Source organism: Streptomyces sp. NPDC087215 (genome assembly GCF_044744885.1).
Classification (GTDB): domain Bacteria; phylum Actinomycetota; class Actinomycetes; order Streptomycetales; family Streptomycetaceae; genus Streptomyces.
Genome location: NZ_JBIUZD010000013.1, coordinates 40,105 through 96,808 on the forward strand (window position 1 = coordinate 40,105; position 56,704 = coordinate 96,808).

The 56,704-nt window shown below is 72.6% G+C and carries 50 protein-coding genes (1 of these 50 cut by a window edge); 18 read left to right on the forward strand and 32 right to left on the reverse strand.

The genetic code is table 11. The features are described 5' to 3' along the window. Positions 1-170 precede the first annotated feature (170 nt). The 7 genes from truB to rimP form a co-directional block, all read right to left on the reverse strand. Entirely contained in the window at positions 171-1,070 is a 900-nt protein-coding gene (gene truB / locus ACIO92_RS26790) for a tRNA pseudouridine(55) synthase TruB (RefSeq protein WP_366443997.1), read from the reverse strand. After that, positions 1,067-1,507 (reverse strand): 30S ribosome-binding factor RbfA, encoded by a 441-nt coding sequence (rbfA, locus tag ACIO92_RS26795; RefSeq protein ID WP_366443996.1) that lies wholly within the window; start codon positions 1,505-1,507, stop codon positions 1,067-1,069. Before rbfA ends, truB begins: the two co-directional genes overlap by 4 nt. A gap of 30 nt (positions 1,508-1,537) precedes the next feature. Next, positions 1,538-1,831, reverse strand: a complete 294-nt coding sequence (locus ACIO92_RS26800; RefSeq protein WP_351787021.1) for a DUF503 domain-containing protein — start codon at positions 1,829-1,831, stop codon at positions 1,538-1,540. A 146-nt stretch (positions 1,832-1,977) separates the two neighbouring features. After that, positions 1,978-5,061 (reverse strand): translation initiation factor IF-2, encoded by a 3,084-nt coding sequence (gene infB, locus ACIO92_RS26805; RefSeq protein ID WP_366443995.1) that lies wholly within the window; start codon positions 5,059-5,061, stop codon positions 1,978-1,980. 155 nt (positions 5,062-5,216) lie between these two features. Further along, the gene (locus ACIO92_RS26810) at positions 5,217-5,498 is read right to left on the reverse strand and encodes a YlxR family protein (protein ID WP_366443994.1); all 282 of its coding nucleotides are present in this window, start codon (positions 5,496-5,498) and stop codon (positions 5,217-5,219) included. 75 nt (positions 5,499-5,573) lie between these two features. Then, on the reverse strand, positions 5,574-6,569 hold the full coding sequence (nusA, locus tag ACIO92_RS26815; protein ID WP_366443993.1) for a transcription termination factor NusA: 996 nt from the start codon (positions 6,567-6,569) through the stop codon (positions 5,574-5,576). 2 nt (positions 6,570-6,571) lie between these two features. Beyond that, positions 6,572-7,069: a ribosome maturation factor RimP gene (rimP, locus tag ACIO92_RS26820; RefSeq protein ID WP_366443992.1), complete on the reverse strand. Its 498-nt coding sequence runs from the start codon at positions 7,067-7,069 to the stop codon at positions 6,572-6,574. Positions 7,070-7,238: 169 nt separating this feature from the next. On the opposite strand from rimP, the gene ACIO92_RS26825 reads away from it, so the two are divergent. Genes ACIO92_RS26825 through ACIO92_RS26840 form a run of 4 tightly spaced genes read left to right on the forward strand, consistent with a single transcriptional unit; the run spans position 7,239 to position 10,164 of the window. Next, positions 7,239-7,817, forward strand: a complete 579-nt coding sequence (locus tag ACIO92_RS26825; RefSeq protein ID WP_366443991.1) for a hypothetical protein — start codon at positions 7,239-7,241, stop codon at positions 7,815-7,817. After that, positions 7,814-8,230 carry a DUF4439 domain-containing protein gene (locus tag ACIO92_RS26830; protein ID WP_366443990.1) on the forward strand — a complete coding sequence of 139 codons (417 nt, stop codon included), beginning with the start codon at positions 7,814-7,816 and terminating at the stop codon, positions 8,228-8,230. The genes ACIO92_RS26825 and ACIO92_RS26830 overlap by 4 nt, the downstream gene beginning before the upstream one ends. Positions 8,231-8,262: 32 nt before the next feature. Further along, the gene (locus tag ACIO92_RS26835) at positions 8,263-9,162 is read left to right on the forward strand and encodes an aminoglycoside phosphotransferase family protein (protein WP_401241424.1); all 900 of its coding nucleotides are present in this window, start codon (positions 8,263-8,265) and stop codon (positions 9,160-9,162) included. A 60-nt stretch (positions 9,163-9,222) separates the two neighbouring features. After that, positions 9,223-10,164 carry a slipin family protein gene (locus tag ACIO92_RS26840; RefSeq protein ID WP_366443988.1) on the forward strand — a complete coding sequence of 314 codons (942 nt, stop codon included), beginning with the start codon at positions 9,223-9,225 and terminating at the stop codon, positions 10,162-10,164. A 248-nt stretch (positions 10,165-10,412) separates the two neighbouring features. Here ACIO92_RS26840 and ACIO92_RS26845 read toward each other — a convergent pair whose 3' ends face one another. The 9 genes from ACIO92_RS26845 to ACIO92_RS26885 all read right to left on the reverse strand — a co-directional run bounded on the left by ACIO92_RS26845 (position 10,413) and on the right by ACIO92_RS26885 (position 21,870). After that, positions 10,413-12,113, reverse strand: a complete 1,701-nt coding sequence (locus ACIO92_RS26845; RefSeq protein ID WP_401241418.1) for a proline--tRNA ligase — start codon at positions 12,111-12,113, stop codon at positions 10,413-10,415. A 105-nt stretch (positions 12,114-12,218) separates the two neighbouring features. Then, positions 12,219-12,764, reverse strand: a complete 546-nt coding sequence (locus ACIO92_RS26850; RefSeq protein ID WP_366443986.1) for a GNAT family N-acetyltransferase — start codon at positions 12,762-12,764, stop codon at positions 12,219-12,221. Positions 12,765-12,792: 28 nt separating this feature from the next. Further along, positions 12,793-13,638, reverse strand: a complete 846-nt coding sequence (locus ACIO92_RS26855) for a GNAT family N-acetyltransferase (protein WP_366443985.1) — start codon at positions 13,636-13,638, stop codon at positions 12,793-12,795. Positions 13,639-13,897: 259 nt separating this feature from the next. Further along, positions 13,898-15,055 (reverse strand): flavodoxin-dependent (E)-4-hydroxy-3-methylbut-2-enyl-diphosphate synthase, encoded by a 1,158-nt coding sequence (gene ispG / locus ACIO92_RS26860; RefSeq protein WP_351787056.1) that lies wholly within the window; start codon positions 15,053-15,055, stop codon positions 13,898-13,900. Positions 15,056-15,158: 103 nt separating this feature from the next. Further along, entirely contained in the window at positions 15,159-16,466 is a 1,308-nt protein-coding gene (locus ACIO92_RS26865) for a M50 family metallopeptidase (protein ID WP_402060224.1), read from the reverse strand. Continuing rightward, positions 16,463-17,713 carry a 1-deoxy-D-xylulose-5-phosphate reductoisomerase gene (gene dxr, locus ACIO92_RS26870; RefSeq protein WP_366443983.1) on the reverse strand — a complete coding sequence of 417 codons (1,251 nt, stop codon included), beginning with the start codon at positions 17,711-17,713 and terminating at the stop codon, positions 16,463-16,465. The genes ACIO92_RS26865 and dxr overlap by 4 nt, the downstream gene beginning before the upstream one ends. A gap of 33 nt (positions 17,714-17,746) precedes the next feature. Continuing rightward, positions 17,747-18,982: a 3-phosphoshikimate 1-carboxyvinyltransferase gene (aroA, locus tag ACIO92_RS26875; protein ID WP_366443982.1), complete on the reverse strand. Its 1,236-nt coding sequence runs from the start codon at positions 18,980-18,982 to the stop codon at positions 17,747-17,749. Positions 18,983-19,236: 254 nt separating this feature from the next. Continuing rightward, positions 19,237-20,682, reverse strand: coding sequence for an aldehyde dehydrogenase family protein (locus ACIO92_RS26880; RefSeq protein WP_366443981.1), 1,446 nt, complete (start codon positions 20,680-20,682; stop codon positions 19,237-19,239). Between the two features lie 213 nt (positions 20,683-20,895). Then, entirely contained in the window at positions 20,896-21,870 is a 975-nt protein-coding gene (locus tag ACIO92_RS26885) for an EamA family transporter (protein WP_401241409.1), read from the reverse strand. Between the two features lie 384 nt (positions 21,871-22,254). Between ACIO92_RS26885 and ACIO92_RS26890 the strand changes: the two genes are divergently transcribed. Next, a complete protein-coding gene (locus ACIO92_RS26890; protein WP_366443979.1) occupies positions 22,255-22,482 on the forward strand; it encodes a hypothetical protein in 228 nt (75 codons plus the stop codon). Positions 22,483-22,641: 159 nt separating this feature from the next. Here ACIO92_RS26890 and ACIO92_RS26895 read toward each other — a convergent pair whose 3' ends face one another. Beyond that, positions 22,642-24,195, reverse strand: coding sequence for a PucR family transcriptional regulator (locus tag ACIO92_RS26895; protein WP_366443978.1), 1,554 nt, complete (start codon positions 24,193-24,195; stop codon positions 22,642-22,644). A 130-nt stretch (positions 24,196-24,325) separates the two neighbouring features. Then, a complete protein-coding gene (locus ACIO92_RS26900) occupies positions 24,326-26,815 on the reverse strand; it encodes an ATP/GTP-binding protein (RefSeq protein ID WP_402060218.1) in 2,490 nt (829 codons plus the stop codon). A gap of 242 nt (positions 26,816-27,057) precedes the next feature. On the opposite strand from ACIO92_RS26900, the gene gabT reads away from it, so the two are divergent. Together gabT and ACIO92_RS26910 are read left to right on the forward strand one after the other, a co-directional pair. Beyond that, positions 27,058-28,392 carry a 4-aminobutyrate--2-oxoglutarate transaminase gene (gene gabT / locus ACIO92_RS26905; RefSeq protein WP_401241401.1) on the forward strand — a complete coding sequence of 445 codons (1,335 nt, stop codon included), beginning with the start codon at positions 27,058-27,060 and terminating at the stop codon, positions 28,390-28,392. A gap of 99 nt (positions 28,393-28,491) precedes the next feature. Beyond that, on the forward strand, positions 28,492-29,241 hold the full coding sequence (locus tag ACIO92_RS26910; RefSeq protein WP_366443975.1) for a phosphatase PAP2 family protein: 750 nt from the start codon (positions 28,492-28,494) through the stop codon (positions 29,239-29,241). On the opposite strand, the gene ACIO92_RS26915 is transcribed toward ACIO92_RS26910, so the two are convergent. The 8 genes from ACIO92_RS26915 to ACIO92_RS26950 form a co-directional block, all read right to left on the reverse strand. Further along, on the reverse strand, positions 29,192-30,991 hold the full coding sequence (locus ACIO92_RS26915; protein ID WP_366443974.1) for a glycoside hydrolase family 18 protein: 1,800 nt from the start codon (positions 30,989-30,991) through the stop codon (positions 29,192-29,194). The two genes, ACIO92_RS26910 and ACIO92_RS26915, sit on opposite strands and share 50 nt — an antisense overlap. Before the next feature lie 325 nt (positions 30,992-31,316). Further along, positions 31,317-31,787: a hypothetical protein gene (locus ACIO92_RS26920; RefSeq protein ID WP_366443973.1), complete on the reverse strand. Its 471-nt coding sequence runs from the start codon at positions 31,785-31,787 to the stop codon at positions 31,317-31,319. Positions 31,788-31,900: 113 nt separating this feature from the next. After that, positions 31,901-33,319 carry an FAD-dependent oxidoreductase gene (locus tag ACIO92_RS26925; protein WP_366443972.1) on the reverse strand — a complete coding sequence of 473 codons (1,419 nt, stop codon included), beginning with the start codon at positions 33,317-33,319 and terminating at the stop codon, positions 31,901-31,903. 38 nt (positions 33,320-33,357) lie between these two features. Beyond that, entirely contained in the window at positions 33,358-34,152 is a 795-nt protein-coding gene (locus ACIO92_RS26930) for an ABC transporter permease (protein ID WP_366443971.1), read from the reverse strand. Then, positions 34,152-35,084: an ABC transporter permease gene (locus ACIO92_RS26935; RefSeq protein ID WP_366443970.1), complete on the reverse strand. Its 933-nt coding sequence runs from the start codon at positions 35,082-35,084 to the stop codon at positions 34,152-34,154. Before ACIO92_RS26935 ends, ACIO92_RS26930 begins: the two co-directional genes overlap by 1 nt. Continuing rightward, positions 35,081-36,229 carry an ABC transporter ATP-binding protein gene (locus ACIO92_RS26940; protein WP_401241392.1) on the reverse strand — a complete coding sequence of 383 codons (1,149 nt, stop codon included), beginning with the start codon at positions 36,227-36,229 and terminating at the stop codon, positions 35,081-35,083. Before ACIO92_RS26940 ends, ACIO92_RS26935 begins: the two co-directional genes overlap by 4 nt. A gap of 43 nt (positions 36,230-36,272) precedes the next feature. Further along, positions 36,273-37,520, reverse strand: a complete 1,248-nt coding sequence (locus tag ACIO92_RS26945; protein ID WP_366443968.1) for a spermidine/putrescine ABC transporter substrate-binding protein — start codon at positions 37,518-37,520, stop codon at positions 36,273-36,275. Positions 37,521-37,571: 51 nt separating this feature from the next. After that, positions 37,572-39,086 carry a gamma-aminobutyraldehyde dehydrogenase gene (locus ACIO92_RS26950; RefSeq protein WP_402060213.1) on the reverse strand — a complete coding sequence of 505 codons (1,515 nt, stop codon included), beginning with the start codon at positions 39,084-39,086 and terminating at the stop codon, positions 37,572-37,574. 175 nt (positions 39,087-39,261) lie between these two features. On the opposite strand from ACIO92_RS26950, the gene ACIO92_RS26955 reads away from it, so the two are divergent. Continuing rightward, on the forward strand, positions 39,262-39,810 hold the full coding sequence (locus ACIO92_RS26955) for an NADAR family protein (RefSeq protein ID WP_366443966.1): 549 nt from the start codon (positions 39,262-39,264) through the stop codon (positions 39,808-39,810). Between the two features lie 74 nt (positions 39,811-39,884). Here the strand turns inward: ACIO92_RS26955 and ACIO92_RS26960 are convergent, their stop codons facing one another. Beyond that, a complete protein-coding gene (locus tag ACIO92_RS26960; protein WP_402283487.1) occupies positions 39,885-40,571 on the reverse strand; it encodes a DUF4190 domain-containing protein in 687 nt (228 codons plus the stop codon). Between the two features lie 75 nt (positions 40,572-40,646). Between ACIO92_RS26960 and ACIO92_RS26965 the strand changes: the two genes are divergently transcribed. The 6 genes from ACIO92_RS26965 to ACIO92_RS26990 all read left to right on the forward strand — a co-directional run bounded on the left by ACIO92_RS26965 (position 40,647) and on the right by ACIO92_RS26990 (position 46,428). Continuing rightward, positions 40,647-41,678, forward strand: a complete 1,032-nt coding sequence (locus ACIO92_RS26965) for an adenosine deaminase (RefSeq protein WP_402283489.1) — start codon at positions 40,647-40,649, stop codon at positions 41,676-41,678. Between the two features lie 19 nt (positions 41,679-41,697). After that, positions 41,698-42,387, forward strand: coding sequence for a glycerophosphodiester phosphodiesterase (locus ACIO92_RS26970; RefSeq protein ID WP_402283491.1), 690 nt, complete (start codon positions 41,698-41,700; stop codon positions 42,385-42,387). Further along, on the forward strand, positions 42,384-43,169 hold the full coding sequence (locus ACIO92_RS26975; RefSeq protein ID WP_366443962.1) for an SAM-dependent methyltransferase: 786 nt from the start codon (positions 42,384-42,386) through the stop codon (positions 43,167-43,169). Before ACIO92_RS26970 ends, ACIO92_RS26975 begins: the two co-directional genes overlap by 4 nt. Then, positions 43,169-44,359 carry a histidine kinase gene (locus tag ACIO92_RS26980; RefSeq protein WP_366443961.1) on the forward strand — a complete coding sequence of 397 codons (1,191 nt, stop codon included), beginning with the start codon at positions 43,169-43,171 and terminating at the stop codon, positions 44,357-44,359. Before ACIO92_RS26975 ends, ACIO92_RS26980 begins: the two co-directional genes overlap by 1 nt. Before the next feature lie 56 nt (positions 44,360-44,415). Next, positions 44,416-45,078 carry a response regulator transcription factor gene (locus ACIO92_RS26985; RefSeq protein WP_366444027.1) on the forward strand — a complete coding sequence of 221 codons (663 nt, stop codon included), beginning with the start codon at positions 44,416-44,418 and terminating at the stop codon, positions 45,076-45,078. A gap of 96 nt (positions 45,079-45,174) precedes the next feature. Next, positions 45,175-46,428 (forward strand): serine hydrolase, encoded by a 1,254-nt coding sequence (locus tag ACIO92_RS26990; RefSeq protein ID WP_402283493.1) that lies wholly within the window; start codon positions 45,175-45,177, stop codon positions 46,426-46,428. Positions 46,429-46,530: 102 nt separating this feature from the next. Here ACIO92_RS26990 and ACIO92_RS26995 read toward each other — a convergent pair whose 3' ends face one another. Next, entirely contained in the window at positions 46,531-47,694 is a 1,164-nt protein-coding gene (locus ACIO92_RS26995; protein ID WP_366444026.1) for a spermidine/putrescine ABC transporter substrate-binding protein, read from the reverse strand. A 142-nt stretch (positions 47,695-47,836) separates the two neighbouring features. Then, positions 47,837-49,273, reverse strand: a complete 1,437-nt coding sequence (locus ACIO92_RS27000) for a gamma-aminobutyraldehyde dehydrogenase (RefSeq protein ID WP_366443959.1) — start codon at positions 49,271-49,273, stop codon at positions 47,837-47,839. A gap of 205 nt (positions 49,274-49,478) precedes the next feature. On the opposite strand from ACIO92_RS27000, the gene ACIO92_RS27005 reads away from it, so the two are divergent. The 4 genes from ACIO92_RS27005 (at position 49,479) to ACIO92_RS27020 (ending at position 53,391) form a co-directional block, all read left to right on the forward strand. Further along, positions 49,479-49,970: an Lrp/AsnC ligand binding domain-containing protein gene (locus ACIO92_RS27005; RefSeq protein WP_017235908.1), complete on the forward strand. Its 492-nt coding sequence runs from the start codon at positions 49,479-49,481 to the stop codon at positions 49,968-49,970. After that, entirely contained in the window at positions 49,967-51,328 is a 1,362-nt protein-coding gene (locus ACIO92_RS27010) for an aspartate aminotransferase family protein (RefSeq protein ID WP_366443958.1), read from the forward strand. The genes ACIO92_RS27005 and ACIO92_RS27010 overlap by 4 nt, the downstream gene beginning before the upstream one ends. 204 nt (positions 51,329-51,532) lie before the next feature. Continuing rightward, the gene (locus ACIO92_RS27015) at positions 51,533-52,261 is read left to right on the forward strand and encodes an ATP-binding cassette domain-containing protein (protein WP_366443957.1); all 729 of its coding nucleotides are present in this window, start codon (positions 51,533-51,535) and stop codon (positions 52,259-52,261) included. Further along, positions 52,243-53,391: a hypothetical protein gene (locus ACIO92_RS27020; protein ID WP_401241373.1), complete on the forward strand. Its 1,149-nt coding sequence runs from the start codon at positions 52,243-52,245 to the stop codon at positions 53,389-53,391. Before ACIO92_RS27015 ends, ACIO92_RS27020 begins: the two co-directional genes overlap by 19 nt. Positions 53,392-53,504: 113 nt before the next feature. Here ACIO92_RS27020 and ACIO92_RS27025 read toward each other — a convergent pair whose 3' ends face one another. From ACIO92_RS27025 to ACIO92_RS27035, 3 genes are all read right to left on the reverse strand, one after another. After that, positions 53,505-54,152: a dihydrofolate reductase family protein gene (locus tag ACIO92_RS27025; RefSeq protein ID WP_401241370.1), complete on the reverse strand. Its 648-nt coding sequence runs from the start codon at positions 54,150-54,152 to the stop codon at positions 53,505-53,507. A gap of 82 nt (positions 54,153-54,234) precedes the next feature. After that, the gene (locus tag ACIO92_RS27030; protein WP_401241367.1) at positions 54,235-55,272 is read right to left on the reverse strand and encodes an ABC transporter ATP-binding protein; all 1,038 of its coding nucleotides are present in this window, start codon (positions 55,270-55,272) and stop codon (positions 54,235-54,237) included. After that, on the reverse strand, positions 55,272-56,704 hold the 3' portion of the coding sequence (locus ACIO92_RS27035; protein WP_401241439.1) for an ABC transporter permease. The gene runs 199 nt beyond the window's last position; 1,433 of the gene's 1,632 nt are visible here — the last part of the coding sequence; its start codon lies beyond the right edge, outside the window; its stop codon occupies positions 55,272-55,274. The genes ACIO92_RS27030 and ACIO92_RS27035 overlap by 1 nt, the downstream gene beginning before the upstream one ends.

The window sequence follows — 56,704 nt, forward strand, 5'->3', positions numbered from 1 at the left end:
CACCCCGCCCCCCGCCCCCGGCCTGCGCGGGGTGCCCGCCGCGGCTGCCCCCCCCCCCCGCGGCGGGGCGACACAAACTGGTGCAAGCGCGGGGGGGGGGCCCCGCGCGCGCCCCCCCCCCACCGTGAACGTTCTGGGCCCCGCGGTCCGGCAAGGACCGGGGCCCGGTCTCAGCCGAAGACGGCGAGGCTCTTCGCCTTGCCCCGCTGGGCCTCGACGAGCGCGAGCAGGTTCCCCGCCGGCCCGTAGACCGCGACGGGACCCGCCGGGTACTCCGGCATGTCGAGCCGGACCCCGTTGAGCAGCAGTCCGGCCCGCTTCTCGTCGACGTCCCAGCGGGGGAACGCCGCCGAGGCCGCGTCGGCGACCGGCATGACCGTCAGCTCCTCCTGGAGCTGGTCCAGCGTTTTGGCGGAGTCCAGCTTGTACGGACCGACCCGGGTGCGCCGCAGCGCGGTCAGATGACCGCCCACGCCGAGGCCCGCGCCGAGGTCCCGGGCGAGCGCCCGGATGTACGTACCGGAGGAGCAGACGACGGAGACGACCAGGTCGAGGACGGGGGTGCCGTCCTCGGCGGTCGCCGCGCGCACGTCGTACACCTGGAAGGACGAGACGGTGACCGGACGGGCCGGGATCTCGAACTCCTCGCCGCCGCGCACCCGCGCGTACGAGCGCTTGCCGTCGATCTTGATCGCGGAGACCTTCGACGGGACCTGCATGATGGCGCCGGTCAGCTCGGCGACGCCCGCGTCGATGCCCTCGCGGGTCACCTCGGAGGCGTCCACGGAGGCGGTGATCTCGCCCTCGGCGTCGTCGGTGACCGTGCTCTGGCCCAGCCGGACGGTGCCCAGGTACTCCTTCTCGGTCAGCGCGAGGTGACCGAGAAGCTTGGTGGCCCGCTCCACACCGAGGACGAGGACTCCGGTCGCCATCGGGTCGAGCGTGCCCGCGTGGCCGACGCGGCGGGTCTTCGCGATCCCCCGCATCTTGGCCACGACGTCGTGCGAGGTGAAGCCCGACGGCTTGTCGACGATGACAAGGCCGTCGGGCGTGGCTGCTGCGTTGCTCATTCGGCGGCTTCGTCCTCGCCCGGCTTCTTGTAGGGGTCGGCCTCGCCCGCGAAGGCGGCGCCCGAGGACGCCTCCCGCACCTGGGCGTCCGAGGCCCGCGCCCTGTCGAGGAGGCTCTCGATCGTCTTGGCGTTCTCCGGAAGGGCGTCCGCCACGAAGGTCAGCGTCGGGGTGAACTTGGTGCCCGCGGCGCGGCCCACGGCCGAACGGAGGACGCCCTTGGCGCTCTCCAGTCCGGCGGCGGCGCTCGCCCGCTCCTCGTCGTCGCCGTAGACCGTGTAGAAGACCGTGGCCTCCCGCAGATCACCGGTGACACGGGTGTCCGTGATGGTCACGTGCGTACCCAGTCGGGGGTCCTTGACGCCGCGCTGCAGCTTCTCGGCGACCACCTCCCGGATGAGGTCCGCCAGCTTCTTCGCCCGCGCGTTGTCGGCCACTGGTCCTTCTCCTTCTTCGCCTTGCTCAGATCAGTCTTCATCAGTGTGGAGCCTGCGGCGCACCGACAGCAGCTCCACCTCGGGGCGGGCGGCGACGAGCCGCTCGCACCGGTCCAGCACGTCGCTGAGGTGTCCCGGGTCCCCGGACACCATCGCCACGCCGATCTCGGCCCGCCGGTGGAGGTCCTGGTCGCCGGTCTCCGCCACGCTCACCGCGAACTTCCGGTGCAGCTCGGCGACGATCGGCCTGACGACGGAGCGTTTCTCCTTCAACGAACGTATGTCGCCGAGGAGCAGATCGAAGGACAGGGTCCCCACGTACATGTGTGCCCGGATGTCCCGCCGGTTCGGGTTCGGTGCCCCGCCGACGAACCGGCGGGGACATCCGAAACCGTACACGCAACGGCCGGGGCCGATCGACGGAATACTTTCCGCCGACCGGCCCCGGCTCAGTGCTGCGAGCGGACGCGTCAGGCGCGCGGCTTCTCGCGCATCTCGTACGTCGCGATGACGTCGTCGATCTTGATGTCGTTGAAGTTTCCGAGGTTGATACCGCCCTCGAAGCCTTCGCGGATCTCGGTGACGTCGTCCTTGAAGCGGCGCAGACCGTGGATCGTGAGGTCCTCGGCGATGACCTTGCCGTCGCGGACGAGGCGCGCCTTGGTGTTGCGCTTGACCTCGCCGGAGCGGATGAGGACACCGGCGATGTTGCCCAGCTTGGACGAGCGGAAGACCTCGCGGATCTCCGCCGTACCGAGCTCGACCTCTTCGTACTCCGGCTTGAGGAGACCCTTCAGGGCCGCCTCGATCTCCTCGATCGCCTGGTAGATGACCGAGTAGTACCGGACGTCGACGCCCTCGCGCTCCGCCATCTGCGCGGCACGGCCGGCCGCACGGACGTTGTAGCCGATGACGATGGCGTCGGAGCCCATGGCCAGGTCGATGTCCGACTCGGTGACCGCACCCACACCGCGGTGCAGGACACGGATGTCGACCTCTTCGCCGACGTCGAGCTGGAGCAGCGAGGCTTCCAGGGCCTCGACCGCACCGGACGCGTCGCCCTTGATGATGAGGTTGAGTTCCTGGACGAGACCGGCCTTGAGCACCTTGTCGAGGTCCTCGAGGGACACCCGGCGGACGCGCTTGGCGAAGGCGGCGTTGCGCTCACGCGCCGCACGCTTCTCGGCGATCTGACGCGCCGTACGGTCCTCGTCGACGACCAGGAGGTTGTCGCCGGCACCCGGCACGTTGGTGAGACCGAGCACCAGGACGGGAGTCGACGGGGTCGCCTCCTCGACGTTGTTGCCCTTGTCGTCGAGCATCGCCCGGACACGGCCGTACGCGTCGCCGACCACCACGGTGTCGCCGATGCGCAGCGTTCCGCGCTGGACCAGGACGGTCGAGACCGCACCACGACCACGGTCGAGGTGGGACTCGATCGCGATGCCCTGGGCGTCCTGGTTCGGGTTGGCCCGCAGGTCGAGCGAGGCGTCGGCGGTGAGGACGACGGCCTCCAGCAGGGAGTCGATGTGCAGACCCTGCTTGGCGGAGATGTCGACGAACATGGTGTCGCCGCCGTACTCCTCGGCCACCAGACCGAACTCGGTCAGCTGACCGCGGACCTTGGTCGGGTCCGCGCCCTCGACGTCGATCTTGTTGACCGCGACGACGATCGGGACGCCGGCGGCCTTGGCGTGGTTGAGCGCCTCGATCGTCTGCGGCATGACGCCGTCGTTGGCCGCGACCACGAGGATCGCGATGTCGGTCGACTTCGCACCACGGGCACGCATGGCGGTGAACGCCTCGTGACCCGGGGTGTCGATGAAGGTGATGCGACGCTCTTCGCCGTTGACCTCGGTACCGACCTGGTAGGCACCGATGTGCTGGGTGATGCCACCGGCCTCGCCCGCGACGACGTTCGTCTTGCGGATCGCGTCGAGCAGTCGGGTCTTTCCGTGGTCGACGTGACCCATGACGGTGACGACCGGCGGACGGGAGACCAGGGCCTCTTCGCCGCCCTCGTCCTCGCCGAACTCGATGTCGAAGGACTCGAGCAGCTCGCGGTCCTCCTCCTCGGGCGAGACGATCTGAACGGTGTAGTTCATCTCCTCGCCGAGCATCGTCAGCGTGTCGTCGGAGACCGACTGCGTCGCCGTGACCATCTCGCCGAGGTTCATCATCACCGCGACGAGCGACGCCGGGTTGGCGCCGATCTTCTCGGCGAAGTCGGTGAGGGAGGCACCGCGCGACAGGCGGATGACCTCGCCGCCACCGCGGGGAAGCATCACGCCGCCCACGGACGGGGCCTGCATGGCCTCGTACTCCTGGCGCCTCTGACGCTTCGACTTGCGACCACGACGCGCGGGACCGCCGGGGCGGCCGAAGGCGCCCTGCGTGCCACCACGGGCACCGGGACCACCGGGACGGCCACCGAAGCCGCCGGGACGACCGCCGAAGCCGCCGCCACCGCCGCCGGGACCACCCGGACGACCGCCGCCGCCACCACCGGGACCGCCGGGACGACCGGCGAAGCCGCCGCCGCCACCGCCGGGACCGGCCGGACGACCGGCGAAGCCGGGACGACCGCCACCGGCACCGCCGCCGGGACCGGCCGGACGACCGCCGGGGCCACCGGGGCCACGACCGCCGGGACCGGGACGCGGACCGGCAGCGGGACGCTGCGGCATCATGCCCGGGTTCGGACGGTTACCGCCGGGCGCGCCGCCCGGACGGGGAGCCTGCGGACGGGGCATCCCACCGGGGGTGGGACGCTGACCGCCCTGACCCTGCGGACGCGGGGCGCCGCCGGGGCCGCCCTGCGGGCGCGGGGCGCCCGGCGCGGCACCGGGGCCGCCGGGACGCGGGGCGCCGCCACCGGGACGGGGCGTCTGCGGACGCGCCATGCCGGTGGAGCCGCCCGAGGTGAACGGGTTGTTGCCCGGACGGGGACCGGCCGGACGGTTGCCGCCCGGACGGGGGGCCTGCTGGCCGCCGGGGCGCGGCGCGCCCTGGCCCTGCGGGCGGGACGCCTGGCCCGGACGGGCGGCGGCCGGGCGGGGGCCCGGGGTCGCACCGGCGGGGCGCTGGGCGGCCGGGGCCGCCGGAGGCGCGGTGAACTCCGGAGTCGTCGGAGCCGGGGAGGCGGGCGCCGGCTTCGGCGCGGCCGGGGGCTTCGGACCCGGGGTCGGACGCGTGGCCGGAGCCTGCGCCGCGGGCTTCTCCGCCACCGCGGGCTTGGGCGCCGGGGTGGGCGCGCCAGGCTTCGGGGCGGCGGGACGTGCCGCCTGCGCCGGGGACGGCGCGGGGGTGGCCGACGCCGGCTTCGGCGCGGCGGGGGTGGGCGTCGCCTTGCGGGGCGCGCCGGGCTTGGCAGCGGTCTTGCCGGCGTTGCCACCGGGACCCTGCAAAGCGTCAGTCAACTTGCGCACGACCGGCGCCTCGATCGTCGAGGACGCCGAACGGACGAACTCACCGAGTTCCTGGAGCTTGGCCATGACGACCTTGCTCTCCACACCGAACTCCTTGGCGAGTTCGTATACCCGGACCTTAGCCACTTCGCTCCTTTGAGGTCCGGGTTGAACGCCGGACCGTCGCTACTTCATGGGCGTACTCATCGCGTACTCATCGAGTGGTGCTCATCGCAATCTCGACCTACTTCCAACTCGCGAGGTACCTGACCGCACGGGGTGTCCCCCAGTGCCGTGCTTCTTCACTGCTGTGCCGAATGCTCGACGTGGTGGCGGAGTGCCGCGGTGTCGAGCGGGCCCTGGAGCCTGAAGGCCCTCGGGAACGCTCGGCGGCGGACCGCCAGATCGAGACAAGTCACGGCGGGATGCAGATACGCACCCCGGCCGGGCAGCGTACCGCGATGATCCGGAACGCACTCGTCCTTTGCCATCACGATGCGCAGCAGTCCGCTCTTGGCCGCTCGCTCCCGGCATCCCACGCAGGTTCGCTCAGGGCACGCGCGGGTCTGCGTCCAGCCAGACACGATTAAGTCTACCTCCCCGTACCGACCTCACCTGTTTGGGGCAAGATTCGAACACTCGTTGGCCTGAAAACGGTCTCAGTCCTGCGGACCGTCCGGCTCCGTGTCCGGCCGGATGTCGATCCGCCAGCCGGTCAGGCGCGCGGCCAGGCGGGCGTTCTGCCCCTCCTTGCCGATGGCCAGCGACAGCTGGTAGTCCGGCACGGTGACCCGGGCGGAGCGGGCCGCCATGTCGACGATCTCGACCTTGGAGACCCGCGCCGGGGAGAGCGCGTTCGCCACCATCTCGGCCGGGTCGTCCGACCAGTCGACGATGTCGATCTTCTCTCCGAGCAGCTCCGCCATCACGTTGCGGACCCGGCTGCCCATCGGGCCGATGCAGGCGCCCTTGGGGTTCAGACCCGAACGGGTGGAACGGACCGCCATCTTGGTGCGGTGACCGGCCTCACGGGCGATGGCCGAGATCTCGACCGAGCCGTCCGCGATCTCCGGCACCTCCAGGGCGAACAGCTTCTTCACCAGGTTGGGGTGCGTCCGCGAGAGCGTCACGGACGGACCGCGCACGCCCTTCGCCACCCGGACGACGTACGTGCGCAGCCGCAGACCGTGCGTGTACTCCTCGCCCGGCACCTGCTCCTGCACCGGGAGGATGGCCTCCAGCTTGTCGTCCAGCCGGACGAGGACGTTCTTCGGGTCCTTGCCCTGCTGCACCACACCGGCGACGACATCGCCCTCGCGGCGCGCGTACTCGCCGAACGTCACGTCGTTCTCGGCGTCCCGCAGCCGCTGCTGGATCACCTGGCGGGCGGTGCTCGCGGCGATCCGTCCGAAGTCGGACGGGGTGTCGTCGAAGTCCTTGGGCTCCTGGCCCTCCTCCAGCTCGGAGGGGTCTTCCTTCGCCCACACCGTCACGTGACCGGTCAGCCGGTCCAGCTCCGCGCGCGCGTGGCGGCGGGCGTCGGGGGTGCGGTGATAGGCGATGAGGAGGGCCGACTCGATCGCCTCGACCAGCAGTTCGAAGGAGATCTCCTTCTCCTGCGCCAAGCCCTTGAGCAGCTTCACGTCGATGTCCACGGCTACGCCTCCTCTTCCTTCTTGTCCTTGCGGTTGAACTCGATCTCGACACGCGCCCTGACGACATCCGCGAACCCGACCCGGCGGGCGGTGGGCTTGCGCCCCTTCACGCCCGGCACTTCGAGGTCGAGACCGTCCTCGTCCACCGCGAGGATCCGCGCGACCAGCTCGCCGTCCTCGGCGAGCTGGAGCTTCACCAGCCGACCGGTGGCCCGTACGTAGTGGCGGTGCTCGGTCAGGGGGCGGTCGGCGCCGGGGGAGCTGACTTCGAGGACGTACTCGCCCTCGCCCATCACGTCGGTCTCGTCGAGCTTCTCGGAGATCGCGCGGCTCAGTTCGGCGCAGGTGTCCAGCTCCACGCCCTCGTCCGAGTCGACGACGATCCTCACCAGTCCGCGCCGACCCGCCCGGGACACCTCGATCTCTTCCAGATCCAGGTCCTTCGCGTGGACGAGCGGCTCCACGAGTCCGCGCAGCCTGTCGCTCTGGGTGGTGCTCATCCGGGTGACTCCTCGGCCGCGTGTGCTGTTGTGGGGTTCGTCGCGTGTCTGACCAAAGGGTATCCGGTCCCGGAGGGTGTTGCCGTCCACCCGCCCGAGGGCCACGGGTACGCTCGCCTGCGGTGATCCCGAAGATCTTCGACGACCCGCCACGGCCGAGGGAGAGAGCGTGACGACGACGGACAGGCGCGCGCTCCTGGTGGCGGGGTTCTGCACCGCCGCGACGGCCCTGACGGGCTGCGTCCCCGGGAACCCGGCGCCCCGGCGGCCGAGCGCGGCCGAGGCGGAGGCCGCACGGGCGGCCCGCGCCGAGACCGCTCTCCGGGAGCGCTCCGTGACCGTCTCCCGGACCCTGCTGGAACGTTACGACACGACCCTCGCCGCCCATCCGGCGCTCGCCGCCCGGCTGGCCCCGCTGCGCCGCTCGGCGGCGGCGCACACCGCCGCCCTCGCCGAGGGCGGTACGACGACCTCCCCGGTGACGGCCCCCGACGGCGGCACGACGACCGGCCCCTCCCCCACCGCCGCCGGTACCCGGGAACCGTCCGGGCGTCCCCGGCCCCCCGTGCCCGTGGCCGCCGACCCCCGGACCGCGCTCACCGACCTCGCGCGGGCCGCCCGCACCGCCTCCGCCGCGCACACCGCCGCCCTGCTCACCGCGCCGCCCGAGTACGCCCGGCTACTGGCCTCCGTGGCCGCCGCGGGCGCCGCCCACGCCTTCCTGCTGACCGAAGGAGCCCGCGCGTGAGCGCCCTCGACGCCACCCGGGCGGCGCTGGCCGCCGAGCACGCGGCCGTGTACGGGTACGGAGTGGTCGGCGCCCGGGTGGCCCCCGACCGCCGCGCCGAGGCCACCGCCGCCTACGAGGCCCACCGGGCGCGCCGGGACGCGCTGCGCCGGGCCGTGCGCGACCTCGGCGGCGCCCCGGTGGCGGCGGAGGCCGCGTACGCGCTGCCGTTCCCGGTGACCGGCCCGGCCGGGGCCGTCCGGCTCGCCGCCGTCCTGGAGGACCGGGTGGCCGGGGTGTACTCCGACCTGGTCAGGGCCACCGCGGGGGCGGCCCGGCGGGAGGCCGCCGCGGCACTCGCCGAGGCGGCGGTACGGGCCGTGCGCTGGCGCGGCGGCGGCGTAACCTTTCCTGGGCTCGCCGAGCGGGTGTGAGCCCGCTCCCCGACCGAAGGATCGACGTACCCATGGCTTTCGAACCGCCGCAGCGCCTGGTCAGGACGCTCGGTGAGACGTACGGGGACACCGTCGCGGCCGAGTGGCTGGGGAAGCTGCCCGAGCTCACCGGCCACCTGGTCGGCCGCGCCTCCCTGGCCGCCGAACGGGTGGTGGCGCCCGGTGGCCGGAGCAGCCTGGTCGTGCTCGTCCGGCGGCCCGACGGCTCCCCCGCCGCGCTGAAGGTCGCGCCGCCGTTCGCCCGGCCCGACCGGGAGCGGGACGCGCTGGCGCACTGGAACGGCTGGGGCGCGGTCCGGCTGCTCGACGGCGCCCCGGAGGACGTGCTCCTCCTCGAACGGCTGCACCCCGAGGTGTCCCTGCGCTCCCTCCCGGAGGCGAAGGCGCTCCTGGAGGCGGCCGGGACCGTACGGAAGCTGTGGGTCGAGCCCCCGGCGGGGCACGGCTTCGAGTCGGTGGCCGAGCGGACCGCCCGGCAGTCCTCGGCGCTGGAGCACCACCGTGCCGACGCGACGGCCGGCGGGCTGGCCTCGGCGGCGCTCGACGCGCGCGGGGAGCTGCTCGCGGGCGCGGCCGAGACGATGCTGCTGCACGGGAACTTCCGGCAGGGCAAGGTGCTCGGCGGGGACCGGGCGCCCTGGCTGGTCGTCGGGCCCGAGCCGCTGGTCGGGGAGCGGGCCTACGACCTGGCCCGGCTGGTCCGGGACCGGGTCGAGGACCTGGTGGCCGCCTCCTCCGGCGCCTCGGCGGCCCGGCGGCGGGTCAACAGGCTGGCGGACTCCCTGGAGGTGGACCGGGAGCGGCTGCGCGGCTGGACCCTGTTCCGCGCGGTCGAGTCGGGGACACGGGCGCTGGCGGCGGGACGGCGGCAGGATGCAGAGCTGCTCCTGGAGTTCGCGGGCTGGCTTTAGGGGAATACCCTTTTTGTACGGTTCGGCTTTGTATGGTTCGGCTCGATCCGAGGAGCCGTGATGATCGAAGAACTGCTGTTCGCCGTGGCGGGCGCGGGAGCCGCGGTCGCCGTGTACGCGGGTGCCGCGGCGCGTGTCGTGAAGCAGTACGAGCGCGGGGTCGTCTTCCGCTTCGGGCGGCTGCGCGAGGGCATCAGGGGGCCGGGCTTCACCATGGTCGTCCCGGCCATGGACCGGCTCCACAAGGTCAACATGCAGATCGTCACGATGCCGGTGCCCGCGCAGGAGGGCATCACCCGGGACAACGTCACGGTCCGGGTCGACGCGGTGGTCTACTTCCGGGTCGTCGACCCTGCGGAGGCGATCGTCCGGGTCGAGGACTACCGGTTCGCGGTCTCCCAGATGGCCCAGACGTCCCTGCGGTCGATCATCGGCAAGAGCGACCTCGACGACCTGCTGTCGAACCGCGAGAAGCTCAACCAGGGCCTCGAACTGATGCTGGACTCCCCCGCGATCGGCTGGGGCGTGCAGATCGACCGGGTCGAGATCAAGGACGTGTCCCTGCCGGAGACGATGAAGCGGTCGATGGCCCGGCAGGCGGAGGCGGACCGGGAGCGGCGCGCGCGGGTGATCAACGCGGACGCGGAGCTCCAGGCGTCGAAGAAGCTGGCGCAGGCGGCGGCCGTGATGTCCGAGCAGCCGGCGGCGCTCCAGCTGCGGCTGCTGCAGACGGTGATGGCGGTGTCGGCGGAGAAGAACTCGACCCTGGTCCTGCCGATCCCGGTGGAGCTGCTCCGGTTCCTGGAGCGGGCGACCCCGGTCGGCGGGACCGATCCGGCCGGGCCGACACCCGCGCCCCAGCCCACACCCGAGCCCGCGCCACCGATTCCCGCCGTGCCGCCGGGCGCTCCCGCGCCGACGGGTCCGGTGGACGCGCGGGAGGCGGTGGAGGACCTGACCGGGCCCTCGGTGGAACCGGCGCCCCGGGAGGACACGGTCTGAGGACGTACGGCCCGGGAGGGCGACGACGTCCGCCGTGCCCGTCCGGTGGAGCGGGCGGGCACGGCGGACACGGCGGAGGCACCGCCTCGGGTGGGGCGGTGCCTCCCCTCTCCAGGCCGAGGGGCGGGGGCCGTACATCGGGCCGCCGCCGGTCGGCTGAGGGATTCCCCGGGCGGACGAGGAGCGATGCCTCAGGCCCCCGGTCGGGCGAGGGGACGCCTCGGGCCGCCGGGGGCCCGGGGAACGGTTCAGGCGGTGAGGCGGGCGAGCGCCTCGTCGACGGTCAGCTCCTCGCGCTCGCCCGTGCGGCGGTCCTTCAGCTCCACGACGCCCTCGCCCGAGCGGCGTCCGGCCACCAGGATCTTCGGGACGCCCATCAGCTCCGCGTCGGTGAACTTGACGCCCGGGGAGACGCCCGCGCGGTCGTCGACCAGGACGCGCAGCCCGGCGGCGGACAGCTTGTCGGAGACCTCCAGGGCCAGCTCGGTCTGGAGGGCCTTGCCCGCGGCGACGACGTGCACATCGGCCGGGGCGACCTCGGCGGGCCAGCACAGGCCCTTGTCGTCGGCGGTCTGCTCGGCGAGGGCGGCGACCGCGCGCGAGACCCCGATGCCGTACGAGCCCATGGTCACGCGGACCGGCTTGCCCTGCTGGCCGAGGACGTCGAGCTTGAGGGCGTCGGCGTACTTGCGGCCGAGCTGGAAGATGTGGCCGATCTCGATGGCGCGGTCCAGCGTGAGGCCGGTGCCGCACTTGGGGCACGGGTCGCCCTCCCGTACGACGACGACGTCCACGTACTCGTCGACCTCGAAGTCACGGCCCGCGACGACGTTCTTCGCGTGGGTGTGCTCCTTGTTGGCGCCGGTGATCCACGCCGTGCCGGGCGCGACGCGCGGGTCGGCGACGTACCGGACCTTCTCCAGGCCCTGCGGGCCGACGTAGCCGCGGACGAGGTCCGCGCGGTCCGCGAAGTCGGTCTCGGTGACCATCTCGACGGTCGCCGGGGCGAAGTGCTCCTCGACCTTGCCCAGGTCCACCTCGCGGTCGCCGGGGACGCCCACGGCGACGATCTCGCCGTCGACCTTCACCAGGAGGTTCTTCAGGGTCGCGGAGGCGGGGACGCCCAGCGAGGCGGCGAGGGTCTCGATGGTCGGGGTGTCGGGGGTGGGGATCTCCTCGGCGGCCGGGACCGCGGAGCCGTCGACGGGCACGAGCTCGTAGGAGATCGCCTCCGTGTTGGCGGCGAAGTCGCAGTTCGGGCAGTCGGCGAAGGTGTCCTCGCCCGCCTCGGCCGGGGCGAGGAACTCCTCGGACTTGGAGCCGCCCATGGCACCGGCGGTGGCGGCGACGATGCGGTAGTCGAGGCCGAGGCGCTCGAAGACCCGCTGGTAGGCCTGGCGGTGCAGCCCGTAGGAGTGGGCCAGGCCCTCGTCCTCGGTGTCGAAGGAGTACGAGTCCTTCATCAGGAACTCGCGGCCGCGCAGGATGCCGGCGCGGGGCCGGGCCTCGTCGCGGAACTTGGTCTGGATCTGGTAGAGGATCACGGGCAGGTCCTTGTAGGACGAGCACTGGTCCTTGACCAGGAGGGTGAAGATCTCCTCGTGGGTCGGGCCGAGGAGGTAGTCGCCGCCCTTGCGGTCCTGGAGGCGGAACAGCTCGGCGCCGTACTCCTCCCAGCGGCCGGTGGCCTCGTAGGGCTCGCGGGGCAGCAGCGCGGGCAGGGAGACCTCCTGCGCGCCGATGGCGTCCATCTCCTCGCGGACGATCCGCTCGACGTTGGAGAGGACCTTCTTGCCGAGGGGCAGCCAGCTCCAGATGCCGGCGGCGGTGCGGCGCACGTATCCGGCGCGCACGAGGAGCTTGTGGCTGAGGACCTCGGCGTCGGCCGGGTCGTCGCGCAGCGTCTTCGCCATCAACTGGGACATGCGCTGGACCGGTGCGTTGGCCATGGTTCTCGTACTCCTGCCGGGCGGATGGTCCCCCCGTCCGGACGGGGCCGGGAAGGGGGGAGGTGATGGCTAGGAGGTTAGCCGGGCCGCCCCTGCTCGGAGAAATCAGTTCCGGCGCGGCAGCGGCAGCGGCGCGCCCATCACGGCGTACGGGCGGGCGGCGCTCGGGAAGTGCACCTGGCGGGCGAGGTCCTGGTAGCCGAGGGAACGGTAGAGGCCCCGGGCGGGGCTCTCGGTGTCGATCGCCGAGAGGATCGAGCGGGGCTCGGCGGCTCCGTCGGTGATGGTGGTGATCAGCTTCCGGCCGATGCCCTTCCCCTGGTGGGCGGGGTGGACGTGCAGCTCGGTGATGACGAAGGAGTCGTCGAGCCAGTCGTTGGCGCCGGTGATCCGCAGATACGACTCGACGACGGTGGACCACCAGTGGGAGCGGTCGTTGGGCATCCCGTACACGAAGCCGACGAGGGTCCCGTCGGGCGTGGTGGCGCCGTGGGCGCGGGCGCCGGTGCACAGCAGGTGGCGCAGCACGATGTGGCGGCGGACGGCGACCTCGTCGCGGCCCAGGCCGAAGGCGAGTGCCTGCACGGCGAGGGCCTCGTCCACCCGGGCGGCGAGATTGACCGGTCCGACCACGGCGTCTGCGTCATCCATGCGGCGCACCCTACAAGCGGGCCGGGTCTCAGAACAGCACGCTCATGAAGGCGCCGGTCTCGCGGAAGCCGACCCGGCGGTACGCGGCCCGCGCGGGGGTGTTGTAGTCGTTGACGTAGAGGCTGACGACGGGGGCGATGTCGGCCAGGGCGTACCGGAGGACGGCGGCCATGCCGGTCTCGGACAGGCCCTTGCCCCGGTGTTCGGGGGCGACCCAGACGCCCTGGATCTGGCAGGCGCGGTTCGTCGCGGCGCCGATCTCGGCCTTGAAGACGACCTCGCCGTTCTCGACGCGGGCGAACGACCGGCCGGAGCCGACGAGTTCGGCGACCCTGGCCTGGTAGAGCAGTCCGCCGTCGTTGGCGAGCGGGGAGACGCCGACCTCCTCGGTGAACATGGCCACGCAGGCGGGCATGATCACGTCCATCTCGTCCTTGCGGACGCGGCGGACCAGCGGGTCGGCGGCGACGGTGGTGGAGGGTTCCTCGGCGACCATCAGCGGCTGGCGGGCGCGTACGTCCCTGGCGGGTCCCCAGCTGGGTTCCAGGAGCCGCCAGAGTTCGGCGGTCGGCTCGGCGGGGCCGACGATGGAGGAGCAGCGGCGGCCGGTCCTGCGGGCCCGGTCGGCGAAGGCCCGGACGGCCTCGGGGGTGGCGCAGAGGGGCACCAGGTTGGCGCCCGAGTAGCAGAGCGAGCGGAGCCTTCCCTCCTGGTACCAGCCCCACATCTCGCCGCCGAGACGCCAGGGGTCGAGCCCGGCGACCTGGACACGGGCGGTCACGAAGGCGTTCTCGACGGGGGCGCTCTCCAGGACGGCGAGTGCGGCGCCGAGATCGGCGGGTTCGAGGACCCGGGTGGCGGGTTGTGTCAACACGAAGGGCCCTCACCGTACGGTTCTGCTGGTCTGCGCACTCTACCCGGCGGGCCCGGGGCCCGCCCTTGGCAGCACGGAGCCCCGCCGCCGGGGGGCGACGGGGCGGTGACGGCGTGATCGCCGGGCGGGTCCGGGGGGGGGCTCGGCCCGATCGCACGGCGGCCGGTACCGGGGAGCGGGCCTCACCGGACCGGCCGGGGGCGGTCCACCGGCTGAAGCGCCCTTGAGGCGAAGCGAAGCCGGGAGAGGGAGGGTGCGCTCAGCCCGCGACGGCGATCGTGGGTTCGCCGCTGGCGACGCCGTCCTTCTCCATCTGCTCGGCGATCTTCAGCGCTTCCTCGATGAGGGTCTCGACGATCTTCGACTCGGGGACGGTCTTGATGACCTCGCCCTTGACGAAGATCTGGCCCTTGCCGTTGCCGGAGGCGACACCGAGGTCGGCCTCGCGGGCCTCGCCGGGGCCGTTGACGACACAGCCCATGACGGCGACGCGCAGCGGGACGGTCATGCCGTCGAGCCCGGCGGTGACCTCCTCGGCGAGCTTGTAGACGTCGACCTGGGCGCGGCCGCAGGACGGGCAGGAGACGATCTCCAGACGGCGCTGGCGCAGGTTCAGCGACTCCAGGATCTGCATACCGACCTTGATCTCCTCGGCCGGCGGGGCGGAGAGGGAGACCCGGATGGTGTCGCCGATGCCCTGGGAGAGCAGGGCGCCGAAGGCGACGGCCGACTTGATGGTGCCCTGGAAGGCGGGGCCCGCCTCGGTGACGCCGAGGTGCAGCGGGTAGTCGCACTGGGCGGCGAGCTGGCGGTAGGCCTCGACCATGATGACCGGGTCGTTGTGCTTGACCGAGATCTTGATGTCGCGGAAGCCGTGCTCCTCGAAGAGGGAGGCTTCCCAGAGGGCGGACTCGACGAGCGCCTCGGGGGTGGCCTTGCCGTACTTCTTCAGCAGCCGGGCGTCGAGCGAGCCCGCGTTGACGCCGATCCGGATGGGGGTGCGGGCGTCGGAGGCCGCCTTGGCGATCTCCTTGACCTTGTCGTCGAACTGCTTGATGTTGCCCGGGTTGACGCGGACGGCGGCGCAGCCCGCGTCGATCGCGGCGAAGACGTACTTGGGCTGGAAGTGGATGTCGGCGATGACGGGGATCTGCGACTTCCGCGCGATGACCGCGAGGGCGTCGGCGTCGTCCTGGGTCGGGCAGGCCACGCGCACGATCTGGCAGCCGGAGGCGGTCAGCTCGGCGATCTGCTGGAGGGTGGCGCCGATGTCGGACGTGCGGGTGGTCGTCATCGACTGCACCGAGACGGGTGCGTCACCGCCGACGGCCACGGTGCCGACCTGGATCTGGCGGCTCTTGCGCCGCTCGGCGAGCCGGGTCGGGACGGTCGGGATACCGAGAGAAATCGCGGTCATCTTCTGTGCAACCTCAGGGTTGTGCGTCGGCGGGCTCAGGTAATCGAGGTTACCGCCCCGGGCGTGGGGGGCCGGACACGTACGGGTCCGACCCCCCTGGGGGTTACGTGATCTTCACCGGGTTGACGAGGTCGGCGGCGAGCACGAGCAGCGTGAAGCAGACGAAGACTCCCGCCACCACGTACGCGGCGGGCATCAGCTTCGCCACGTCGAAGGGGCCGGGGTCGGGGCGCTTGAAGATCCTGGCCGTCCGGCGGCGCAGGGACTCCCAGAGGGCGCCCGCGATGTGGCCGCCGTCGAGCGGGAGCAGCGGGAGCATGTTGAACAGGAACAGCGAGACGTTGAACATCACCAGGATGTTCATGAACCAGACGAGGATCCGCTCGGGCGGGGCTTCGACGGTCATGAGCTCGCCGGTGAGCCGGGCGGCGCCGACGACGCCGACCGGGGAGTCGTCGGCGCGTTCGCCGTCCCCGAAGGTGGCGTCCCACAGACCGGGGATCTTGCCGGGGAGGGCGATGACCGAGTGGACGCCGTTCTGCATGAGGTCGACCATGCGGTCGCTGGTCTCGCCGAAGGTGAGGGGCGCGACCTCGGTCTTGGAGGCGAAGCCGAGGTATCCGGCGTCGATGTAGGTCAGCGGCTGGACGATCTTGCCGTCGGCGTCCTTCTTCGGCACCTTGTTGGAGACCAGGGTGGGGTGCAGGTCGATCCGCTGTCCGGCCCGTTCGACGGTGACCGTCGCGGGGCCCATGGTGTCGCGGATGCGGTCGGAGAGGGCGTCCCAGTCCTTGACCGGGGTGCCGTTGAAGGCGACGATCCTGTCGCCGTCCTTCAGGCCCGCCCGGTACGCCGGGGAGACGGGGTCGCCCGGCGCGCACTTCTCGCGCTTCTCGCTCTGCTTGATGACGCACTTCTGGACGCCCGCGACCTGGGTCGTCTGGCCTTCGGTGCCGAGCGTCATCATCGAGCCGAAGAACAGCGCGGCGGCCAGGACCAGGTTCATGAAGGGTCCGGCGAACATGACGATGACGCGCTTCCACGGCTTGCGCGTGTAGAAGAGGCGGGTCTCGTCGCCGGGCTGGAGTTCCTCGTACGAGGCTTCGCGGGCGTCCTCGATCATGGAGCGCCAGGGCGAGGTGGAGCGGGCCTCGATCCGTCCGTCGTCGCCCGGCGGGAACATGCCGATCATGCGGATGTAGCCGCCGGCGGGGATGGCCTTGATGCCGTACTCGGTCTCGCCGCGCTTCCGGGACCAGATGGTGGGGCCGAAGCCGACCATGTACTGCGGGACGCGGATGCCGAAGAGCTTGGCGGTGGAGAGGTGTCCCAGTTCGTGCCAGGCGATCGAGACGAGCAGCCCGAGAGCGAACAGGACGATGCCCAGGACGTACAGGAGCGTTTCGTTCATGCGCGGGCCTCCGCTGTTGCCTTCGCTGCGAGCTCTCGGGCCCGAGCACGGGCCCAGGTCTCCGCTTCGAGGACGTCCGGGACGGTGAGGGAGGTTCCCGTACGAGGGGTGCCGTGTTCCGTCACGACCGCCGTGACCGTGTCCATGATGCCGTTGAACGGCAGCCGTCCGGCCAGGAACGCCGCCACGCACTCCTCGTTGGCGGCGTTGAAGACGGCGGGGGCGGTGCCGCCCAGCGCGCCGACGTGCCGGGCGAGGCCCACGGACGGGAAGGCCTCGGTGTCCAGCGGGAAGAACTCCCAGGTGGAGGCCTTGGTCCAGTCGAAGGCGGGGGCCGCGTCCGGGACCCGCTCGGGCCAGCCGATGCCGATGGCGATCGGGCCGCGCATGTCCGGCGGGGTGGCCTGGGCGAGGGTCGAGCCGTCGGTGAACTCGACCATCGAGTGAACGTACGACTGCGGGTGGACGACGACCTCGATGCGGTCGAAGGGGATGTCGTAGAGCAGATGGGCCTCGATGACCTCCAGGCCCTTGTTCACCAGGGTCGCGCTGTTCACCGTGATCACCGGGCCCATCGCCCAGGTCGGGTGGGCGAGCGCGTCCTCGCGGGTGACGTCGGCGAGCTGGGCGCGCGTACGTCCCCTGAAGGGGCCGCCGGAGGCGGTGACGACCAGCTTGCGGACGTCGGCGCGGGTGCCCGCGGCCAGCGCCTGGAAGAGGGCCGCGTGCTCGGAGTCGACCGGGATGATCTGGCCGGGCTTCGCGAGCGCCTTCACCAGGGGGCCGCCGACGATCAGCGACTCCTTGTTGGCGAGGGCGAGGGTGCGGCCCGCTTCGAGGGCGGCGAGGGTCGGCGCGAGACCGATGGAGCCGGTGATGCCGTTGAGGACGGTGTGGCACGGGGAGGCGGCCAGCTGTGTGGCCGCGTCGGGCCCCGCGAGCAGTTCGGGCAGCGGCTCGGAGCCGTACCGGTCCTTCAGCGCCTCGCGCAGTTCCGGCAGCGCCTCCTCGCGGGCCACGGCGACCGCGGCGACCTTCAGCCGGTGCGCCTGCTCGGCGAGGAGGCCGACCCGGCCGCCGGACGCGGCAAGGGCGGTGACCCGGAAGCGGTCGGGGTTGCGCAGGACCAGGTCGATGGCCTGGGTGCCGATGGACCCCGTGGAACCGAGGACGACGATGTCCCGGCGTCCTTCGGACACGTCGAAGGCGATATGGGGGTCGGCGAGAGGAGAGGGGCGGTCGCTCATGCCCCCATTCTTGCCCCAAACCCCGCGCGCTCTTCACGGGGTGCGGACGAACGCGTCGAACGCCCGGTGGAAGTCGGGGAACGTCTTCTTCACACAGCCGGGGTCGTCGTAGCCGATGCCGGGGGTGCGCAGGGCGGTGACCGCGAAGGACATGACGATCCGGTGGTCGCCGTGGGTGGCGATCCCGGCCGGTCCGGTGGGCGTGCCGGGGTGGATCTCGATCCAGTCGGGGCCGGTGCGCACGGTGATGCCGAGGCGGCGCAGGTTCTCGGCGCAGGCGTCGAGGCGGTCGCACTCCTTGACCCGGGTGTTGGCGACGTCCTCGATGCGGACCGGTCCGTCGGCGAAGGGCGCGAGGGCGGCCAGGGTGGGCATGGTGTCGGAGATGTCCCGCATGTTGACGGTGAGTCCGCGCAGGGTGCCGGTGGAGCGGACGGTGGTGCCCGCGTCGGTGGTCTCGACGTCGGCGCCCATCCGGCGCAGGACGTCGACGAAGGCGAGGTCGCCCTGGAGGGCGCCGGTGCCGAGCCCGGGGACGGTGACGGAACGGCCGGGCAGGAGCGCGGCGGCGGCGAAGAAGTAGCTGGCCGTGGAGGCGTCGGGCTCGATGCCGTAGGTCCGGGCGCGGTAGCCGGTCGGGGCGACCCGGTAGGTGCGTCCCTCCTGGCGGACGTCGGCGCCGAAGCTGCGCATCATGGCGAGGGTGATCTCGACGTACGGCTCCGAGACCAGGTCGGTGACGGTGATGTCGAGGCCCTCGGTGGTGAGCGGGCCCAGCATCAGGAGGGCCGTCAGGTACTGGGAGGACTGTCCGGCGTCGAGGGTGAGCGCGCCGCCCTTCACCCCGTGGGCGTGGACGGCGAGCGGGTGGTGGCCCTCCTTCTCGCCGTGCCGCAGGTCGACGCCGAGGGTGCGCAGGGCCTCGGTGAGCGGGCCGAGGGGACGGCGGCGCATCTGGGCGGAGGCGTCGAAGCGGTAGGTGCCGTGGCCCGCGGCGGCGAGGGTGGGCAGGAAGCGGGCGGTGGTGGCGCCGTCGCGGCAGTAGACGTCGGCGCTGTCGGCGCCGGGACCGGCGGGGCGGCCCTCGATGTGCCAGGCGCCGGGCTCTCGACGGACGGCGTAGCCGAGGGCGGTGAGCCCTTCGGCGAAGCCCTCGGTGTCGTCGGAGACGAGGGGCCGCAGGAGGGTGGTGGTGCCCTCGGCCGCGGCGGCGAGGAACAGCGCGCGGGCGGTGACGGACTTGGAGCCGGGGATGTCTATGACGGTCACGCCCCTCATCCTGCCGGGTGGACCCGCCGGAAGGTGGGGTGTTCCGCATGACGGAACGGGAGGAGCGGCCGGAGCGGCCGTACGGGCGGGAGCCCCGGGCTCGCGGGGCCCCCGCCGGGTGGAGGTTCCCGGGCCTCTGTGGTCCCGGTGCGACGAAAGGCGGTCCGGACCCCCGCACAGTGGGTCCGGACCGCCTGGTCCGGTGGGGCGTGTGCCCCGGCGGGGCGCCCCTTGGGAGCGCCCCGGGCCCGCGCCTAGAGGGCGAGGCCCGTCAGGACGAGGACGCGCTCGTAGGTGTAGTCGTCCATCGCGAACTTGACGCCCTCGCGGCCCACGCCGGACCGCTTGGCACCGCCGTACGGCATCTGGTCGGCGCGGTACGAGGGCACGTCACCGATGATCACGCCACCGACCTCCAGGACGCGGTGGGCGCGGAAGGCGGCCTGGAGGTCCCGGGTGAAGACACCGGCCTGGAGGCCGAAGTCGGAGTCGTTGACCGCGGCGAAGGCCGCGGCCTCGCCGTCCGCCTTCGCGATGGTCAGGACCGGCCCGAAAACCTCGGAGCGGGCGAGGGTGACGTCCGCCGGAAGGTCGGTGAGGACGGTCGGCGCGTAGGTCGCGCCCTCGCGCTTGCCACCGGTGAGGAGCTTGGCACCGGCCGCGACGGCCTCGTCCACCCAGGACTCGACGCGCACGGCGGCGGCCTCGTCGACCAGCGGGCCGACGTCGGTGGCGGCGTCGGACGGGTCACCGGTGACCTGGGCCTCGACGGCGGCGACGATCTTCGGCAGCAGGCGGTCGTGGACGGAGGAGTCGACGATCACGCGCTGGACGGAGATGCAGGACTGGCCGCCCTGGTAGTTGGAGAAGGTCGCGATCCGGCTCGCCGCCCAGTCCAGGTCCTCCTCGGAGGACCAGTCGGGGAGGACGACGGCGGCGGCGTTGCCGCCCAGCTCCAGGGTGCAGTGCTTGTGCGGCACCGACCGCTGGATGGCGTAACCGACCTTGTCGGAGCCGGTGAAGGAGATGACGGGGAGGCGCTCGTCCTGGACCAGGGCGGGCATCCGGTCGTTCGGCACGGTCAGGATCGACCAGGAACCGGCCGGGAGGTCGGTCTCGGCCAGGATCTCGCCCAGGATCAGGGAGGAGATCGGGGTCGACGGAGCCGGCTTGAGGATGATCGGGGCGCCGACGGCGATGGCCGGGGCGACCTTGTGGGCGCTGAGGTTCAGCGGGAAGTTGAACGGCGCGATGCCGAGGACGACGCCCTTGGGCATCCGGCGGGTGAGGGCGAGGCGGCCCGCGCCGCCCGCCTCGGTGTCCAGGCGCTGGGCCTCGCCCGCGTTCCAGCGGCGGGCCTCCTCGGCGGCGAAACGGAAGACGGAGACGGCACGGCCGACCTCGCCGCGGGCCCACTTGACGGGCTTGCCGTTCTCGGCGGAGATGACCTGGGCGATCTCCTCGGTGCGCTCGGCGAGCCGCTTCGACACGTGGTCGAGGGCGGCGGCGCGGACGTGCGCCGGGGTGGCGGCGAACTCGTCGACGACGGCGTGCGCGGCGGCGACGGCCTCCTCGACCTGGGCCTCGGTGGGCACGCTGACCTTGCCGACCAGACGTCCGTCGTACGAGTTCGTGACGTCGAAGGTGGCCTCGCCGGTGGCCTCGCGGCCGGCGAGCCAGAAGGCGTGGGTGGTCGTCATTGCGTCCCGGCCCTTTCCGTTTCGGGGAGCGAGCGATTGCTCTCGTGACACGTTAGGGCCGGGGCGGCGGGCATGGGCTTGTCCGCTGTGGAGTGATGAGACCAAACCTCTGTCCGAATTGGCCGAACGGATTCCGGCCATCCGCCGAGGGGTCGCCGTCCCGCGCCCGGCAGAGGCGCCGTGCCGGGCGCACCGGCCTCCCCTGCCCGTCCGTCAGCCGCGCCGCTCCGTGGAGACGATCAGCCAGACCCCTCCGACGACGATCGCACCGCCGAGGACGATGGACCAGGTCAGCGCCTCGTTCAGGACGAGGGCGCCGAGAGCGACGGCGACGACGGGGTTCACGTACGCGTAGGTGGCGACCAGCGAGAGCGGGGCGGCCTGGAGCAGCCAGGCGTACGCGGTGAACGCGATCAGCGAGCCGAAGACCACCAGACCGGCGAGGGCCACCCAGGAGCGCCCCGATATCGCCGCCAGGTCGAGCCCGCGCTGCTCGCCCCTGACCAGTCCGACGAGCAGACCGCCGAGGCCGCCCGCGATCATCTCGTACGCGCTGGCGGTGAACGGGTCCTTGGGCATCGGCAGGCGCGCGGAGGAGAAGGAGCCGACGGACCAGAGCAGGGTCGCCATGACGACGAGCAGGACGCCGCTCGTCTTCACCTCTCCGCTGAGTCCGGGCAGGGTCAGCACGGCGAGTCCGGCGAGCCCCAGGAGCACCCCCGCGAGGCCGCCCGCGGTCGGCCGCTGGCCGGAAGTCGCCTTCAGGAGGACGACCCACGCCGGGACGACGGAGATCAGCAGGGCGGCGAGACCGGACGGGATCGAGGTCTCGGCGAGGACGACGAGACCGTTGCCGCCGAGGATCAGGAGCAGACCGACGAGGACCGCGGAGCCGAGCTCCCGCCGGGTGACCTTGAGGGCCTCCGGGCCCCGGCGCCAGGCGATGATCCCGGCGAGCAGCAGTCCCGCGGTGACGAAGCGGGTGCCCGCGGAGAGGAAGGGCGGCATCGTCTCGACGACGATCCGGATGCCGAGGTAGGTCGAGCCCCAGACGACGTAGACGATGCCGAGGGCGACCCACACGGCGCCGGTGATCCGGCGGACGGGGACCGAGGGGGTGGCGGGGGTGAGGGGTGCGGGTGCGGTCCTGGGCGTATCGGGGGCCGGATCGACGGCGGGGCTTGTCATGGACAGAGAGTAAAGAACGCAGGTCCGGCGGCCAAGGAATCTGCCCGCGTCCGGGCAGACCGGACGCCTGGAACAAGGGGAAACTCCAGCAGGCACTGCACCCCGGCCCGGCGGACCAGCCGATCGGAACCCGCGAGAACGTCCACGGGACCGGCGACTTCGCCGACTGCGCGGGGCGTCCGGTCCGTCTCCACGCCATGGCCGGCCGTCAGGTGCCGGAGCAGTTCCCCGCCCGAGGGAACCGTCCCCCCGTCCCGCTGACGTCCTACGGAGAGCACGGGACCACGGGCCACGGGGCCACGGCGACTCGTCGGCTTCCGTACGGCGATGACAGGATGTCCGGACCCGTGAGGGAGAACGACCGACACACCTAGGGGGAACCCCATGATCCTGCTGGCACTGACCGGTGTCCTGCTGCTCGCCCTCGCGGGCTGCGTCTGTGTGGTGTGGGCCGCGCGCGGCGGCCCCCGCTGGGTCCGGGCGGTGTCCGCCGTGACCCTGGCGGCCGGGCGGCTGGTCGGCTCCCGCCCGTTCCGGGGCACGAACGGCAGGAGCGGCAACGACATCACGGTCCTCGGCGACGGCGGCGGGAACAGCGACGGCTCGAACTGAGGGGGCGGGCGGGACCGGACGACCGGGAGCGGGTGCGGGCACGGGGACGCGCAGGAGCCCCGCTCCACGGACGCCGCCGACTCAGGCCGGATCCCGACCGTATTCGTACGGACGGCCCCCCCCGGCCCGTATCCGTACGACGAAGCCGACGGGCCCCGGTCAGTCCGTGCCGCCGCCCGTCGCCTTCAGGGCCAGCCAGAGTTCCATCCGTACGTCCGGGTCGTCCAGCGAGCGGCCGAGGATCTCCTCGACCCGTCGCATCCGGTAGCGGAGGGTGTGCCGGTGGACGCCGAGGTCGGCCGCCGCCGCGTCCCACTGGCCGTGCCGCGAGAGCCACGCGCGCAGTGAGGCGACCAGGTCGCCCCGGCCCGTCGCGTCATGGTCGCGGAGCGCGCGGAGCATCCCGTCGGCGAAGGCGCGCACGGCGTCGTCGGCGAGCAGCGGGAGCACCGAACCGGCCGCCAGGTCCTCGTGCTCGACGAGCGCGCGGCCCCGCCGCCTGGCCACCGACAACGCCTGCTCGGCCTGCTTGTACGCGGCTGCCGCCAGGGCGGGCCCGGCGGGCGCCGACAGCCCGACGACGACACCGGCGTCCTCCGCCTCCCGTTCCGCGTATTCCTGGCAGGCGGTGACGACCGCGCCCCCGTCCCCGGCGAGGACGACGAGCCGCTGGGCGCTCTCGGGCACGGTGAGGACGGCCTCCCCCGCGCGGGCGGCGGCGGCCTCCAGGTTCTCGGCGAGCAGCGGGAGCGAGGGTCCCCCGGCGGGTTCGGGCCCGGCGGACTCGGCGACGAGCAGCCGGAAGGGGGCGTCGAGGAGTCCGCCGTAGACATCGCCCGCGACCGCGCGGGCGTGGTCCGGCTGGCCCGCGAGCAGCATCCGCAGGATCGCCGCGCCGAGGCGCTGCTCGGCCGCCTGGAGGGAGCGGGAACGTTCCGTCGTGAGGGTGAGCAGGGCGATGGCCGAGTGCACGGCGTACCGCTCGCCGGTGCCGAGGGGGGCGCCGGTGCCGACGGCGAGGGCGCCCCGGACGCGGCGGCCGGTGCCGAGCGACTGGAGTTCGACGCGGTCCTCCGTACCGCCGACGACGGCGCTCGCGGGCGCCGGGCGGTCCCGGAGCCGTTCCACGTCGGGGGTGAGCCGGGCGGCCCTGCGGGCGGCCCAGTCGGGTGAGACGGCGACGACGGTGCCGGAGGTGTCGTAGAGCGCGGCCCAGCCGTCGAGGTGCGCGGCGAGCCGGGCGACGACGGCCTCGGGCCCCTCGGCGAGGGCGGCCCTGGTCAGCTCGCGCTGGACCTCGAAACCGGCCGTGACGTCCCGGTACTGGTCGGCGGAGATGGCCGCGGAGACGGCCTTGCTGATGGCGAGGAACGGGGTCCTGCGGGGCACTTCGAGCAGCGGCAGGTGCTCCTCGCGGGCCGCGTCGAGGAGGGCGGGCGGGATCTCCTCGTGGTTGACGCCCACGGCGAAGCCGAGTCCGACGACGCCCGCGCCGATCAGCCTGCGCACATAGCGGCGCATCGCCTCCAGGTCCTCCGCGTCGAGGGTGAGCGCGGTGGTGAGGAGGAGTTCGCCGCCCTCCATGTACGGGACGGGGTCGGCGAGCTCGCTGACGTGCGCCCAGCGGACGGGGGTGTCGAGACGGTCCGCACCGGCCCGGACGACGAGCTTGAGCGAGGAGTGCTGGACCAGCGAGGCGAGGGTGGGCGGCATTGGGGACCGTCGGACCTTTGGGAGGGGGGCGCCGCTCAACCGAGCGGCGCCCCCCGATTGTGCCAGGGCCGACGGCCGTCCGCTCGGCCGAGCGGACGGCCGGGCGCGGGTCCGGCCGGGCGCCGCCTGTTCAGTCCTTCAGCTCCACGAGCAGCGGCGGGGTGTGCTCCCCGCGTACGTGGGTGAGCGACAGGACGGCGTGGCCGGGCGGGACGGCGTGCGCGAGGTCGGACGCCGACCACCGCTGCCGCTCCACCTCCCGCACGGTGACGGCCTCGGTGGTGACGGCCTTGCCGGTGACGAGTTTGCGCAGGGCGTGGAAGGCGCGGGTCATCGGCTGGTCGGCGAAGACGGTGTGGTGGGCGGTCTCGGTGGTCTCCACCCGTTCGGTGCCCCAGGCCTCGGCGAAGGCCCGGCCGTCCCAGGTGGGCAGCCCGGCGAAGGCCATCCGGCAGCCGACGCCCGCGAGCAGCGGGCCGTGCAGCGGTTCGGGGACCTCCGCGAGGGTGCGGAGGGCCAGGACCACGCCCGCGTTCTGCGGGCGGAGCCGCTGGAGGCCCCGGACGGTCCCGGCGGTCAGGGCCCCGGCCGCGTCGTCGAGGACCAGGCAGGCGAAGTGGCCCCGGCCGGGCCGGTCGCGGGTGACGGACTGGAACTGGGCGAGCAGCAGCCGGTTGAGCAGCCGTGCGGCCTCCTCGTGGCCGCCCTCGGGGAGGGCGATCCTGACCCGCATGGGGTGCTGGGCGACGGCCCGCAGCGAGAAGGGCCGGGTGTCGCGTCCGCCGCCGAAGAAGGCGGCGAAGACCGGCCGGTCGAGGGCGGCGAGCCGGTCGGCGAGCAGGGGGCCGACGTCGGTGGCGGTGCCGACCTGGCGGATGCGGGAGTCCAGTTCGCGGCGCATGGCCGGGTGTCCGTCCTCCGGGAGGAGGTCGAGCAGGGCCCGGAGGTTCTCGGGGCGGGATTCGAGCAGTTCGCGGAGGACCGGGACGGTCGGGAAGCCTCCGTACGCGGCCCGGTAGGGGCCGATGAGCTGGGCGAGGACGGTGGCGGCGCGCCGGGTCTCGACGCCCTCCATGTCCCCGACGAGTCCCTCGGCGAGGAAGGCGGCGGCCTCGTCCGGGTCGGTGGCCCCGGCGTACAGGTCCAGGTCGTAGCGGGAGGCGGGGTCGCCGAGGCGGACGACGACGTCGTACGCCTCGTCGGGGCCGAGCGGGGCGGCGGCCGGGCCGACGGCGACGACGGAGCAGGCGCCGGTGAGGGCCTGGAGGGTCAGGGTCTCGACGACGGGCGCGACGAGGTGCCGGGTCTTGCCCGCGCCGGAGGGGCCGACGGCGAGGAGGGAGGTGCCGAGGAGACCGGGGTCGAGGGCGAGCCCGGCGCCGTGGTAGGCGGCCGGGGTCCGCTCGGCGGGTGCGTACCGGCCGACGCGGACCTGGCCGAGGAGCAGGTCGTGGGTGGCGCGGCGGCCGTGCAGGTCGCGGGCGCCGGAGGGGTGCGCGGCGGCGGCGGCGCCCTCCTTGAGGAGCGTGTCGGTGACGGCGGCGCGGCGGGCGGGGTCCCGGCCCGCTTCGCGCCAGAGGCGCTGGACGCGGACGCAGTCGACGTCGTTCATGCGTCCGGTGAGGAGTTCTCCGGCGAGCAGGTCGGCGGCGCGGTGGGCGCCCGCCTCGCGCAGTTCCGGCCATCGGGAGCGGGCCGTGTCCGGCGCGGGGGCGGGGGCCGTGGGCGGGGCGGCGGCGCGGCGGGCGCGGAGGAGGGGGAGCCAGGCGCCGACGCGGGCGAAGGGCCGGACGACGAGCGCGGTGACGGCCGCGTAGAGCGGATAGACGAGGAAGGGGGAGCTGAGGGCGTCGTAGCCGCCCGCGACGAGGGCGGCGAGGGAGAGCACCGGGGTGACGACGGGCAGCGGGTCCCAGCCGAGGCCGAAGAACTCGGGCCAGACGAACGCCAGGGTGATCAGGGCTCCGCCGGCGGCGACGGCCGCGCGGACGGGCGGGCTGAACCGGTCGAGGTAGAAGCGGACGATGCCGCCCCAGGAGCCGACCACGGCGACGGCGCAGACGAGTCCGACGAAGACGGCTCCGCCGAAGACCTCGTGGGCCGCGTATCCGTGCCAGTCGCGCGGGGTGGTGCCGAGGGAGTACCACCAGTCGCCGGGGGTGAGGGTCTTGAGCACGGCCCACATGTAGGGGAGGGTGCCGCGGCGGAAGGCCGACCAGATGAGCAGTCCGACGGCGACCGGGACGAGCATCCCGACGACGGTGACGGGGGAGAGCCGCCGGGCGGCGGCGGGCGGCGGCGGGACGTGCCGGAAGCGCCAGATGCCGAGGCCCGCCTCGGGGCGCGGGGCGTCCAGCCAGTCGGCGGCGGGCGGGCGGGCGCCGGGTGCCCGGGGGGGCCTCGGCGGTGCGGCCGGGGCGCGGGCGGGGCGGGGCGGGGTGACGGGCGGCGCGGGGGCGGGCACCGTACCGGACGCCGGGGGGTCCGCGGGCGCTCCGGCGCGGGGCGCGGGGCGGGCCGGGGTCCGTCCGTCCCGCGGGGGGCCTCCGGGCGGCCCCCCGGGTCGCGGCACCCCGCCCCCCTTCGTGTCGCGTGACTCGTACGTGCCGTCGGTCTCCATCTACCCCTGCCCCCTGACCAGCCAGGTCGCCGCGTCTGTGCCTTCGTCAATCTAGTGGGCGCGGGGCTTCCCGGAGGGGTTTCGGGGGCCCGTGCGGCGAGGGCGGAAGCGGAACCGTCATGTCCATCCCGGACAACGACACACCTCCCACCACTCCCGATCGGTACATGCCCCGGGCCGTCTCCCGCGCCTAGCCTGCGGAGGAACCCGCACGTGCGTCCAGAACATCCCAGGAGCCCCGCATGAACGCTGTCCCGCAGGAGCGGCGCGTCGTCACCGCCATCCCCGGTCCGAAGTCGCAGGAGCTTCAGGCCCGCCGTCTCGACACGGTCGCCGGTGGCGTCGGCTCCACGCTCCCCGTGTTCACGAAGCGGGCGGGCGGGGGCATCATCGAGGACGTCGACGGCAACCGTCTGATCGACTTCGGCTCGGGCATCGCCGTGACCTCGGTCGGCGCCTCCGCCGAGGCCGTGGTGCGCCGCGCCGCCGCGCAGCTCCAGGACTTCACGCACACCTGCTTCATGGTGACGCCGTACGAGGGCTACGTGGAGGTCTGCGAGGCGCTGGCCGAGCTGACCCCGGGCGACCACGCGAAGAAGTCCGCGCTGTTCAACTCCGGCGCCGAGGCGGTCGAGAACGCGGTCAAGATCGCCCGTTCGTACACCAAGCGCCAGGCCGTCGTCGTCTTCGACCACGGCTACCACGGCCGGACGAACCTGACGATGGCGCTGACGTCGAAGAACATGCCGTACAAGCAGGGCTTCGGTCCGTTCGCGCCCGAGGTCTACCGGGTGCCGGTGGCGTACGGCTACCGCTGGCCGACGGGTGCCGAGAACTGCGGCCCCGAGGCCGCCGCCCAGGCGATCGACCAGATCAGCAAGCAGATCGGCGCGGACAACGTCGCCGCGATCATCATCGAGCCGCTGCTCGGCGAGGGCGGCTTCATCGAGCCGGCCAAGGGCTTCCTGCCCGCGATCGTGAAGTTCGCCAACGACAACGGGATCGTCTTCGTCGCCGACGAGATCCAGTCGGGCTTCTGCCGCACCGGTCAGTGGTTCGCGTGTGAGGACGAGGGCATCGTCCCGGACCTGATCACCACCGCCAAGGGCATCGCGGGCGGTCTGCCGCTGGCCGCCGTGACGGGCCGCGCCGAGATCATGGACTCCGTCCACGGCGGCGGTCTCGGCGGCACCTACGGCGGCAACCCGGTGGCCTGCGCCGCCGCGCTGGGCTCCATCGAGACGATGCGGGAGCTGGACCTCAACGCGCGGGCCCGGCGCATCGAGGAGGTCATGAAGGCCCGTCTCACGGCGATGCGGGAGAAGTTCCCGGCCATCGGTGACATCCGTGGCCGTGGCGCGATGATCGCCATCGAGCTGGTGAAGGACCCGGCGACCAAGGAGCCGTACGCGGAGGCCGCCGCCGCTCTGGCGAAGGCCTGCCACGCGGAGGGCCTCCTGGTCCTGACCTGCGGCACCTACGGCAACGTGCTGCGTTTCCTGCCGCCGCTGGTGATCGGCGAGGACCTGCTGAACGAGGGTCTCGACATCATCGAGAACGCGTTCGCCGGGATCTGATCGCGTACCGTCGGTCCGTGTGAAGACTCTGTGGGGGGCCGATGGCGGGATGCGTTTCCCGCTGTCGGTCCCCTCTTCTCTGCCGTACGGTTTCCGCAGATGAGAGAAACACCCCGGGCGGAGCCTCCCCAGCCCCGCCCACACCGTGCGGTCACGCACACCACCGGGACTTCGGGTCCCGGAACTCCTCACCGATCGGATGGCCGCCCGCCCCACACCCCCCGGGGCGTGCGGCGGCCCGATCCTCACGGCCGTCCTGGAACCACCCCCCCTGTTCCAGGGCGGCCGGCTCTCTTCTCGGCGCTCGTCGCCCTCGCCCTCATGACCTGGCAGGTGCTCGTCCACGGCCCGTTGGCCGGGCTCGACGAGCGGGCTTCCCGGGCCCTGGTGGACACGGTCCCCCGGCCCCTCTCCGAGCTCGCCTCCGACCTCGGGAACATGACCGTGGCCCTGCCCGTCCTCGGCTGCGCGATGGCGTACGCGGTGTGGCGCGGGCGCCGGGCCGCCGCCCTGTACGCGGGGCTCGCGATGGCCGCGGTGCCTCTTCTGGTGATCCCGCTGAAGGAGTGGACGGCCCGGCCCGGCCCGCTGGAGCCGTGGGCGCAGGGCTACTACCCCTCCGGTCATACGGCGACGGCCGCGGTGGCCTATTTCGGTGCGGCCTTCCTGGTCTCGAACCGGCTGGTCCCCGTCGCCGCCGTACTGACGGCGGTGACGGGGACCGGTCTGGTGCTGCGCGGCTACCACTGGCCGCTGGACGTGCTGGCCAGTCTCTGTCTGAGCCTGCTGGTCCTGGGGGTCAGCTCCAGTTGTACGCGTCGAAGTTGTTCGAGAACTGCCACTGGTTGAAGCGGTCCCAGTTGATCGACCAGGTCATCAGGCCGCGCAGGGCGGGCCAGGTGCCGTGGGTCTGGTAGGAGCCGCAGTTGGTCTTCTTGGTGAGGCAGTCGAGGGCCTTGTTGACCTCGGCCGGGGTGGTGTGGCCGTTGCCCGCCTGGGTGGAGGCGGGGAGGCCGATGGCGATCTGGTCGGCTCGGAGGGCGGGGAAGAAGCGGTCGGCGTTGCCCGCGACGGGGAAGCCGGTGAGGAGCATGTCGGTCATCGCGATGTGGAAGTCCGCGCCGCCCATGGAGTGGTACTGGTTGTCCAGGCCCATGATGGGGCCCGAGTTGTAGTCCTGGACGTGGAGCAGGGTCAGGTCGTCGCGCAGGGCGTGGATGACCGGCAGGTAGGCACCGGCGCGCGGGTCCTGGCCGCCCCAGGGGCCGGAGCCGTAGAACTGGTAGCCGAGCTGGACGAAGAAGGTCTCCGGGGCCATGGTGAGGACGAACTTCGGGCCGTACTTGGCCTTGAGGGTCTTGACGGCCTGGATCAGGTTGACGACGACCGGGCTGGTCGGGTTGCGGAAGTCGGTGTCGCCGGTCTGGAGCGACAGGGAGTGGCCCTCGAAGTCGATGTCGAGGCCGTCGAGCCCGTAGTCGTCGATGATCTTCGAGACGGAGCTGACGAAGGTGTCGCGGGCGGCGGTGGTGGAGAGCTGGACCTGTCCGTTCTGGCCGCCGATGGAGATGAGGACCTTCTTGCCCGCGAGCTGCTTGGCCCTGATCGCGGCCTTGAAGTCGGCCTCGGACTCGACGGTGGGGCACTCCGCGACCGGGCAGAGCTTGAAGCGGATGTCGCCGGAGGTCACCGAGGTCGGTTCGCCGAAGGCGAGGTTGATGACGTCCCAGGAGGCGGGGACGTCGGCCATCCGGGTGTAGCCGGAGCCGTTGGCGAAGCTGGCGTGGAGGTAGCCGACGAGGGCGTGCGCGGGCAGTTCGGTCCCGCCTCCGCCGCCGCTCGTCGTGGTGGCGTTCACGGTGGCGGACTTCGGGGACTCGCCCGCGCTGTTCGCTGCGGTGACCTGGAAGGTGTACGGGGTGGAGGCGGTGAGTCCGCTGACGGTGGTGGAGGTGCCGGTGACCGTCTGGACCTTGGTGGCGCCCTGGTAGACGTGGTACGAGGTGGCGCCGGAGACGGCGGCCCAGGTGAGCGGGACGGTGGTGGAGGTCGGGCTGCCCGCCGCGAGTCCGGTGGGGGCGGTGGGGATCGTGACCGGGTCGCCGCCGGGGCCGTACAGGGAGAGGTCGTCGGCCTGGTAGGCGGGGGTGCCGTACCAGCCGTGGGTGTAGATGGTGACCGAGGTGGTGGCGGCGCCGGTGGTGAAGGTGGTGCTGAGCTTCTGCCAGTTGGGGGCGGAGCTCGTCCAGGTGGAGACGTCGGTGGTGCCGGTGCCGGTGGCACCGAGGTAGACGTAGCTGCCGCGGACCCAGCCGCTGAGCGTGTACGTCGAGCCGGGCTTGACGGTGACGGTCTGTGAGCAGCGGGCGTTGTCGCTGCCCGCGGGGGTGGCCTGGAGCGCCTTCGTACCGCCGTGGGTGGGGGTGGCGACGACGGCGCCGCTGCCCGCCGAGCAGTTCCAGCCGTCGAGTCCGGCCTCGAAGCCGCCGTTGCGGGCGAGTTCGGAGTCGGCCGCCTGGGCGGTGGGGGTGAGCGCGGCGAGTCCGCCGGCGGCGAGGACGCCCGCGAGGAGCAGGGTCAGGGGTCTGGCGCGGTCCACAACTGCCTCCGGGTGGGGGGGAATCGAGGTGCGAGCCCGCCACAGCATGGTCCAGACCAATCAAGTGGTCAAGACCTCTGTCCCCGGCGTCCGCACGGCGGACGGAGTGGTCCGCACACCGTACGGACCACTCGCCCGGCCAGGCCCGGAAGGGGCGGTCCAGGCCGTGTTTCGAAAGTCCCGCCTGCCTGGCGCGCACGCTCGCCGCGTTGTCGGGATCGCCCCGGTACGACCGGCATCGGGGCGACCCCCCGCCTCGCGATCGCACGCACCGGACGCCGCCAGGCCTGCCCTCCGGGCGGACGGCACTCCTTTCAAGCACGCCCTAGGCGTCACGCCCCGGCCGCCCGAGCCGCCCCGCGGCCTCGTGCATCGCCATCTCCAGGAGGGTGGCGTCGGTGAGGGTGCCGGTGCCGTCCGGCGGTACCAGCCAGTGGACCCCGCCGGTCGCGCGCCCGGGGTACGGCACCACGATCCAGGTGCCGGTGCCCGCGCCGCGCACTCCGGTGCCGAGCCAGCGGCCGACGGTGCCGGGCGGCACGAAGAAGCCCGTCCGGGCGTCGCCGAAGTCCGCGAGGACCGGCCCCGGGCTGCCCACCAGACGTGTCAGCACGTCGAGCGTGGGGCGGCCGAGCTCCCCCGGCAGGATCAGGACGTCCCAGCGCCTGCCGGCGGGCAGCAGCGCGACCCCGTGCGGGTTGCGCTCCCACTCCCACCGGCAGGCGTCGGGGTCGGGTGCGACCGATGCCAGCCATTCCACCGCGCTCTTGGTGCCCGAGGCCCCCGTACCAGTCATCGCAACGATCTCCTTCCGCGTGGACACGGTGTCCGTACGGAGAGAGCGGGCGCGGGGGCTTCTCTTACGCGACTTCAGCTACTCATCAGTTGTGATGTGGATCACATGGGTACTCAGCTGTCGAAACCGAGGCCCACCCGGTCCATGGCCTTCAGCCACAGGTTGCGCTTCCCGCCGTGCTCGTCGGCGCGCGCCAGGGACCACTTGGTGATCCCGATGCCCGCCCAGGCGATCGGCTCGGGCGGGAACGGCAGCGGCTTGGAGCGGACCATCTCCAGCTCCGTGCGCTCGGTCCGCTCCCCCGCGAGCAGGTCCAGCATCACGTCCCCGCCGAAGCGGGTCGCGCCGACCCCGAGACCGGTGAAGCCCGCCGCGTACGCCACCCTGCCCTTGTACGCCGTACCGAAGAAGGCGGAGAAGCGGGAGCAGGTGTCGATCGCACCGCCCCAGGCATGGCTGAAACGCAGCCCCTCCAGCTGCGGGAAGCAGCGGAAGAAGTGCTCGGCGAGCTTGAGGTACGTCTCGGGGCGGTGGTCCATCTCGGCGCTGAGCTTCCCGCCGAAGGGGTAGATCGCGTCGTAGCCGCCCCACAGGATGCGCTGGTCGGCGGTGATCCGGAAGTAGTGGAACTGATTGGCGGAGTCGCCGAGTCCCTGCCGGTTCTTCCAGCCGATCGAGGCCAGCTGCTCGGAGCTGAGCGGCTCGGTCATCAGCGCGTAGTCGTAGACCGGGACGGTGTACGGGCGGACGCGCTTGACCAGCGACGGGAAGACGTTGGTGCCGAGGGCGACCTTCCGGGCGACGACCCGGCCGTACGGGGTGCGCACGCCCATGCCCGCACCGACGGAGAGCAGATCCAGGCCCGGAGTGTTCTCGAAGATCCGCACGCCGAGGTCGAGGCACGCCCGCTTGAGGCCCCAGGCCAGCTTGGCCGGGTTCAGCATGGCGACGCCCCGCCGGTCCCAGAGACCGCCCAGGAAGGTCGGCGAGTCGACCTCCGCGCGCACCGCGTCCCGGTCGAGGAGTTCGAGACCGTCGGCGAGACCGAGCCGCTCGATCTCCTCGTACATCTCGTGCAGCTCGTCGACCTGGTACGGCTCGGTGGCGACGTCGATCTCGCCGGTGCGCTCGAAGTCGCAGTCCAGGGAGTAGCGGGCGACCGCCTCCTCGATGCCGTCGAGGTTGCGCTCGCCGAGCCGCTCCAGCCGGGGCAGCTCGCCCGGCCAGCGGGCGAGTCCGTTGCCGAAGCCGTGGGTGAGGGAGGCCGCGCAGAAGCCCCCGTTGCGGCCCGAGGCGGCCCAGCCCACCTCGCGCCCCTCGATCAGCACCACGTCCCGGGAGGGCTCGCGCTCCTTGGCGAGGAGCGCGGTCCACAGGCCGCTGTAGCCGCCGCCGACCACGAGGAGGTCGCACTTCTCGGTGCCGGTGAGGGCGGGCAGGGCGGCGGGCTTGCCCGGGTCTTCCAGCCAGAAGGGGACGGGCTGGGCGTCGGAGAGAGATTGGGCGGCGAGACGCATGGCGACTGGGGCCATGGTTTCCAACTCCTTCAGTGCCTGAGCTGCTTCTTCGCTCAGGCCGTTGCTGTTTTCTTGCGCCGGTTCGTGATGATCTGTCCGGCCACCACCATCAGTACCGCGAGAACGAACATCCCGGTGCCGATGACGTTGATCTGAACGGGGGTTCCGCGCTGCGCCGAGCCCCAGACGAACATGGGGAAGGTCACGGTGGAGCCCGCGTTGAAGTTGGTGATGATGAAGTCGTCGAACGAGAGGGCGAAGGCGAGCAGGCCGCCGGCGGCGATGCCGGGGGCCGCGATCGGCAGGGTCACCCGGAGGAAGGTCTGCGCGGGGCTCGCGTAGAGGTCGCCCGCGGCTTCTTCGAGGCGCGGGTCCATGGACATGACCCGGGCCTTGACCGCCGTCACGACGAACGACAGGCAGAAGGTGATGTGGGCGATGAGGATCGTCCAGAAGCCCAGCTGGATGCCCATGTTGAGGAAGAGCGTGAGCATCGAGGCGGCCATCACGACCTCGGGCATCGCCATCGGCAGGAAGATCAGGGAGCTGATCGCGCCGCGCGCCCGGAAGCGGTAGCGGACCAGGGCGAAGGCGATCATCGTGCCGAGGACGACCGCGCCGAGGGTGGCCCAGGCGGCGATCTGGAGCGACAGGGAGAGCGACTCGCACATGTCGGCGACGCCGCAGGGGTCCTTCCAGGCGTCGAGCGAGAACTCCTGCCAGGAGTAGTTGAAGCGGCCCTTCGGCCGGTTGAAGGAGAACGCCATCACCACGAGGTTCGGCAGGATCATGTACGCGAGCGTGAGCAGGCCCGCGATCACGACGAGGTTGCGTCGTATCCAGCGCATCAGACCAGGTCCTCCGTTCCCGCACGGCGGATGTAGACGGTGACCATGACCAGCACGATCGCCATGAGGATGAAGGAGAGCGCGGCGGCCGTCGGGTAGTCGAGGACCCGCAGGAACTGCGACTGGATGACGTTTCCGATCATCTTGGTGTCGGTGGAGCCGAGCAGTTCCGCGTTGACGTAGTCACCGGCCGCCGGGATGAAGGTGAGCAGGGTGCCGGAGACGACGCCGGGCATCGACAGCGGGAAGGTCACCTTGCGGAAGGTGGTCGCCGGGGAGGCGTACAGGTCCCGCGCGGCCTCGTGCAGCCGGCCGTCGATCCGCTCCAGGGAGGTGTAGAGGGGCAGGATCATGAAGGGCAGGAAGTTGTACGTGAGGCCGCAGACGACGGCCATCGGGGTGGCGAGCACCCGGCTGCCCTCGGTCCAGCCGAGCCAGCTGGTCACGTCGAGGACGTGCAGCGCGTTCAGGACGTCGACCACCAGGCTGTCGTCGGCCAGGATCGTCTTCCAGGCCAGCGTCCGGATGAGGAAGCTGGTGAAGAAGGGCGCGATGACGAGGACCAGGAGCAGATTGCGCCAGCGTCCGGCCTTGAAGGCGATCAGATACGCGAGCGGGTAGCCCAGCAGCAGACAGAGCAGGGTCGCGGTGCCCGCGTACAGCAGGGAACGGACGAACTGCGGCCAGTACTCCCGGAAGGCGTCCCAGTAGGTCGGGAAGTGCCAGGTGACCTGGAAGCCCTGCTCCAGGGAGCCGGTCTGGACCGAGGTCGAGGCCTGGTAGACCAGCGGCAGCGCGAAGAAGACGAGCAGCCAGAGGATGCCGGGCACCAGCAGCCAGTACGGGACGAGCCGCTTGCGGGTGGAGGGCTTGCGCGGAACCGGTTCCGTCGCCGGGTCCGCCGTCTCCTCGGCGAGGGTGGTCGCGCTCATCCGGCGTCCTCCACCGTCTCCACGCCCGCGTCGATGGCCTGGGCCGCGTCGAGCCCGAAGGTGTGCGCCGGGTTCCAGTGCAGGACGACCTCGGCGCCGGGGCGCAGCCGGGTGTCGCGCTCGATGTTCTGCTCGTAGACCTGGAGGCCGCCGCCCGCGGGGCCGTCCACCACGTACTGGGTGGAGACGCCGATGAAGGAGGAGTCGGCGATCCGGCCGGTGACCCGGTTGCGGCCGTCGGCGACGGTGGCCGCGTCGTCGGCGTGGGTCAGCGAGATCTTCTCGGGGCGGACGCCCACGAGCACCTTGCCGCCCTGGCGGACGGCGGTCGTACAGCGGTCGCCGGGGACCCGGAGCCTGCTGCCGCCCGCCGTGACGAGGAGGTCGGCGCCGGTCTCCAGGACCTCGGCCTCGATGAGGTTGGAGGTGCCGAGGAAGTTGGCGACGAAGGTGGTCCGCGGGTTCTCGTAGAGGTCGGCGGGGGCGCCGAGCTGCTCGACGCGGCCGCCGTTCATCACCGCGACCTGGTCGGCCATGGTCATGGCCTCCTCCTGGTCGTGGGTGACGTGCACGAAGGTGATGCCGACCTCGGTCTGGATGCGCTTGAGCTCCAGCTGCATCTGGCGGCGCAGCTTGAGGTCGAGGGCGCCGAGCGGCTCGTCGAGGAGGAGGACCTGGGGGTGGTTGATGAGGGCGCGGGCCACCGCGACGCGCTGCTGCTGGCCGCCGGAGAGCTGGTGCGGCTTGTGGCGGGCCTTGTCGCCGAGCTGGACGAGTTCCAGCATGTCGTCGACCTGCTTCTTCACGGACTTGATGCCGCGCCGGCGCAGTCCGAAGGCGATGTTCTCGGTGATGTCCATGTGCGGGAAGAGCGCGTAGGACTGGAAGACGGTGTTGACCGGCCGCTTGTACGGGGGGAGGTCGGTGACGTCCCGGTCGCCGAGGAAGACGGTGCCGGTGCTGGGGTCCTCCAGTCCGGCGATCATGCGGAGCGTGGTGGTCTTGCCGCAGCCGGAGGCGCCGAGGAGGGCGAAGAAGGAGCCCTGCGGGACGGTCAGGTCCAGCGGGTGGACGGCGGTGAAGGAGCCGTAGGACTTGCTGATCCCGGTGAGACGGACGTCGCCGCCGGTGTTCTTGTCAGTCATGGGTTGCGGTCCCAGGGGAGTGAGAGAGGTGGACGACGTGGCCTCAGGCGCCGATGAGCTTGGCGAACTTCTCCTCGTACGCCGTCTCCTCCGCGCTGCTGAGCGAGCGGAAGGAGCGCGACTTCTTGGCCATGGCCTTGTCCGGGAGGATCAGCGTGTTGTCCGCGAGCTCGGGGTCGATCCTGGCCAGCTCGTCCTTGACCCCGTCGACGGGGCACACGTAGTTGATGTACGCGGCGAGCTGGGCGGCGACGGGAAGCTCGTAGTAGTAGTCGATGAGCTTCTCGGCGTTCGTCTTGTGCCGGGACTGCGCGGGGACGAGCAGGTTGTCGGTGGAGGTGATGTATCCGGCGGACGGGATGGCGTACCGGATGTCCGGGTTGTCGGCCTGGAGCTGGATGACGTCACCGGCCCAGGCGAGACAGGCGGCGAGGTCGCCCTTGCTGAGGTCCGAGGTGTAGTCGTTGCCGTGGAAGCGGCGGATCTGCTTGGTGTCGACGCCCTTCTGGAGGCGTCCGACGGCCGCGTCGAAGTCGGCGTCGGTGAACTTCCCGGGGTCCTTGCCGAGGTCGAGCAGGGCCATGCCGACGGTGTCGCGCATCTCGGTGAGGAAGCCGACGCGGCCCTTGAGGGCGGGGTCGTCCAGGAGCTGGGTGACCGAGTCGACCTTCCTGCCGCCGGTCGCCTTCACGTTGTAGGCGATGACGGTGGAGATGCCGGTCCAGGGGTACGAGTAGGAGCGGCCCGGGTCCCAGTCGGGGCGGCGGAACTGGGCGGAGAGGTTGGCGTAGGCGTTGGGGAGGTTCGCCGGGTCGAGCTTCTGGACCCAGCCGAGCCGGATCATGCGGGCGGCGAGCCAGTCGGTGACGCAGATCAGGTCGCGGCCGGTCTCCTGTCCGGCGGCGAGCTGCGGCTTGATCTTGCCGAAGAACTCGACGTTGTCGTTGATGTCCTCGGTGTACTTGACCGCGATCCCGGTGCGCTCGCGGAACGCCTCCAGGGTGGGGCGGGACTTGCCGTCCTCGCCGATGTCCATGTACTCGGTCCAGTTGGAGAAGGCGACGGTCCTCTCCTTGGCCGACACGTCGGTGGACGCGGGCCCCTGGCCCTCCCGCTTGGCCGGCGGGATGCCGCAGGCGCTCAGCCCGGCGAGACCGCCGAGGGTGAGCGCCCCGACGCCTCCGGCGCGCAGCACCGAACGGCGGCTGAGGGCGCTCCGGCCGCTCGTCAGGCTGCGGCGTATCGCGGCCGTCTGCGCGGCCGACAGGCCGTCGGGCTCGTACTGCTCCATGCGCTGTGCCCTTTCGGGAGGTTGGTGCGCCGCTGGTCCGGCGACGGGCTGCTATCGGTCCCCGAAGATCGTGCGGTGCCAGTCCTTGGCCGCCACCGCAGTGTTGTCGAACATCACGTGCTTGACCTGTGTGTACTCCTCGAAGGAGTACACCGACATGTCCTTGCCGTAGCCCGATGCCTTGCTGCCGCCGTGCGGCATCTCGCTGATGATCGGGATGTGGTCGTTGACCCAGACGCAGCCGGCCTTGATCTCCCGGGTGGCGCGGTGGGCGCGGTAGACGTCCCGGCTCCAGGCGGAGGCGGCCAGGCCGTAGGGGGTGTCGTTGGCGAGCCGGATGCCCTCGTCGTCGCTGTCGAAGGGCAGGGCCACCAGGACGGGTCCGAAGATCTCCGACTGCACGACCTCGCTGTCCTGCGGGGCTCCGGTGATCAGGGTCGGCCGGTAGTACGCGCCGTCCTTCAGGTCGCCGCCGGGGATCTCGCCGCCGGTGACGACGGTGGCGTAGCCGCGGGCGCGCTCCACGAAGCCCGCGACGGCGTCGCGGTGCCGGTGGCTGACGAGCGGGCCGAGGTCGGTGGCCGGGTCGAAGGGGTCGCCGAGGCGGACGGTCTCCATCAGTTCGGCGACCCGGGCGACGAAGGCGTCGAACAGCGGGCGCTGGACGTAGGCGCGGGTGGCGGCGGTGCAGTCCTGGCCGCTGTTGATGAGGGAGGCGGCGACGGCGCCGTGCGCGGCGGCCTCCAGGTCGGCGTCGTCGAAGACGACGAAGGGTGCCTTGCCGCCGAGTTCGAGGTGGAGGCGCTTGACGGTCGCGGTGGCGATCTCGGCGACGCGCTTGCCGACGGGGGTGGAGCCGGTGAAGGAGGTCATGACGACGTCGGGGTGGCCGACGAGGTGTTCGCCGACGGTCCGCCCGGCGCCGCTGACGACGTTGACGACTCCGTCGGGGATGCCCGCGTCGGTGGCCGCCTGCGCGAACATCAGGGAGGTCAGCGGGGTCAGCTCGGCGGGCTTCAGGACGATCGTGTTGCCCGCGGCGATGGCCGGGAGGATCTTCCAGGCGGCCATCTGGAGCGGGTAGTTCCAGGGGGCGATGGAGCCGATGACGCCGATCGCCTCGCGCCGGACGTACGAGGTGTGGTCGCCGCTGTACTCGGCGGCCGACTGGCCCTGGAGGTGGCGGGCGGCCCCCGCGAAGAAGGCGGTGTTGTCGACGGTGCCCGGTACGTCGAACTCGGTGGTCAGCTTGAGGGGCTTGCCGCACTGGAGGGACTCCACGCGGGCGATGTCGTCGGCCCGTTCGGCGAGCACGGCGGCGAAGCGGTGGAGGGCGTCGGAACGCTCTCCGGGGGTGGCGCCCGACCAGCCCGGGAAGGCCGCCTTGGCGGCGGCGACGGCGGCGTCGACGTCGGCGGTGGAGGCCAGCTCGTACGTGTGGACGCTCTCCCCCGTCGCTGGGTCGACCACGCTGTGCCGCTGACCGGAGGTTCCGGCACGGAGCCGCCCGCCGATGTACTGTGCGCCGTCCGCGAAGCGGCCCGTCACCTGGAAGCGGTTGCCCATGACGCTCTCCGTTGTCCCAGCTCGAATTGAGTGCCGATCCTGACATGACGAAAGGGGGTCAACAAGTGATTCCGTTGTTGCCTTTTGGTTACGCGACGGAATCGGTCGACCATGTGTCGAGGCGGCCGGAAAATCTCCGTACGTATTGTCCGTGGTGAATGCCACACTCGCGTGCATGAGCGGTATCGAGACACTGACACAGCAGGTCAGCAGGGGTGAGCGGGTGAAGTGGCTGCACTTCTGGGGTCACCGTCCGCATCCGGACGGTCGCCTTTCGGCGAGCTGTCTCAGCCAGTGGTGGCCCGCACCCTTCGTGACGGACGGCGTGTCCTACGCGACCGCCGAGCACTGGATGATGGCGGCCAAGGCCCGGCTCTTCGGGGACGCCGACGCCGAGCGGGCCGCGCTGGCCGCCCGTACGCCCGCCGAGGCCAAGGTCGCGGGGCGGCTGGTCCGGGGCTTCGACGAGGCCGTGTGGGAGCGGGAGCGCCTCGGGATCGTCGTCGAGGGCAGCGTCCACAAGTTCTCCTCGGACGAGGGGCTGCGCGCCTATCTCCTCGGGACCGGCGCCCGTGTCCTGGTGGAGGCCAGCCCGGTGGACCGCGTCTGGGGCATCGGGCTGGCAGCCGACGACCCCCGCGCCACCGACCCGGCCCGCTGGCGGGGCCTCAACCTGCTGGGCTTCGCCCTGATGGAGGCGCGGGAGCGGCTGCGGACGGAGTGATTCCCCGCCGGTACGGCCCGGGGCCCCGCACCTGAGCAGGTGCGGGGCCCCGGGCCTTCGGGCTCGGCTGTCGGTCAGTCGCCCCGCTCGATCTGCAGGACCGAGGCGTAGGGGTCGCCGCTGCCGGACTCCTCGAAGGTGCCCGGTTCCTGGACGACCGCCCAGACGATGAACGCCAGGAAGACCGCGCTGACCAGGGTGCCGATGGCGCCGAGCACGATGCCCGCGATGGCCATGCCCCGGTTGGTCGCCTCGCCCCGGCCGGCCTTCTTCAGGCCGATGACGCCGAAGATCAGCGCCAGGACGCCGAGGACCACGCCCAGGCCGTACAGACAGAAACCGGCCACGGCGATGATGCCGAGCACCATCGAGGCCGTGCCCATGCCGTTGGACGGCTGCTGCTGCCAGCCGGGCTGGCCGGGGTAGCCGCCGCCGTACGGCGACGAGGCGTCCGGGTAGCCGGGGTAGCCGTAGCCGGAGGCCGCCGGGCTCGCGGCCGTCGGGTAGCCGTAGCCGCCGGCGGAGCCCGCCGCCGGATAGCCGTACGTGCCGGGCGCGGCCGCCGGGCCGCCGGGCGCCACCGGTGGCGGCGGCACGGCCGCCCCGGGCTCCGGGGTGACCGGTACGGACGTGACGGTCTGCTGGTCGTGGACCGGCGGGGGCGTCGCCGCCTTGCTCAGTTCCACCCCGTCACGGTTCGGCGGAGCCCACGGGTCCGCCGGGTCGAATCCGCCCCGCGACTGGTCTTGGTTGTCAGACATGGGCCTCCCCCATCATGGTCCCGCCATGCTAAGGCCTCACCCCTGCGGGGGATCCGACCGGCCTACGATGATCCGATGACCGATCTCCGTCCGTTCATCGCGGGCCTCCCCAAGGCCGAGCTGCACGTGCACCACGTCGGCTCCGCCTCGCCCCGGATCGTCGCCGAGCTCGCCGCCCGGCACCCCGACTCGAAGGTCCCCACGGACCCGGAGGCGCTGGCCGACTACTTCACCTTCACCGACTTCGCCCACTTCATCGACGTCTACCTGTCCGTCGTCGACCTGGTCCGCACCCCCGAGGACGTCCGGCTGCTGACCTTCGAGGTCGCCCGTGACATGGCCCGGCAGAACATCCGGTACGCCGAGCTGACCGTCACCCCGTACTCCTCCACCAGCCGGGGCATCGACGAGCGCGCCTTCATGGCGGCCATCGAGGACGCCCGCAAGGCCGCCGAGGCCGAGTTCGGCACGATCCTGCGCTGGTGCTTCGACATCCCCGGCGAGGCCGGGCTCGTCTCGGCCGAGGAGACCGCGCGGCTCGCCACCACGGACGCGCTGCGCCCGGAGGGCCTGGTCTCCTTCGGTCTCGGCGGCCCGGAGATCGGGGTGCCGCGTCCGCAGTTCAAGCCGTACTTCGACCGTGCGCGGGCCGCCGGACTGCGCTCCGTCCCGCACGCGGGCGAGACCACGGGGCCGCAGACGGTCTGGGACGCGATCCGCGACCTGGGCGCGGAACGCATCGGGCACGGCACCACCTCCGTCCAGGACCCGGCGCTCCTCGCCCACCTGGCCGAGCACCGGATCGCCCTGGAGGTCTGCCCGACCTCCAACATCGCCACCCGGGCGGTCGCCACCCTGGACGAGCACCCGATCCGGCGGATGGTCGAGGCGGGCGTCCTGGTCACGGTCAACAGCGACGACCCGCCGATGTTCGGCACCGACCTCAACAACGAGTACGCGGTCGCCGCCCGGCTCCTCGGCCTCGACGAGCGCGAAGTCGCCGCCCTCGCCAAGAACGCGGTCGAGGCCTCCTTCCTCGACGCCCCGGGCAAGGCCCTGATCGCCGCCGAGATCGACGCCTACACCGACGGGTGGCTGGCGCGCTGACGGCGGTGAGAATGGGGTCATGCGCCCTGTCACTGCCGTAGGCCACCGCGGCGACCCGTACCACGTCCGTGAGAACACCCTCCGTTCGATCTCCTCGGCGGTCGAGCGGGGGGCGGACGCCGTCGAGATCGATGTCCGGCTGACGAAGGACGGGGTGCCCGTCCTCCTCCACGACGACACCCTGGAACGGCTCTGGGGCCATGAGCGGCGACTCGCCGACCTCACCCGCGCGCAGCTCGCCGAGCTGACCCGAGGGGGCGTCCCGACCCTGCGCGAGGCCCTGCTCACCGCCGGGGACAAGCGGCTGATGCTGGACCTGCCGGGCGGCGACGAGAACTCGGTGCGGACGATCGTCGGAACGGTCCGCGAGTGCGGCGCCGGGGAGCGCGTCTACTACTGCGCCGGGGCCGTCGCCATGCTCCAGGTGCGGGCCGCCGATCCCGCCGCCGAGATCGCCCTGACGTGGAACTCGCTCGTCCCGCCCCGGCGGGCGCTGCTGGACGCGGTCCGGCCGCGCTGGCTCAACTACCGCTTCGGCCTGGTGAGCGAAGAGCTGACCGACCGGCTCCACCGGGACGGTCTGCTGGTCTCGGTCTGGACCGCCGACACCCGGCGCACCATGCGTAAGCTGATCATGAAGGGGGTCGACTCGGTCACCACGAACCGCGTCGACGCGCTGACCGACGTCCTGCGAAAGGCTCGCGCATGAAAGACCGCATCAGGACCGACATCGCCCACAACGCCCGGGTGTGGAACTACTGGCTGGGGGGCAAGGACAACTACCCGGTGGACCGCGCGGTCGGCGAGCAGGTCACCGGTTTCTACCCCAGCATCGGCGAAGTGGCCCGCGCGGACCGGGCGTTCCTCGGCCGGGTGGTGACGTACCTGGCCGCCGAGGAGGGCGTGCGCCAGTTCCTCGACATCGGTACGGGCCTGCCGACCGCCGACAACACCCATGAGGTCGCCCAGCGTTCGGCGCCCGACGCCCGGATCGTCTACGTCGACAACGACCCGATCGTCCTGACCCACGCCCGCGCGCTCCTGACCAGCGCGCCGGAGGGCGTCACCGAATACGTGGACGCCGACGCGCACGACCCCCGCGAGATCGTCGCGGCGGCGGGGAAGACCCTCGACTTCTCCCGGCCGGTCGCGGTGATGATGCTCGGCATCCTCAACTTCGTCCTGGACACCGACGAGGCGCGGTCGATCGTCCGGACGCTGATGGACGCCGTCCCCTCCGGCAGCCTCCTCGTCCTGACCCACCCCACCCTGGAGCCGGAGCTCGGCGGCGAGGGCAACGAGGCCGCGATGGCCTTCTGGAACGAGAACGCGACCCCGCCGATCACCGCCCGCAGCCGCGCCGAGTTCACCTCCTTCTTCGAGGGCCTCGACCTCCTGGAGCCGGGCATCGTCTCCTGCTCGCGGTGGCGGAACGATTCCGCGGGGGCGCCCGTGGTGGCCCAGTTCGGCGCGGTGGGCCGCAAGCCGTAATGGACGTACGGGGGGAGGCGCGCGTCCGCCGGGAGCGGCTGCGCGCCTGGGGCTCGGCGAACCCCTGGGCGGTGGACCTGGGGATCGCGCTGCTGGTCCAGGCGGCCCTGACGATGCCGTTCGTGGTGCCGCGCGCGCCCGAGCTCCCGCCGGCGACCTGGGGCGCGTACGGACTGACGACGCTCACCGCGCTGCCGCTGGTGCTGCGGCGCCGCGCACCGCTCCCGGTGCTCCTCGCGGTGCTCGCGGCGAGCGCGTCGTACGAGCTGGCGCTCGACGGGCCGGGGCAGCCGCTGCCGTACACCGGACTCGTCGCGGTCTACACCGTCGCGCTGCTCTCCCCGCCGTGGCAGCGGCTCCTGACCGCGGTCCTGCTGCTCCTCGCGGTGCCGGTGTCGGTGTGGCTCAACACCCGGTCGGCCCGTGAACTGGCCTTCTCCCTCTTCGTGTTCGGCGCGGCCCATGTCTTCGGGCGGCTCCAGGACGCCCGGCAGCGCGCCCACCGGGTCGAGGCCGAGCGGGCCGCCGCGCGCGAACGGGCCAGGATCGCGCGGGAGATGCACGACATCCTGTCGCACGCGGTGAGCCTGATGGTGGTCCAGGCGGAGGCCGGTCCGGTGGCGGTGCGGACCGCGCCGGAGCGCGCGGAGGCGGCCTTCGACGCGATCTCGGAGACCGGCCGGGAGGCGATGGTCCAGCTGCGGCAGATGCTGGGGCTGCTGCGGGACGGCACCGGGGAGGCCGGGGGCGACGCGGCCCCGCGCGCTCCGCAGCCCGGCCTCGACGGCATCCCCGAGCTGCTGGACCGGGTCCGGGCGGGCGGGCTCGCCGTGACGTACGAGACGGCGGGCGGGGTGCGGGCGCTGCCCGCGTCGACCGGCGCCCAGGTGTACCGGATCGTGCAGGAGGCGCTGACCAATGTGGTCCGGCACTCCGGGGCGCGCCGGGCCGAGGTGCGGCTGGTCCACGCGGACGGTGTCCTGCGGGTCACGGTCGCCGACGACGGGCGGGGCCCGGGGGCGGGCCGGGCGCGGCCCCGTCGGGGCGGTCCCGGGCACGGTCTCACCGGGGTCGGGGAGCGGGCCGCCGCGCAGGGCGGGACGGCGGAGACCGGCCCCGGGCCGGACGGCAGGGGGTTCGAGGTGCGGGTGGTGCTGCCCGTGCCGTCCACGGCGGAGGTGGGGGCGTGAGGACGGTCCGGGTGGTGGTGGCGGACGACCAGGAGCTGGTCCGCAGCGGTTTCGCGATGATCCTGGACGCGCAGCCGGACATCGAGGTGGTCGCGGAGGCGGGCGACGGGGCCGCGGCGGTCGAGGCGGTGCGGCGGCACGCGCCCGACGTGGCCCTCCTGGACATCCGGATGCCGGGGACCGACGGGATCGAGGCGTGCCGGACCATCGCGGCCGGGTCCCGCTGCCGGACGGTGATCCTGACGACCTTCGACACCGACGCGTACGTGTACGAGGCGCTGCACGCGGGCGCGTCCGGCTTCCTCCTGAAGGACGTGCGGCGGGACGACCTGGTGCACGCGGTACGGGTGGTGGCGGCGGGCGAGTCGCTGCTCGCGCCGTCGGTGGCCCGGCGGCTGGTGGAGCAGTACACCCGGGGGCCGGGGGCCGGGCCGCGCGGGACGGGCCCGGACCCCCGGCTCGACGTGCTCACGGGCCGGGAGCGGGAGACGCTGCTGCTGCTCGCGCGCGGGCTGTCGAACGCGGAGATCGCGGCGGAGCTGGTGGTCAGCGACCACACGGTGAAGACGCACGTGGGCAACGTCCTGGCCAAGCTGGGGCTGCGGGACCGGGTCCAGGCGGTGATCTGCGCGTACGAGACGGGGCTCGTCGCGGCGGGCTCTCCCCCGCCCGGGGGAGGCCGGGCCCCGGGGTACTCCCCCGGGCGGGGGAGGAACTGACCCCCGGAAGACCGCCGGTGCGGGCGATCCGCGCGGGGCCGCCGGTCCGGAGGATGGAGCCACCGAGAACGACGGCTCACACCCACGGAGTTGACCATGAGGAAGTCCACCCGCACGCTGCTCGCCGCCGCCCTGGTGCTGGGGACGGCGGCCGGTCCCGCGGTCGTCCCGGCGGTCGCGGCGGCGCCCCCGGGGGCCGGGGCGGTGTCCGGACCCGGTCCCGCCGGGGCGGTGTCGGCGCCAGGTCCCGCCGGGGCGGTGTCCGGACCCGGTCCCGCCGGGGCGGTGTCGGCGCCAGGTCCGGCCGAGGCCGTGTCGGCGGTCGTCGCGGGGCTCCCCCGCGCCGACGCCACGGCCGCGCTCGTCCGGGTCGGCGGCGCCGAGGGGGTCTGGCGGGGCGGGGCGGGCGTCCACGACCTGGAGTCGGGGGCCCCGGCCGATCGGTCGGCCCGGTTCCGGGCGGGTTCGGTGACGAAGGTGTTCACGGCGGCGACCGTGCTCCAGCTGGCCGCCGAGGGACGGATCGACCTGGACCGCACGGCCCGTTCGTATCTGCCGGAGCTGATCCCCGGCCGGTACGCCCGTGTGACGGTCCGCCAGTTGCTGAACCACACGCACGGCATCCCGGCGGCCGGGCTGCCGGGCACGACGGTGGAGGAGTGGTACGCCCACCGCTTCGACACGTACACGCCCCGGGAGCTGGTGCGTTCGGCGGTGGCGAAGCCGCGCGAGTTCCGGCCGGGCACCCGCCAGCACTATCTGAACATCGGCTACACCGTCGCGGGCCTGATCGTGGAGCGGGTGACAGGCGACGACTTCGAGGACCGGGTGGAGCGGCGGATCCTGCGCCCGCTGGGGCTGCGGGACACGTACCTCCCGCGCGGCGCGGCCGAGCTGGTGGGCCCGTACAACCACGGCTATCAGACGATGCGGCTCGACGACGGGACGACCGGGCTCCGTGACGTGTCCGTCTGGGGGACCTCGGAGGCGTGGGCGGCGGGCGACCTGGTCTCGACCACCGCCGACCTGGAGCGTTTCGTCGAGGAGCTGTTCGCGGGCCGGGTGGTGCGCGGGCCGCTCCTGGCGGAGATGTTCACCCTGCCGCGGGTCACGGACCTGACGAGCGGCGCCCCCGCCGCGTACTCCGCCGGGCTCTCGATGAAGCGGCTCGGCGGGCGCGAGGTGTGGGGGAAGACGGGCGGACGCTGGGGCTACAACACGGCCGTCGCCTCGACCCGCGACGGCTCGCGCACCCTGGTCTACAGCGTCAACTCCACCGACGCGAAGGGCCAGGACATGAACCGGACCGCGCTGGGCCTGATGGTGGCGGCGTACGGCCTGCCGGACTGATCACCGGCGGTCCCGGTGGAGGGCCGGGCCGGTCGCGGGCTGCCGGGTCCGGCCGGTACGGGGTCCGCAGGAGGGGCCGGGTCCGTACGGGTGCCGGGGCCGTCAGAGACCGACGATCGCGTTCCACTTCTTGGCGAACTCCTGGCGTTCGTCCGAGCGGATGTCCCGGGCGATGGCCAGACGGGAGCGCATGGCCGCGTCCGGGAAGATCAGCGGGTCCTCGGCGAGGGCGACGAGTTCCTCGTCGCCGGAGTCGGCGAGGACGTTCTGCGCGGCGGGGACCGGGCAGACGTAGTTGACCCAGGCGGCGAGTTCGGCGGCGACCTCGGGCCGGTAGTAGTGGTCGACGAGCTTCTCGGCGTTGCTCTTGTGCTGGGCGAGGTTGGGGATCATCAGGGACTCGGCCCAGAGTTCGGCGCCCTCCTCGGGGACGACGAACTCGATGTCCGGGTTGTCGGCCTGGAGCTGGATGACGTCGCCGGAGTACGCCTGGCAGGCCAGGACGTCGCCGGTGGAGAGGTCCTTGATGTAGTCGTTGCCGGTGAAGCGGCGGATGTGCTTGCGGCGGACGAGGCCCTCGATCTGCTCGCACAGCGCGTGGAAGTCGTCGGCGGTCCAGCGGGTGACGTCGACGCCGTTGCCCTGGAGGAGCAGGGACATGGACTCGTCGAGCCCGGACAGCAGGGTGACCTTGCCGCGCAGGTCGTCGGCCCAGAGCTCCTTGGTGGAGCGCAGTTCCCGGCCGAGCCTGCGGCGGTTGTAGGCGATGCCGGTGATCCCGGACTGCCAGGGGACGCTGTGCAGCCGTCCGGGGTCGAAGGCGGGGGTGCGCAGCTGGGGGGCGAGGTTCTTCGCGACGTTCGGCTGGGCGGCCCGGTCCATCTCCTGGACCCAGCCGAGGCGGACGAAGCGGGCGGCCATCCAGTCGCTGATGACGATCAGGTCGCGGCCGGTCTGCTGGTGGTTCATCAGGGAGGGGCTGATCTTCCCGAAGAACTCGTCGTTGTCGTTGATCTCCTCGGTGTACCGGACGGCGATCCCGGTCTCCTCGCGGAAGGCGTCGAGGGTGGGGCGCTTCCTGGGGTCCTCGTCGTCGGTGTCGATGTAGAGCGGCCAGTTGGCGAAGTCGAGGGTGCGGTCCCGGGCGGAGAGGTCGCGTCCGGCGCGGGCGCCCTCCTCGACGTAGGCGGCGGGGACTCCGCACCCGGCCGCGAGCAGGGTGGCCCCGGCGGCGGCGCTGCCGCGCAGCAGGGACCGGCGGGACATGTACTTCCTGGTCGCTCTCACCCGTGCAGCATCGCGGTCGGCCGCGGCCCGGGGCAATGGACGGTCCGTCGAGCGACGGAGCGCGGCCCCGACACCCTGTCGATCAAGGGGGTCGGGGCCGCGGTGACGGGCCGGGGCCGGATCAGCCCAGGGACGTCATGACGTGCTTGATGCGGGTGTAGTCCTCGAAGCCGTAGGCGGAGAGGTCCTTGCCGTAGCCGGACTTCTTGAAGCCGCCGTGGGGCATCTCGGCGACCAGCGGGATGTGGGTGTTGATCCACACGCAGCCGAAGTCGAGGGCCTTGGACATGCGCATGGCGCGCGCGTGGTCCTTGGTCCAGACGGAGGAGGCCAGGGCGTACTCGACGCCGTTGGCGTACTCCAGGGCCTGGGCCTCGTCCGTGAAGGACTGGACGGTGATGACGGGGCCGAAGACCTCGTTCTGGACGATCTCGTCGTCCTGCCGGAGGCCGGAGACGACGGTGGGGGCGTAGAAGTAGCCCTTGTCTCCGACGCGCCGCCCGCCGGCCTCGACCTTGGCGTGGGCCGGGAGGCGGTCGATGAAGCCGCTGACCTGCTTCAGCTGGTTGGCGTTGTTGAGGGGGCCGTAGAGCACGTCCTCGTCGTCCGGCTGACCGGTCTTGGTCTCGGACGCCGCCTTGGCGAGCGCGGCGACGAACTCGTCGTGGATCGACTCGTGGACGAGGACGCGGGTGGCGGCGGTGCAGTCCTGCCCGGCGTTGAAGAACCCGGCGACGGAGATGTCCTCGACGGCCTTGTCGATGTCGGTGTCCTCGAAGACGACGACGGGGGCCTTGCCGCCCAGCTCCAGGTGGACGCGCTTGACGTCCTTGGCGGCCGACTCGGCGACCTGCATCCCGGCGCGGACGGAGCCGGTGATGGAGGCCATCGCCGGGGTCGGGTGCTCGACCATGGCCCTGCCGGTCTCGCGGTCGCCGCAGACGACGTTGAAGACGCCCTTGGGGACGATCTGCCCGATGATCTCCGCCATCAGGACGGTCGACGCGGGGGTCGTGTCGGAGGGCTTGAGGACGACGGTGTTGCCCGCGGCGAGGGCCGGGGCGAACTTCCACACGGCCATCATCATCGGGTAGTTCCAGGGCGCGACCTGGGCGCAGACGCCGACGGGCTCGCGGCGGATGATGGAGGTCATGCCCTCCATGTACTCGCCGGCCGAGCGGCCTTCGAGGAGCCGGGCGGCACCCGCGAAGAAGCGGATCTGGTCCACCATCGGCGGGATCTCCTCGCTCGCGGTGAGGGCGATCGGCTTGCCGGTGTTCTGCACCTCCGCGGCGATCAGTTCCTCGGCGCGCTCCTCGAAGGCGTCGGCGATCTTGAGGAGTACCCTCTGGCGCTCGGCGGGGGTGCTGTCGCGCCAGGCGGGGAAGGCGGCCGAGGCGGCTTCCATGGCGGCGTCGACGTCGGCCTGCCCGGAGAGCGGGGAGGTGGCGTACACCTCGCCGGTGGTCGGGTCGACCACGTCGATGGTGCGGCCGTCGGCCGCGTCGCGGAACTCCCCGTTGATGTAGTTACGCAGCCGGCGCAGCTCGGTGGTCACTTGCCATCCCTCCTGTCACGTTCTGTCGTCGCACGTCCCTGTGCGGTGTCTCGATGGGCGAGACACCTCAGCCTAGTGGTTCAGCTGACGCTTTCAACAGGCCCAACCCCCCGCTACTTCGGATTCAGTAGTCCTGAGGCCTCCTCGCAACGAATTACATCAATCTGGGGTTGCGAGACCGACGAGTCTCGGTGCACAGTGAGGTGTGGCCAGTCGAAGCACAGACTCCAGAACCGGAACCGGTTCGTCCCCGACGATCGACGCCGTCTCCCTGGCGATCATCGAACAGCTCCAGGAGGACGGACGCCGTCCCTACGCGGCGATAGGGAAGGCCGTAGGTCTCTCCGAAGCCGCCGTGCGGCAGCGCGTCCAGAAGCTGCTCGACCAGGGCGTCATGCAGATCGTCGCCGTCACCGACCCGCTCACCGTGGGTTTCCGACGGCAGGCGATGGTCGGCATCAACGTCGAGGGCGATCTGGATCCGGTCGCGGAAGCACTGACCGCGATGGCCGAGTGCGAGTACGTGGTGATGACCGCGGGCTCCTTCGACCTGATGGTGGAGGTCGTCTGTGAGGACGACGACCACCTGCTGGATGTGATCAACAAGCGCATCCGCACCCTCCCCGGCGTGCGCTCCACCGAGAGCTTCGTCTACCTCAAGCTCAAGAAGCAGACCTATATGTGGGGAACTCGATGACCCAGGACCTCTCCAAGACGGCCTACGACCACCTGTGGATGCACTTCACCCGCATGTCGTCGTACGAGAACTCGCCCGTTCCCACCATCGTGCGTGGTGAGGGCACCTACATCTTCGACGACAAGGGCAAGCGCTACCTCGACGGTCTCGCGGGTCTGTTCGTGGTGAACGCCGGACACGGCCGCCGGGAGCTGGCCGAGGTCGCGTACAAGCAGGCCCAGGAGCTCGCGTTCTTCCCCGTGTGGTCGTACGCGCACCCCAAGGCCGTCGAGCTCGCCGAGCGCCTCGCGCACTACGCCCCCGGCGACCTCAACAAGGTCTTCTTCACCACCGGTGGCGGCGAGGCCGTCGAGACCGCGTGGAAGCTCGCCAAGCAGTACTTCAAGCTGCAGGGCAAGCACACCAAGTACAAGGTCATCTCGCGCGCGGTCGCCTACCACGGCACCCCGCAGGGCGCCCTGTCCATCACCGGCCTCCCGGCCCTCAAGGCCCCCTTCGAGCCGCTGGTCCCCGGCGCGCACAAGGTGCCGAACACCAACATCTACCGCGCCCCGATCCACGGCGACGACCCCGAGGCCTTCGGCCGCTGGGCCGCCGACCAGATCGAGCAGGAGATCCTCTTCGAGGGCGCCGAGACCGTCGCCGCCGTCTTCCTGGAGCCGGTGCAGAACGCCGGCGGCTGCTTCCCGCCGCCGCCCGGGTACTTCCAGCGGGTCCGCGAGATCTGCGACCAGTACGACGTGCTCCTCGTCTCCGACGAGACGATCTGCGCCTTCGGCCGCCTCGGCACGATGTTCGCCTGTGACAAGTTCGACTACGTGCCGGACATGATCACCTGCGCCAAGGGCATGACCTCGGGCTACTCCCCGATCGGCGCCTGCATCGTCTCCGACCGCATCGCGGAGCCCTTCTACAAGGGCGACAACACCTTCCTGCACGGCTACACCTTCGGTGGCCACCCGGTGTCGTCGGCGGTCGCCATCGCCAACCTCGACATCTTCGACAAGGAAGGCCTCAACCAGCACGTGCTGGACAACGAGGACGCCTTCTTCTCCACCCTGAAGAAGCTCCACGACCTGCCGATCGTCGGCGACGTCCGGGGCAACGGCTTCTTCTACGGCATCGAGCTCGTCAAGGACAAGGTCACCAAGGAGTCCTTCACGGACGAGGAGACCGAGCGCGTGCTCTACGGCTTCCTCTCCAAGGCGCTCTTCGAGAACGGCCTGTACTGCCGTGCCGACGACCGCGGCGACCCGGTCATCCAGCTGGCCCCGCCGCTGATCGCCGACCAGGGCACCTTCGACGAGATCGAGGGCATCCTGCGGTCGGTGCTCACCGAGGCGTGGACCAAGCTGTAGAGGTCCCCACCAGCAGGCAGCACGCCGCCCTCACGGCGTGACCCCCCGGCCCGGGAGTCGTCCATCCGAGTGGATGGACGACTCCCGGGCCGCGTGCCGTCCGTACGAACCGATCCGAATCCTTACGGTGCCCAGTGACCGACAGGCCCGTCCTTCGTTCCCCGGACGGGGGGCACAGATCGGATCGACATCGAGGTGTACGCGATGGCCCCACCGGACAACGACGTGCTCTGGGCGCGTTCCCTGCACTGCTCCCTGGGCGGCACGGACGCCCTCGGCGACGTCTCCCTCGGCGTCCACGAGGGCGAGATCCTCGCCGTCGCCGGGCCGCGCGGCAGCGGCAAGACCACCCTCCTGCGCTGCCTGTCCGGGCAGCTCGTCGCCCAGCGGGGCGAGGTCTGGTTCGAGACCTTCCCCGTCCACACCCTCGGCGCCGCCGACCGCGAACGGCTCCGCCGCGACCGCTTCGGCTGGATCGACCCCACCCCCGGTCTCGTCCCCGAACTCACCGGCTGGGAGAACACCGCCCTGCCGCTGCTGCTCCGCGGCACCCCCCACCGCGCCGCCAGGACCGCCGCGGTGGAATGGCTGGAGCGCCTCGACATCGGCGACTGCGCCCGCAGGCGCCCGCACGCCCTCAGCCACGCCGAGTGCCAGCGGATCGCCGTCGCCCGCGCCCTGATCACCACCCCCTCGGTGCTCTTCGCCGACGAACCCACCGCCTCCCTGCACCGCGCCGACGGCGCACAGCTCCTGCGCACCCTGACGGCCGCCGCCCGCTCGCACGGCATCACCGTGCTCCTCGCCACCCACGACGCCGAGGTCGCCGCCCTCGCCGACCGCACGGTCGGCCTCCTGGACGGGCGCCGGACCGGCGGCGCGCCCCCGGCATCAGGGGCGGAGGGCGTCGCCGCGTGCTCGCTCTCCGTCTAGCCCGCGGGTCCCACCCCCTCGTCCAGACCCGGCGGCTCCTCGTCGCCACCGCCGCCGCCGGGGTGGGCTTCCTGCTGCTCTGCACCCTCGGACACGCCGTCGGACACCCCGACCGCTCGGGCACCTCCGTCCTGCGCCTGCTGTGGTGCGCCCTGCCCCTCGCCGCCACCGTGCAGTTCGCCGTCGCGGTGGCCCGTACCGACCCCAGCACCCGTCCCAGGACCGGTCTGTCGGCCGTCGGCCTCGGCCCCGCCCGGCTGACCGCCATCGCCGCCGCCTCGACCGCCGTCGCCTGCACCCTCGGCTCCGCCGTCGCCCTGCTGTGCTACCTGCACCTGCGCGGCGACCTCACGGGCCTGCCCTTCGACGGCGCCGCCGCGGACCTGCTCGCCGCCGACCGGCCGCTGCCGCTCGCCGCCGCCCTCACCCTGCTCGCCGCCCTCCCGGTCGCCGCCGCCACCGCCGCCGGGCTCGCCCTGCGGCCCCGCACCGCGCCCGCCCCGCCGGAGGGCGCCGAACGGCCGGTCCCCACCGGACTGCCCTGGGGCATCGCCCTGGTCGCCGTCGGCCTCGCCGCCGAGACGTACGCGGGACGCGGCGGCGGCGGGGGACTCCCGCTGCCCGGCCGCTTCGACGCCAACCCGGCGGGCGTCCTGGCCGGCTGGGTCCTCACCGCCGTCGGCCTCGCCCTCGCGGGACCCGGCCTCGTCCACGGCTGCGGACGGCTCCTCCAGGCCTTCCGGCCCGGCGCCGTCCGGCTCCTCGCGGGCCGGGTCCTCACCGCCGAGTCCCACCGCCTCGGCCGCCCCCTCGGCGTGGTCGCCGCGGTCCTCTCCGGCACCTACGCGGGCGCCGCCCTGTACGCCTCGGGCCCGGCCTCCGGTGCCGTCGGACCGCTCACCGGTCTCGGCGCGGCCCTCGTCCTCGCCTGCACCACGGCCACCCTCCTGACCGCGGCCCTGGAGACCCGGCAGAGCCGGGCGGAGACCACCGGGGCCCTGCTCCGCACCGGCGCCCCGCCGAACGCCCTGCGCAAGGCGGCCCTGCTCAGGGCCGCCGCCCTCGTCGCCGTCTTCGCCCCCCTCACCTGGGCGGTCGCCGAACTGGCGGCGCTGCCGCTGAAGGGCTGACCCACCGGGTCCCGCCGCGCCGAAAGGCAGCCCCGCCGGGGGCGGCGCCGACCGCGCCGCCGCCCCCGCGCCCCCGGAAGCCGTCCCGCTCCCGACCGCGGCCTCCCCTGCTTCTACTTCCGCCAGAACAGGTGGTGGGTCACCTCACCACCGGGGCTCGGCACCACATCGCAGTGGTACCGGTCGTACAGTTCCTCCGGCGACTCCCACAGCCGCGACCCCGACCCCAGGACCACCGGCGACACCGCCACGTGCAGGGTGTCCACGAGACCCGCGTCCAGGAACTCCCGGACCGTCGCCGCCCCGCCCCCGAGCCGTACGTCCTTCCCGCCGGCCGCCTCCCGCGCCATCCCGAGCGCCGTCTCCGGGTCGACGTCCACGAAGTGGAACGTGGTGTCGGAGAGCGTGAACGACGGACGCGGATGATGGGTCAGGACGAACACCGGAGTACGGAACGGCGGCTCGTCGCCCCACCAGCCGCGCCACTGCTCGTCCCGCCACGGCCCGCGCTGCGGCCCGAACTTGTTCCGGCCCATGATCTCGGCGCCGATGTTCCGGGAGTAGTCCCTGGTCAGATAGTCGTCGAGGCCCCGGCTGCCGCCCGGATCGGTCCGCATCGGCCAGCTCGCCGTGGCCCCCGCCCAACGGAACATCGCCCCCGGGTCCGCGTGCCCGAAGGGCCGCTCCAGGCTCTGGCCCTCCCCCGCCCCGAACCCGTCCGAGGAGACGTTGAAGTTCTGCACTCTGAGCAACTGCGCCACGGTTCTTCCTCCCGCGCGGTCGGCACGACGCCGACGGTCAGGAGACAGACTGCCCCGGCGCCCGGAACTCATCTCACCCGGCTCACCCGTCCGGGCCCAGCACCACCACGTCCTCCACCCGGAACTCCACCCCCACGTCGGCGCCCTCCTCGGGCGCCTCCCGCAACGGCAGCTCCGCCTCCAGCGAAGGCCCCTCCCCCGGACACAGCCGTACGGCCACCCGGCTGCCCCGGAACGTCCGCGAAGCCACCCGCCAGCCCGCGCCCGCGTCCCCGCTCCCGGGCCCGGCCACGAGCCGCACCCCGCCCGGCCGGACGAGGAGCCGCCGCTCCCCCTGCGGCGAACCCTCGGGCACCGGCACCTTCCCCCACACGGTGTCCGCGACCCGCCCGCTCACCCGCGCCGCCACCACGTTGTCGAAACCGAGGAACCGGGCCACGAACTCCGACGCCGGACGCGCCCACACCTCCACGGGCGCACCCGTCTGGGCGATCCGCCCGTCCCGCATCACCACCACCCGGTCGGCCAGCGCGAACGCCTCGCCCTGATCGTGGGTCACCGCCAGGACCGTCGTCCCCAACCGCCCGAACAGCTCCCGCAGCTCCACCACGAGCCGCTCCCGCAGCCCCCGGTCCAACTGCCCCAGCGGTTCGTCCAGCATCAGCAGCCGGGGGCGCGGTGCGAGGGCCCGCGCGAGCGCCACCCGCTGCTGCTCCCCGCCCGAGAGCGCGGCCACGGAGCGCCGTCCGGCGCCCGGCAGCCCGACGAGGTCGAGCAGTTCCGTGACCCGTTCCGCCCGCTCGGTCCCGGGGACGCCGTGCATCCGCAGGCCGAAGCCGACGTTCCCGGCGACGTCCCGCTGCGGGAACAGCTGGTGGTCCTGGAACATCAGGCCCACGCCCCGCCGGTGCACCGGCACCCCGTCCTGGTCGGCCCCGGCCAGCAGCACCCGGCCGCCGTCCAGCGCCTGGAGCCCGGCCACCGCCCGCAGCAGCGTCGACTTGCCGCTGCCGCTGGGCCCGAGCACACAGACCGTCTCGTGCTCGGCGACCGCCAGGTCCACCGCGTCGAGCACGGCCCGCTCCCCGAACCGTACGGTCGCCCCTTCCAGTCTCAGCATCAGAACTCCCCGGAGGTCCGGTCGTTCCGGAGCCGTTCGAGCAGCAGCAGGGACACCGCGCACACCACCATGAGGATCGTCGAAAGGGCCATGGCCTGGCCGTAGTTGAGTTCGCCCGGACGTCCGAGCAGCCGCGCCACCGCCACCGGCAGCGTCGGGGCCTCGGGGCGGGCGATGAACACGGTCGCGCCGAACTCGCCCAGCGAGACGGCGAACGCGAACCCGGCGGCGACCAGGAGCGCCCGCCACACCAGCGGCAGGTCCACCTCGCGCCAGGCCCGCCACGGCGACGCGCCGAGCACCGCCGCCGCCTCCCGCAGCCGCTCGTCCACCGCCCGCAGCACCGGCAGCATCGTCCGTACGACGAAGGGGACACCGACCAGCGCCTGTGCGAGCGGTACGAGGATCCAGCTGGCCCGCAGATCGAACGGCGGCTCGTCGAGCGTGATCAGGAAACCGAAGCCGACGGTCACCGCGGACACCCCGAGCGGCAGCATCAGCAGGGCGTCGAAGCCCCGGACGAGCCGCGCGGCCCGTCCGGCCCGACCGCTCCGCCAGGTCAGCGCCGCCGCCGCGAGCCCGCCGACGAGGACCGCGATGCCGGTCGCCGCCACCGCGTACCGCAGCGAGTTCCCGATCGCCTCCAGCGGCGGGACCAGGAAGGTGCCGGACTCGTCCAGCGTGCCGAGCGCCCGGTAGTAGCCGAGGCCGTACCCCTGGGGTCCGGCGAACGACCGCTCCACCAGCACCCCCAGCGGCAGCAGGATCAGCAGCGCGACCGAGAGCAGGACCCCGCCGAGCAGCGCCCACTGTCCGGCGCCGCGCGGCCGTCGCGCGGTCCGCTCCGGCGGTACGAGCCGCAGCGCCGTCTCCCGGCGTCGTACGGTCCGGGCGTGCACGGCCAGGATCAGGCCCACCGCCACGAACTGCACGAGTGTCAGGACGGCGGCCGTCGGCAGGTCGAGCAGCCGGGCGGTCTGCCGGTAGATCTCCGCCTCCAGGGTGGAGTACGCGCCCCCGCCGAGGATCTGCACGATGCCGAAGGAGGTGAACGTGAACAGGAAGACCATGAGCGCGGCGGCGGCCACCGACGGCACGAGGGCGGGCAGCGTCACCGTCCGCCACGCCGTCCACCGCGAGGCGCCGAGGACCCGGGCCGCCTCCTCCTGGCGCGGGTCCAGCTGGGACCAGAGCCCGCCCACGGTCCGCACGACCACCGCGTAGTTGAAGAACACATGGGCGAGGAGGATCGCCCACACACTGGTGTCGAGCCGCAGCCCCCACACCTCGTCCGTCAGCCCGTTCCGGCCGACGAGCGCGAGGAACGCGGTGCCCACGAGGACCGTGGGCAGCACGAAGGGGACCGTGACCACGGCCCGCAGGACGCTCTTGCCCGGAAAGTCGAAGCGGGCGAAGACGTACGCCCCCGGCA

Coding starts and splice junctions, on each gene's coding strand:
- ACIO92_RS26950 (WP_402060213.1), bottom strand. CDS start 39,086: ATGGGCAACCGCTTCCAGGTGACGGGCCGCTTCGCGGACGGCGCACAG.
- ACIO92_RS26880 (WP_366443981.1), bottom strand. CDS start 20,682: ATGACGACCACCCACGCCTTCTGGCTCGCCGGCCGCGAGGCCACCGGC.
- ACIO92_RS26970 (WP_402283491.1), top strand. CDS start 41,698: ATGCGCCCTGTCACTGCCGTAGGCCACCGCGGCGACCCGTACCACGTC.
- ACIO92_RS26890 (WP_366443979.1), top strand. CDS start 22,255: ATGATCCTGCTGGCACTGACCGGTGTCCTGCTGCTCGCCCTCGCGGGC.
- ACIO92_RS26885 (WP_401241409.1), bottom strand. CDS start 21,870: ATGACAAGCCCCGCCGTCGATCCGGCCCCCGATACGCCCAGGACCGCA.
- ACIO92_RS26975 (WP_366443962.1), top strand. CDS start 42,384: ATGAAAGACCGCATCAGGACCGACATCGCCCACAACGCCCGGGTGTGG.
- ACIO92_RS26845 (WP_401241418.1), bottom strand. CDS start 12,113: ATGGCCAACGCACCGGTCCAGCGCATGTCCCAGTTGATGGCGAAGACG.
- ACIO92_RS26835 (WP_401241424.1), top strand. CDS start 8,263: ATGGCTTTCGAACCGCCGCAGCGCCTGGTCAGGACGCTCGGTGAGACG.
- ACIO92_RS26940 (WP_401241392.1), bottom strand. CDS start 36,229: ATGACTGACAAGAACACCGGCGGCGACGTCCGTCTCACCGGGATCAGC.
- ispG (WP_351787056.1), bottom strand. CDS start 15,055: ATGACCGCGATTTCTCTCGGTATCCCGACCGTCCCGACCCGGCTCGCC.
- ACIO92_RS26895 (WP_366443978.1), bottom strand. CDS start 24,195: ATGCCGCCCACCCTCGCCTCGCTGGTCCAGCACTCCTCGCTCAAGCTC.
- ACIO92_RS26935 (WP_366443970.1), bottom strand. CDS start 35,084: ATGAGCGCGACCACCCTCGCCGAGGAGACGGCGGACCCGGCGACGGAA.
- ACIO92_RS26910 (WP_366443975.1), top strand. CDS start 28,492: ATGAGAGAAACACCCCGGGCGGAGCCTCCCCAGCCCCGCCCACACCGT.
- ACIO92_RS26955 (WP_366443966.1), top strand. CDS start 39,262: ATGAGCGGTATCGAGACACTGACACAGCAGGTCAGCAGGGGTGAGCGG.
- rimP (WP_366443992.1), bottom strand. CDS start 7,069: ATGAGCACCACCCAGAGCGACAGGCTGCGCGGACTCGTGGAGCCGCTC.
- ACIO92_RS26965 (WP_402283489.1), top strand. CDS start 40,647: ATGACCGATCTCCGTCCGTTCATCGCGGGCCTCCCCAAGGCCGAGCTG.
- truB (WP_366443997.1), bottom strand. CDS start 1,070: ATGAGCAACGCAGCAGCCACGCCCGACGGCCTTGTCATCGTCGACAAG.
- ACIO92_RS26900 (WP_402060218.1), bottom strand. CDS start 26,815: ATGGAGACCGACGGCACGTACGAGTCACGCGACACGAAGGGGGGCGGG.
- ACIO92_RS26800 (WP_351787021.1), bottom strand. CDS start 1,831: ATGTACGTGGGGACCCTGTCCTTCGATCTGCTCCTCGGCGACATACGT.
- ACIO92_RS26865 (WP_402060224.1), bottom strand. CDS start 16,466: ATGAACGAAACGCTCCTGTACGTCCTGGGCATCGTCCTGTTCGCTCTC.
- ACIO92_RS26930 (WP_366443971.1), bottom strand. CDS start 34,152: ATGCGCTGGATACGACGCAACCTCGTCGTGATCGCGGGCCTGCTCACG.
- ACIO92_RS26990 (WP_402283493.1), top strand. CDS start 45,175: ATGAGGAAGTCCACCCGCACGCTGCTCGCCGCCGCCCTGGTGCTGGGG.
- ACIO92_RS26985 (WP_366444027.1), top strand. CDS start 44,416: ATGATCCTGGACGCGCAGCCGGACATCGAGGTGGTCGCGGAGGCGGGC.
- ACIO92_RS26980 (WP_366443961.1), top strand. CDS start 43,169: ATGGACGTACGGGGGGAGGCGCGCGTCCGCCGGGAGCGGCTGCGCGCC.
- ACIO92_RS26960 (WP_402283487.1), bottom strand. CDS start 40,571: ATGTCTGACAACCAAGACCAGTCGCGGGGCGGATTCGACCCGGCGGAC.
- ACIO92_RS27010 (WP_366443958.1), top strand. CDS start 49,967: ATGACCCAGGACCTCTCCAAGACGGCCTACGACCACCTGTGGATGCAC.
- ACIO92_RS26920 (WP_366443973.1), bottom strand. CDS start 31,787: ATGACTGGTACGGGGGCCTCGGGCACCAAGAGCGCGGTGGAATGGCTG.
- ACIO92_RS26850 (WP_366443986.1), bottom strand. CDS start 12,764: ATGGATGACGCAGACGCCGTGGTCGGACCGGTCAATCTCGCCGCCCGG.
- gabT (WP_401241401.1), top strand. CDS start 27,058: ATGAACGCTGTCCCGCAGGAGCGGCGCGTCGTCACCGCCATCCCCGGT.
- ACIO92_RS27030 (WP_401241367.1), bottom strand. CDS start 55,272: ATGCTGAGACTGGAAGGGGCGACCGTACGGTTCGGGGAGCGGGCCGTG.
- ACIO92_RS26995 (WP_366444026.1), bottom strand. CDS start 47,694: ATGTCCCGCCGGTCCCTGCTGCGCGGCAGCGCCGCCGCCGGGGCCACC.
- dxr (WP_366443983.1), bottom strand. CDS start 17,713: ATGAGCGACCGCCCCTCTCCTCTCGCCGACCCCCATATCGCCTTCGAC.
- ACIO92_RS26945 (WP_366443968.1), bottom strand. CDS start 37,520: ATGGAGCAGTACGAGCCCGACGGCCTGTCGGCCGCGCAGACGGCCGCG.
- ACIO92_RS27015 (WP_366443957.1), top strand. CDS start 51,533: ATGGCCCCACCGGACAACGACGTGCTCTGGGCGCGTTCCCTGCACTGC.
- ACIO92_RS26925 (WP_366443972.1), bottom strand. CDS start 33,319: ATGGCCCCAGTCGCCATGCGTCTCGCCGCCCAATCTCTCTCCGACGCC.
- ACIO92_RS26840 (WP_366443988.1), top strand. CDS start 9,223: ATGATCGAAGAACTGCTGTTCGCCGTGGCGGGCGCGGGAGCCGCGGTC.